The sequence below is a fragment of the Mesorhizobium sp. BAC0120 genome (genome assembly GCF_033542235.1).
Classification (GTDB): domain Bacteria; phylum Pseudomonadota; class Alphaproteobacteria; order Rhizobiales; family Rhizobiaceae; genus JAWRCU01.
Map to the genome: position 1 here is coordinate 222,348 of NZ_JAWRCU010000004.1, position 55,522 is coordinate 277,869.

51 protein-coding genes and 3 pseudogenes (1 of these 54 running past the window's edge) are annotated in these 55,522 nt (G+C 62.6%); 28 read left to right on the forward strand and 26 right to left on the reverse strand.

Going from position 1 to position 55,522, the window contains the following annotated elements; genetic code table 11:
* Positions 1-34: 34 nt before the first annotated feature.
* The 3 genes from SAZ10_RS11445 to SAZ10_RS11455 form a co-directional block, all read right to left on the reverse strand.
* Positions 35-1,345 carry a hemolysin family protein gene (locus SAZ10_RS11445; protein ID WP_318609334.1) on the reverse strand — a complete coding sequence of 437 codons (1,311 nt, stop codon included), beginning with the start codon at positions 1,343-1,345 and terminating at the stop codon, positions 35-37.
* A gap of 91 nt (positions 1,346-1,436) precedes the next feature.
* Positions 1,437-2,495, reverse strand: a complete 1,059-nt coding sequence (locus SAZ10_RS11450) for an extensin family protein (RefSeq protein ID WP_412535200.1) — start codon at positions 2,493-2,495, stop codon at positions 1,437-1,439.
* A 115-nt stretch (positions 2,496-2,610) separates the two neighbouring features.
* On the reverse strand, positions 2,611-3,141 hold the full coding sequence (locus tag SAZ10_RS11455; protein ID WP_318609335.1) for an extensin family protein: 531 nt from the start codon (positions 3,139-3,141) through the stop codon (positions 2,611-2,613).
* A gap of 634 nt (positions 3,142-3,775) precedes the next feature.
* On the opposite strand from SAZ10_RS11455, the gene SAZ10_RS11460 reads away from it, so the two are divergent.
* Both SAZ10_RS11460 and SAZ10_RS11465 read left to right on the forward strand, forming a co-directional pair.
* Positions 3,776-4,303, forward strand: coding sequence for a tetratricopeptide repeat protein (locus tag SAZ10_RS11460; RefSeq protein ID WP_318609336.1), 528 nt, complete (start codon positions 3,776-3,778; stop codon positions 4,301-4,303).
* Between the two features lie 130 nt (positions 4,304-4,433).
* A complete protein-coding gene (locus tag SAZ10_RS11465) occupies positions 4,434-5,078 on the forward strand; it encodes a tetratricopeptide repeat protein (RefSeq protein WP_318609337.1) in 645 nt (214 codons plus the stop codon).
* A 160-nt stretch (positions 5,079-5,238) separates the two neighbouring features.
* On the opposite strand, the gene SAZ10_RS11470 is transcribed toward SAZ10_RS11465, so the two are convergent.
* Positions 5,239-6,384, reverse strand: coding sequence for a PQQ-dependent sugar dehydrogenase (locus SAZ10_RS11470; protein ID WP_318609338.1), 1,146 nt, complete (start codon positions 6,382-6,384; stop codon positions 5,239-5,241).
* A 327-nt stretch (positions 6,385-6,711) separates the two neighbouring features.
* Between SAZ10_RS11470 and greA the strand changes: the two genes are divergently transcribed.
* The 3 genes from greA (at position 6,712) to SAZ10_RS11485 (ending at position 8,994) form a co-directional block, all read left to right on the forward strand.
* The gene (greA, locus tag SAZ10_RS11475; protein WP_318609339.1) at positions 6,712-7,185 is read left to right on the forward strand and encodes a transcription elongation factor GreA; all 474 of its coding nucleotides are present in this window, start codon (positions 6,712-6,714) and stop codon (positions 7,183-7,185) included.
* An 8-nt stretch (positions 7,186-7,193) separates the two neighbouring features.
* Positions 7,194-8,288, forward strand: coding sequence for a glycosyltransferase family 4 protein (locus SAZ10_RS11480; RefSeq protein WP_318609340.1), 1,095 nt, complete (start codon positions 7,194-7,196; stop codon positions 8,286-8,288).
* An 85-nt stretch (positions 8,289-8,373) separates the two neighbouring features.
* The gene (locus SAZ10_RS11485; RefSeq protein ID WP_318609341.1) at positions 8,374-8,994 is read left to right on the forward strand and encodes a glutathione S-transferase family protein; all 621 of its coding nucleotides are present in this window, start codon (positions 8,374-8,376) and stop codon (positions 8,992-8,994) included.
* Between the two features lie 103 nt (positions 8,995-9,097).
* Here the strand turns inward: SAZ10_RS11485 and SAZ10_RS11490 are convergent, their stop codons facing one another.
* Positions 9,098-9,574, reverse strand: a complete 477-nt coding sequence (locus SAZ10_RS11490) for an Lrp/AsnC family transcriptional regulator (RefSeq protein ID WP_318609342.1) — start codon at positions 9,572-9,574, stop codon at positions 9,098-9,100.
* A 203-nt stretch (positions 9,575-9,777) separates the two neighbouring features.
* On the opposite strand from SAZ10_RS11490, the gene trxB reads away from it, so the two are divergent.
* Both trxB and SAZ10_RS11500 read left to right on the forward strand, forming a co-directional pair.
* The gene (trxB, locus tag SAZ10_RS11495; RefSeq protein ID WP_318609343.1) at positions 9,778-10,752 is read left to right on the forward strand and encodes a thioredoxin-disulfide reductase; all 975 of its coding nucleotides are present in this window, start codon (positions 9,778-9,780) and stop codon (positions 10,750-10,752) included.
* A 67-nt stretch (positions 10,753-10,819) separates the two neighbouring features.
* Complete coding sequence (locus SAZ10_RS11500) at positions 10,820-11,716, forward strand: LysR family transcriptional regulator (protein ID WP_318609344.1); 897 nt, start codon at positions 10,820-10,822, stop codon at positions 11,714-11,716.
* 847 nt (positions 11,717-12,563) lie between these two features.
* Here the strand turns inward: SAZ10_RS11500 and SAZ10_RS11505 are convergent.
* Complete coding sequence (locus tag SAZ10_RS11505) at positions 12,564-14,615, reverse strand: elongation factor G (RefSeq protein WP_318609345.1); 2,052 nt, start codon at positions 14,613-14,615, stop codon at positions 12,564-12,566.
* A gap of 210 nt (positions 14,616-14,825) precedes the next feature.
* A complete protein-coding gene (locus SAZ10_RS11510) occupies positions 14,826-16,028 on the reverse strand; it encodes a pyridoxal phosphate-dependent aminotransferase (protein WP_318609346.1) in 1,203 nt (400 codons plus the stop codon).
* Positions 16,029-16,225: 197 nt separating this feature from the next.
* Here SAZ10_RS11510 and SAZ10_RS11515 point away from each other — a divergent pair, with 197 nt between their 5' ends.
* The 3 genes from SAZ10_RS11515 to SAZ10_RS11525 all read left to right on the forward strand — a co-directional run bounded on the left by SAZ10_RS11515 (position 16,226) and on the right by SAZ10_RS11525 (position 18,707).
* The gene (locus SAZ10_RS11515) at positions 16,226-17,125 is read left to right on the forward strand and encodes an EAL domain-containing protein (protein ID WP_318609347.1); all 900 of its coding nucleotides are present in this window, start codon (positions 16,226-16,228) and stop codon (positions 17,123-17,125) included.
* Positions 17,122-17,979 (forward strand): EAL domain-containing protein, encoded by an 858-nt coding sequence (locus SAZ10_RS11520; RefSeq protein WP_318609348.1) that lies wholly within the window; start codon positions 17,122-17,124, stop codon positions 17,977-17,979. Before SAZ10_RS11515 ends, SAZ10_RS11520 begins: the two co-directional genes overlap by 4 nt.
* A gap of 110 nt (positions 17,980-18,089) precedes the next feature.
* Positions 18,090-18,707 carry a glutathione S-transferase family protein gene (locus SAZ10_RS11525; protein ID WP_318609349.1) on the forward strand — a complete coding sequence of 206 codons (618 nt, stop codon included), beginning with the start codon at positions 18,090-18,092 and terminating at the stop codon, positions 18,705-18,707.
* A 498-nt stretch (positions 18,708-19,205) separates the two neighbouring features.
* On the opposite strand, the gene SAZ10_RS11530 is transcribed toward SAZ10_RS11525, so the two are convergent.
* Positions 19,206-19,418 carry a cold-shock protein gene (locus tag SAZ10_RS11530; protein ID WP_318609350.1) on the reverse strand — a complete coding sequence of 71 codons (213 nt, stop codon included), beginning with the start codon at positions 19,416-19,418 and terminating at the stop codon, positions 19,206-19,208.
* 190 nt (positions 19,419-19,608) lie between these two features.
* A pseudogene (locus SAZ10_RS11535) lies at positions 19,609-20,514 on the reverse strand (NAD(P)-dependent oxidoreductase); the annotation flags it as partial.
* Positions 20,515-20,850: 336 nt separating this feature from the next.
* On the opposite strand from SAZ10_RS11535, the gene SAZ10_RS11540 reads away from it, so the two are divergent.
* A complete protein-coding gene (locus tag SAZ10_RS11540) occupies positions 20,851-21,177 on the forward strand; it encodes a hypothetical protein (RefSeq protein ID WP_318609352.1) in 327 nt (108 codons plus the stop codon).
* Positions 21,178-21,244: 67 nt separating this feature from the next.
* Here SAZ10_RS11540 and SAZ10_RS11545 read toward each other — a convergent pair whose 3' ends face one another.
* Complete coding sequence (locus SAZ10_RS11545; protein WP_318609353.1) at positions 21,245-21,799, reverse strand: methylated-DNA--[protein]-cysteine S-methyltransferase; 555 nt, start codon at positions 21,797-21,799, stop codon at positions 21,245-21,247.
* A gap of 176 nt (positions 21,800-21,975) precedes the next feature.
* Between SAZ10_RS11545 and SAZ10_RS11550 the strand changes: the two genes are divergently transcribed.
* Together SAZ10_RS11550 and SAZ10_RS11555 are read left to right on the forward strand one after the other, a co-directional pair.
* Positions 21,976-22,779, forward strand: a complete 804-nt coding sequence (locus SAZ10_RS11550) for a lytic transglycosylase domain-containing protein (RefSeq protein ID WP_318609354.1) — start codon at positions 21,976-21,978, stop codon at positions 22,777-22,779.
* 25 nt (positions 22,780-22,804) lie between these two features.
* Positions 22,805-23,269, forward strand: a complete 465-nt coding sequence (locus SAZ10_RS11555) for a hypothetical protein (protein WP_318609355.1) — start codon at positions 22,805-22,807, stop codon at positions 23,267-23,269.
* 4 nt (positions 23,270-23,273) lie between these two features.
* On the opposite strand, the gene SAZ10_RS11560 is transcribed toward SAZ10_RS11555, so the two are convergent.
* Complete coding sequence (locus SAZ10_RS11560; protein ID WP_318609357.1) at positions 23,274-23,747, reverse strand: GFA family protein; 474 nt, start codon at positions 23,745-23,747, stop codon at positions 23,274-23,276.
* Between the two features lie 97 nt (positions 23,748-23,844).
* Positions 23,845-24,174: a VOC family protein gene (locus SAZ10_RS11565; RefSeq protein WP_318609358.1), complete on the reverse strand. Its 330-nt coding sequence runs from the start codon at positions 24,172-24,174 to the stop codon at positions 23,845-23,847.
* Between the two features lie 363 nt (positions 24,175-24,537).
* Between SAZ10_RS11565 and SAZ10_RS11570 the strand changes: the two genes are divergently transcribed.
* Both SAZ10_RS11570 and SAZ10_RS11575 read left to right on the forward strand, forming a co-directional pair.
* On the forward strand, positions 24,538-24,930 hold the full coding sequence (locus SAZ10_RS11570; protein WP_318609359.1) for a RidA family protein: 393 nt from the start codon (positions 24,538-24,540) through the stop codon (positions 24,928-24,930).
* A gap of 79 nt (positions 24,931-25,009) precedes the next feature.
* Complete coding sequence (locus SAZ10_RS11575) at positions 25,010-25,465, forward strand: GFA family protein (RefSeq protein WP_318609360.1); 456 nt, start codon at positions 25,010-25,012, stop codon at positions 25,463-25,465.
* A gap of 41 nt (positions 25,466-25,506) precedes the next feature.
* Here SAZ10_RS11575 and SAZ10_RS11580 read toward each other — a convergent pair whose 3' ends face one another.
* Both SAZ10_RS11580 and carB read right to left on the reverse strand, forming a co-directional pair.
* The gene (locus SAZ10_RS11580; RefSeq protein WP_318609361.1) at positions 25,507-25,830 is read right to left on the reverse strand and encodes a hypothetical protein; all 324 of its coding nucleotides are present in this window, start codon (positions 25,828-25,830) and stop codon (positions 25,507-25,509) included.
* A gap of 514 nt (positions 25,831-26,344) precedes the next feature.
* Complete coding sequence (carB, locus tag SAZ10_RS11585) at positions 26,345-29,833, reverse strand: carbamoyl-phosphate synthase large subunit (RefSeq protein ID WP_318609362.1); 3,489 nt, start codon at positions 29,831-29,833, stop codon at positions 26,345-26,347.
* A 241-nt stretch (positions 29,834-30,074) separates the two neighbouring features.
* Here carB and SAZ10_RS11590 point away from each other — a divergent pair, with 241 nt between their 5' ends.
* The 4 genes and pseudogenes from SAZ10_RS11590 (at position 30,075) to SAZ10_RS11605 (ending at position 32,851) form a co-directional block, all read left to right on the forward strand.
* Entirely contained in the window at positions 30,075-31,028 is a 954-nt protein-coding gene (locus tag SAZ10_RS11590; RefSeq protein WP_318609363.1) for a DUF1186 domain-containing protein, read from the forward strand.
* Between the two features lie 71 nt (positions 31,029-31,099).
* Positions 31,100-31,335, forward strand: a pseudogene (locus SAZ10_RS11595) (hypothetical protein); the annotation flags it as partial.
* A 223-nt stretch (positions 31,336-31,558) separates the two neighbouring features.
* The gene (locus tag SAZ10_RS11600; protein ID WP_318609364.1) at positions 31,559-32,026 is read left to right on the forward strand and encodes a hypothetical protein; all 468 of its coding nucleotides are present in this window, start codon (positions 31,559-31,561) and stop codon (positions 32,024-32,026) included.
* Between the two features lie 99 nt (positions 32,027-32,125).
* The gene (locus SAZ10_RS11605; protein WP_318609365.1) at positions 32,126-32,851 is read left to right on the forward strand and encodes a hypothetical protein; all 726 of its coding nucleotides are present in this window, start codon (positions 32,126-32,128) and stop codon (positions 32,849-32,851) included.
* A gap of 186 nt (positions 32,852-33,037) precedes the next feature.
* Here SAZ10_RS11605 and SAZ10_RS11610 read toward each other — a convergent pair whose 3' ends face one another.
* Together SAZ10_RS11610 and SAZ10_RS11615 are read right to left on the reverse strand one after the other, a co-directional pair.
* Positions 33,038-34,813 (reverse strand): adenylate/guanylate cyclase domain-containing protein, encoded by a 1,776-nt coding sequence (locus SAZ10_RS11610; protein WP_318609366.1) that lies wholly within the window; start codon positions 34,811-34,813, stop codon positions 33,038-33,040.
* A 207-nt stretch (positions 34,814-35,020) separates the two neighbouring features.
* Entirely contained in the window at positions 35,021-35,254 is a 234-nt protein-coding gene (locus tag SAZ10_RS11615; RefSeq protein ID WP_318609367.1) for a hypothetical protein, read from the reverse strand.
* A gap of 232 nt (positions 35,255-35,486) precedes the next feature.
* Between SAZ10_RS11615 and SAZ10_RS11620 the strand changes: the two genes are divergently transcribed.
* A complete protein-coding gene (locus SAZ10_RS11620) occupies positions 35,487-35,906 on the forward strand; it encodes a DOPA 4,5-dioxygenase family protein (RefSeq protein ID WP_318609368.1) in 420 nt (139 codons plus the stop codon).
* 165 nt (positions 35,907-36,071) lie between these two features.
* On the opposite strand, the gene SAZ10_RS11625 is transcribed toward SAZ10_RS11620, so the two are convergent.
* From SAZ10_RS11625 to SAZ10_RS11635, 3 genes are all read right to left on the reverse strand, one after another.
* Positions 36,072-36,395, reverse strand: coding sequence for an antibiotic biosynthesis monooxygenase family protein (locus SAZ10_RS11625; protein ID WP_318609369.1), 324 nt, complete (start codon positions 36,393-36,395; stop codon positions 36,072-36,074).
* Positions 36,396-36,523: 128 nt separating this feature from the next.
* A complete protein-coding gene (locus tag SAZ10_RS11630) occupies positions 36,524-37,282 on the reverse strand; it encodes a metallophosphoesterase family protein (RefSeq protein ID WP_318609370.1) in 759 nt (252 codons plus the stop codon).
* 28 nt (positions 37,283-37,310) lie between these two features.
* Positions 37,311-38,324, reverse strand: coding sequence for an NADP-dependent oxidoreductase (locus SAZ10_RS11635; protein ID WP_318609371.1), 1,014 nt, complete (start codon positions 38,322-38,324; stop codon positions 37,311-37,313).
* A 120-nt stretch (positions 38,325-38,444) separates the two neighbouring features.
* On the opposite strand from SAZ10_RS11635, the gene SAZ10_RS11640 reads away from it, so the two are divergent.
* Positions 38,445-39,050 carry a TetR/AcrR family transcriptional regulator gene (locus tag SAZ10_RS11640; RefSeq protein WP_318609372.1) on the forward strand — a complete coding sequence of 202 codons (606 nt, stop codon included), beginning with the start codon at positions 38,445-38,447 and terminating at the stop codon, positions 39,048-39,050.
* On the opposite strand, the gene SAZ10_RS11645 is transcribed toward SAZ10_RS11640, so the two are convergent.
* Positions 39,004-39,351, reverse strand: coding sequence for a helix-turn-helix transcriptional regulator (locus SAZ10_RS11645; protein ID WP_318609373.1), 348 nt, complete (start codon positions 39,349-39,351; stop codon positions 39,004-39,006). The two genes, SAZ10_RS11640 and SAZ10_RS11645, sit on opposite strands and share 47 nt — an antisense overlap.
* Positions 39,352-39,604: 253 nt before the next feature.
* On the opposite strand from SAZ10_RS11645, the gene SAZ10_RS11650 reads away from it, so the two are divergent.
* Together SAZ10_RS11650 and SAZ10_RS33590 are read left to right on the forward strand one after the other, a co-directional pair.
* Complete coding sequence (locus SAZ10_RS11650; protein ID WP_318609374.1) at positions 39,605-40,783, forward strand: MFS transporter; 1,179 nt, start codon at positions 39,605-39,607, stop codon at positions 40,781-40,783.
* A gap of 197 nt (positions 40,784-40,980) precedes the next feature.
* A pseudogene (locus SAZ10_RS33590) lies at positions 40,981-41,805 on the forward strand (trimethylamine methyltransferase family protein); the annotation flags it as partial.
* A 189-nt stretch (positions 41,806-41,994) separates the two neighbouring features.
* On the opposite strand, the gene SAZ10_RS11665 reads toward SAZ10_RS33590, so the two are convergent.
* Entirely contained in the window at positions 41,995-42,720 is a 726-nt protein-coding gene (locus SAZ10_RS11665) for a class I SAM-dependent methyltransferase (RefSeq protein ID WP_318609377.1), read from the reverse strand.
* A 396-nt stretch (positions 42,721-43,116) separates the two neighbouring features.
* Between SAZ10_RS11665 and SAZ10_RS11670 the strand changes: the two genes are divergently transcribed.
* Positions 43,117-44,037 (forward strand): neutral zinc metallopeptidase, encoded by a 921-nt coding sequence (locus SAZ10_RS11670; RefSeq protein WP_318609378.1) that lies wholly within the window; start codon positions 43,117-43,119, stop codon positions 44,035-44,037.
* A 610-nt stretch (positions 44,038-44,647) separates the two neighbouring features.
* Positions 44,648-45,454: a WecB/TagA/CpsF family glycosyltransferase gene (locus tag SAZ10_RS11675; protein WP_318609379.1), complete on the forward strand. Its 807-nt coding sequence runs from the start codon at positions 44,648-44,650 to the stop codon at positions 45,452-45,454.
* A gap of 91 nt (positions 45,455-45,545) precedes the next feature.
* Here the strand turns inward: SAZ10_RS11675 and SAZ10_RS11680 are convergent, their stop codons facing one another.
* Together SAZ10_RS11680 and SAZ10_RS11685 are read right to left on the reverse strand one after the other, a co-directional pair.
* Positions 45,546-46,943, reverse strand: coding sequence for a lipopolysaccharide biosynthesis protein (locus SAZ10_RS11680; protein WP_318609380.1), 1,398 nt, complete (start codon positions 46,941-46,943; stop codon positions 45,546-45,548).
* 107 nt (positions 46,944-47,050) lie between these two features.
* Positions 47,051-48,295 carry a glycoside hydrolase family 5 protein gene (locus tag SAZ10_RS11685; protein ID WP_318609381.1) on the reverse strand — a complete coding sequence of 415 codons (1,245 nt, stop codon included), beginning with the start codon at positions 48,293-48,295 and terminating at the stop codon, positions 47,051-47,053.
* Positions 48,296-48,405: 110 nt separating this feature from the next.
* Between SAZ10_RS11685 and SAZ10_RS11690 the strand changes: the two genes are divergently transcribed.
* The 3 genes from SAZ10_RS11690 to SAZ10_RS11700 all read left to right on the forward strand — a co-directional run bounded on the left by SAZ10_RS11690 (position 48,406) and on the right by SAZ10_RS11700 (position 52,558).
* Complete coding sequence (locus SAZ10_RS11690; protein WP_318609382.1) at positions 48,406-50,361, forward strand: heparinase II/III-family protein; 1,956 nt, start codon at positions 48,406-48,408, stop codon at positions 50,359-50,361.
* 68 nt (positions 50,362-50,429) lie between these two features.
* Entirely contained in the window at positions 50,430-51,422 is a 993-nt protein-coding gene (locus tag SAZ10_RS11695; RefSeq protein ID WP_318609383.1) for a sterol desaturase family protein, read from the forward strand.
* Positions 51,419-52,558, forward strand: a complete 1,140-nt coding sequence (locus SAZ10_RS11700; RefSeq protein ID WP_318609384.1) for a GNAT family N-acetyltransferase — start codon at positions 51,419-51,421, stop codon at positions 52,556-52,558. Before SAZ10_RS11695 ends, SAZ10_RS11700 begins: the two co-directional genes overlap by 4 nt.
* 90 nt (positions 52,559-52,648) lie before the next feature.
* Here the strand turns inward: SAZ10_RS11700 and SAZ10_RS11705 are convergent, their stop codons facing one another.
* The 3 genes from SAZ10_RS11705 to SAZ10_RS11715 all read right to left on the reverse strand — a co-directional run.
* Positions 52,649-53,812 (reverse strand): glycosyltransferase family 4 protein, encoded by a 1,164-nt coding sequence (locus SAZ10_RS11705; protein ID WP_318609385.1) that lies wholly within the window; start codon positions 53,810-53,812, stop codon positions 52,649-52,651.
* Between the two features lie 147 nt (positions 53,813-53,959).
* On the reverse strand, positions 53,960-55,093 hold the full coding sequence (locus tag SAZ10_RS11710) for a glycosyltransferase (protein WP_318609386.1): 1,134 nt from the start codon (positions 55,091-55,093) through the stop codon (positions 53,960-53,962).
* Positions 55,068-55,522, reverse strand: the final stretch of a protein-coding gene (locus SAZ10_RS11715) for a GumC family protein (RefSeq protein ID WP_318609388.1). Its footprint extends 1,165 nt past the window's final position; only the last 455 of its 1,620 coding nucleotides appear in the window; its start codon lies beyond the right edge, outside the window — the gene reads right to left on this strand; the stop codon is at positions 55,068-55,070. Before SAZ10_RS11715 ends, SAZ10_RS11710 begins: the two co-directional genes overlap by 26 nt.

The window sequence follows — 55,522 nt, forward strand, 5'->3', positions numbered from 1 at the left end:
AATTACCACCCTCCGCCCAGAACTGCGTCGAGTATCACTCCCGCATGGCCTCGCGGCGCGCGCCCGGCAGGCGTGAGGCCAGGATCTTGTCGATGCGGCGGCCATCGAGGTCGACCACCTCGAAGCGCCAGCCCTGCGCGTCGACGATCTCACCTGTCGCCGGCAGGTGGTGGAGAAGCGAGAGGAGATAGCCAGCCACCGTCTCGTAATCGCGACTTTCCGGCAGATTGATGCCGAGATGGTCGGCCATCTCGTCGGCCGGCATGTATCCGGCAAGCAATAGCGAGCCGTCCTCGCGCTGGACAAGCACCGGCTCGTCATCCTCCAGATCGGAGCGGAAGACGCCCGTGATCGCCTCCAGAATATCGGCCGGCGCGACGATACCTTCGAAATGCCCGTATTCGTCATGGACCAGCGCCATCGGCACGTCCGATTCCCTCAGCGTGGTCAGCACGTCGAGCGCATCGGCCTGGTCGTGAACGATTGGCGCCGTGCGTACATAAGGGCGCACGTCGAGCGGCTTGCCGGAAAGGGCGGCGGCCAGCACCTCGCGCGTTTGCACGACGCCCACCATGGCATCGACCGTGCCTTCGCCGGCGGGCAGGCGCGAATGCGGCGATTCCAGCAGCGTCTTTCGGATCGCCGCGGGGTCGGCCTCGAGATTTACCCAGTCGACATCGGTGCGCGGCGTCATCACGGCGCGAACCGCCCGGTCGCCGAGCCGCATGACGCCAGCGATCATGCGCCGCTCGTCGGATTCGATCGTGCCGTGATGCTCGGCTTCCGCAACCAGCATCTTGATCTCCTCGTCGGTCACACGTTCTTCCTTCTCTTCGCGCTGGCCGAGCAGCCAGAGCATCGCTCGTCCCGAAATGTCGAGGAACCAGACGAGCGGGCCGCCAATCCTGGCAAGCACAGCCATAAAGGGGGCGGCCCTGGCGGCGATGGCCTCGGGGTTGCGCAGAGCGATCTGCTTGGGCACCAGCTCGCCCACGATCAGCGAGAAATAGGTGATCACCGCCACGACGATGCCGACACCGGCAGCATCGGCAAACTGGGCGGGGACGCCGCTTGCGGCAAGCAGGCGGCTCAGGCGATCGCCGAGCGTCGCGCCGGAGAACGCGCCGGACAGCACACCGACCAGCGTGATGCCCATCTGCACCGTGGACAGGAAACGACCGGGGTCGGAGCTCAAATCGAGTGCGCGCCGCGCGCCGCGCACGTTACGGTCGATCATCGCCTTGAGGCGGGCAGGCCTTGAGGAAACGACGGCAAGCTCGGACATGGCGAGCAGGCCGTTGAGGACGATCAGAAGGACGACGATCCCGATTTCGATGTAGATCATGGCGCGGCTTTTAGCATCGCCGCAGAGGACCGGTGAATAGAGAATACCGAAACTTTTTCGCGCCGCAGCGAACCGCCAGCTATTGCCTGATCTAGTGGCAGGCGCGGCGGCCGTTGCGGCGGGTCATCAAGTCGAAATGGAAGTGATTGCGGTGGTCCCAGTTGTAGCCCGGGCCAAGTACGGTCGTGAAATACTGGCAGCCATCCGCCCGCACATTGTTGAGGAAGCCGCGGGTGCGGAAGGCGAAAAGCCCGGGCTTCTCCACGTCGATGTCGCGGCCGCTCGCAAGCTCGATGCGGCCGACGTCGATGGCGTTGCCTTGGGAATGGGCGGACATGGTGCGCGAGCCGTTGATGCGGCGGCAGGAGTAGCTGGAGAGCTGATGGATGGTCTTGACCCTGCTCCAATAGCGCATGCGCGCGGCCGGGTTGAGCTCGTTCTTCGTCCATTTCGCGAAGGTCAAAGCCATTTCGCAGTTCAGCGTCGCCGCTGGCTTCAGCTCGACATTGCCCGGAAGCACGCTCACCTTGATCGGGTCGTCAACAGAGCAGGACGCGCTGTCGTGGATCGGCGGCAGGTCGCGATAGACGACGCCCAGGCTCTTCAGCTCGCGCCGGCAGGCCACCTCGTCGGACGACTTGGGTGCCGGCGCCGACATCTGAGGCTGGTTCATGCGGGGATAGGCGGCAAGTACCGGCGCCGTCGATTGCTCCGGCTCCGATTCCTGGGGTTCGACAGGTTCGGACGTTTCGACCGACCGGCCCGTTTCCATGGGCTGACTTGTCTCGATCGCCCGGCTCATGTCTGGAGGCTGGACCATGGCGACCTGCCGGCTCATCTCCGCCGGCTGGCTCGCCATGACGGCCGGCGCCTCGACCGCCATCTCCCGTGCAGCCTCTTGCCTGATTTCGGCTTGCTGCAGATAGGGATCGTTGGGAACGAGGTTCTGCATGCCGCCGCCACTCGGCACCGCAGCCGTTTGCGAGCCGACATCGACGTCGGGCCGCAGCTCCAAGACATTGCTGGTGGAGCATGCGGCCATGCCGAGGGTTGCGGCGACAACCCCCGCGCCCAGCAGCGCCCCGCGCGAGATCGATGCGCGGCTGCCGGTGATGGCTGCCGCGATGCGGCTCGACAAAGTTGAGAACATGAACCCGTCCGTAGTCCTGCGGGAGGCAGGATAGCGGCCAAGCGTAAATGAAACTTCAGCACGGCCATTCATGCCTATGGCCGAATTGCGGCCGCTCGAGCATCGCGAAAAATGGCTACTGGCAGAAGGTCGAACCGTTGCGGCGCGGCTCGAGATCGAAGTGGAAGTGCAATGCGTGATCGGCGTCGCTGCCCGGGCCGAGCACGGTCTTGAACGGCCCGCATGCAGCTTTCCTGACTGCGTCGAGGAATTTCGCCTCAGGCTCTGCGGCGCCGGCCTTTACATCGACCTGCCTGCCGTCGGCGAGGCCAAAGCCGGCGATGTCGAGGGCATCGCCGTAGGCGTGCTCGGAGATCTTCGCTTCGTTGTGCCGCGGCCGGCACACATAGGCCGAAGCGTGATTGACCGACACCAGATCCGAGCCGAGGTCGGCCTTCGCCTCGGGCGCCGCGGTATCCTGCATGAAGCGGGCGGCGGCGAGCGCCATCGGGCAGTCAAGCTGCGCAGGCGGGGCGAGCTTGATCGCCTTGCCCAGGTTCTTCAGCGTCACCGGGTTCTGGATCGCGCAACCTGCGGGATCGGATATCGGCGTCTCCTTCGAGAACTCGACGCCGAGCTTCTGAAGTTCGTCGAGGCAGGCCTTCATCTCATCAGCCGAGACGGCCGGCCGCGGCGGGGCAGTTTTCGGAAGCGCGGCTTCGGGTTGGGGAACTGGACCGGCAGCGGGCGGCTGGGCGGGTTCGGGACGAGGCGTAGGGATAGGCGGCAGACCGGATTTCGGGGCGCCGACGGTGGGTGGCGTTTCCGGTGCCGGGGACGGGACAGGCGCGGCAGAGGGCAACCTAGGCGATCTGGCTGCGGATTCGCCGGACACTGCGACGACCGAAATGGCCAGTGCGGCGAAGACCCGGATCACGCGGATTGTCGAGGCTTCCGCCATTATCGCGGTGCGGTTGCAAATGTGATCATGTCGGCGATAAGTCGGAAAGCGCGCCTACAGTTGCCTGCGGCGCCCGATGACGCGATCACTTTGCGTTGCCGCAGCTTACGCGCCGATGGTTTCCGGCCTAATGCCTGTCGATCGACAGCCGGCCTGCCATTGGGGACATCTCAACCCTCCCAAATCTCCTGCCCTTCCTCACGCCTCCGGATTTCCTCCAGCCGAGCCCGAACCTCACGGGAATGTGAGTGGTTCGTAAAACTGGGGCGGCGTTCCATGCTGCGGGAAGAATGTTCCCATTCAGGCGTTAGTCTGACGAGGAAGCCATAGGAGAACCAATATGCAAACTCGATTTGCGGTCGCCTTAGCCGCCGCGCTCATCATTTCGCCGGTCCTCGTTTCGTCCGCCTTCCCGGCAGGTGGAGGGGGAGGAAGCACGACCCAGCAATGCCCCAAAGGACAGGTTCGGGACAGGAACGGCAAGTGTGTCGCGCCCAAGCAGGGCATGCTGGATGACGATACCCTCTATGAAAATGGCGCGGCCCTCGCCAAGGCGGGCCGTTACGACGAGGCGATCACGGTGCTGGGCTATATCCAGAACAAGGCCGATCCTCGCGTCCTCAATTATCTCGGTTATGCGCACCGCAAGTCCGGCCGCATCCAGGTCGGCCTCGGCTATTATGAAGAGGCGCTCAGGCTCAATCCGAATTTCGTGCTGACGCGCGAATATCTGGGCGAGGCCTATCTCACTCTCGGGGATCTGGCTTCCGCCAAGAACCAGCTGAACGAAATCGAGAAGCGCTGTGGCAAAGGTTGCGATGAATACACCGCTCTCGCCAGCCAGATCGCCCAGTTCAACAAGACCTGACCTCTCGCTGCAAGGAATTCGAAAACCGGCGGCGCCTTCGGGCGCCGCTTTTTTGATGCACAAAGCGCTCCGGCTCCGGAAGAATATCCGGGGGCCGGCGTTAGGCTGCACGAGGCCGAAGGAGGTACCAATGCATATGCGACTTGCATTCGCCTTGGCAGCGGCGCTGCTCGTGCTACCGATCCATTCCAGCCCAACTTTCTCCGCCGGCGGGGGAGGCGGCGGTGGCGGCGGGGGAGGCATGGGAGGAGGAGGGGGTGGCGGGGGCATGGGGGGAGGTGGCGGCTCCGCAGGTCACTCAAGCGGAGGTACGGGCGGTAGCTCCGGCAGAAGCGGAGGCACCTCTGCCACCATTTGTCGTTCCGGAAAGGTCTGGGACCAGCGGCACCATGCATGCGTCTATCCGCGGCAAGGCATGCTCGACGACGACAGCCTCTACGAGGCCGGCCGGGCGCTGGCGATGGCGGGCCGCTACGGCGAAGCAATCACGGTGCTTGGCTATGTCGCCAACAAGGAAGACCCGCGTGTCCTGAACTATCTCGGCTATTCGCATCGCAAGTCCGGCCGGATCCAGGTCGGCCTCGGCTATTACGAAGAAGCCCTGAGGATCAATCCGGACTACACATTGGCACGCGAATATCTCGGTGAGGCGTATCTGACGCTCGGCGACGTGGTTTCCGCCAAGAACCAGCTCGGCGAGATTGAGAAGCGCTGCGGGAAAGCCTGCCGGGAATACGGCCTGCTCGCCGACCAGATCGCCAACATCAAGATCTGATCGGTCGCCGATTGGTAACGGCTATGGGCGGCGCTTTTGCCGGCGCCGCCTTGATTCACAAGAGCGGCTGACGCCCGGATAAATCCGGGCTGCCGCGCTATCTGTTTGTTTTTGCCGCATTTGCGCAACGCCAAGTGATTCCACTTGCCTGCAAAATTCTCTAGCGGCGCAAGATGCGGATCACCGCTCCGTCTTCCTCATCGGTCAGCAGCCAGATCGAGCCGTCGCTCGCGATTTTCACGTCCCTGATCCGGCCGAATTCGCCTTCGAACATGCGATGTTCGCCGAGGATATTGCCCTTCTCGTCGCGATCCAGCCGTGAGACGAGCTGGTATTTCAAGGCCCCCACGAGAAGATCGCCGCGCCATTCCGGAAACATGTTGCCTTCATAGACTGCCAGCCCGGAAGGCGCGATCGAAGGATCCCAATAGAACAGCGGCTGCTCATAGCCTGGTGCGGCTGTGCCGATGCCGATCTTTGCGCCGGAATAGTCGGCCCCATAAGTGATGACCGGCCAACCATAGTTCTTGCCGGCCTCCGGCCTGTTGACCTCGTCGCCTCCGCGAGCGCCGTGCTCAACGGTGATGAGCCCTTTGGTCACCGGATCGTAGACTGCGCCCTGGGCGTTTCGGTGACCCTTCGACCAGATTTCCGGCAGCCATTTCGAGCCGTCGGGAGAAGGATTGTCGGCGGGGATCGAGCCGTCGGTGTTGACGCGGATCACCGCGCCGGCATCGTCCTTCATGTCCTGCGCGCGGTCGGCATCACCGGTGTCGCCGGTCGTTACCATCAGCTTGCCGTCCGGCATGACCACGACGCGTGATCCGAGATTGATCCTTCCGGAGGTCTTCTTGCCGACGCGGAAGATAACCTTCACGTCGTGAAGGCGCGCTGTGCCCCCTTCGCGCATCAGCCTGGCGCGGGCGAGCGCAATGCCTGCGCCCCCTCTGCCGGGCTCAAGGTAAGTGAAAAAGATCGTTCCGGACTGCGCGAAGTCCGGCGCAATCGTCACGTCGAGAAGGCCGCCTTGGGAGCGCGCCTGAACCTTCGGCACGCCCTCGATCGGATCGGAAAGGGCGCCTTGAGGAGAAATCAGCCTCATGCGACCTGGCCGCTCGGTCACGATCGCTCCCCCGTCGGGGAGGAATTCCAAGCCCCAGGGATGCTCCAGCCCGCCGACTATCGTCTCGGCCTGGACCGCTATGCCGTCGGCTTCGAGCCTTTTCGGGCCACTGGCTGCAAAACTCGCGAGGGACAAGGTTGTCAGAGGTAGGGCCACCGCCATGGCGGCGATCAGGGATTTCATGGCCAGCGCTCCTTCTCAGGCTCCCGAACTAGGCCCGCCCAGGCACTGAGCAAGCCTACAATGAACCCGCCGTGTTCAACAGCTGTCGGGTATCCGTCACGATACAGTGAGCACTGTTTTGCATGGGGCCGGCCGGGACGTCTCCGCCCTGCAGATTTTTTTTGACGTGAAAAATGCCGGGGACTTGCTATATATTGAGCCGGGTAGTGGTGAAGCGGTTCCGGCAGCCCAAGCTTCCGGACCGTTTTCTTTTTGTCTTTCGAGGAAGGAAATCGCCGCCTCCGGGCTCGTGAAAGGCGCTGGCAGGGCGGGAAAGGTCGAGGAAAAATGAATAAGGTCCCAATGACCGGCGAAGGTTTCAACAAGCTCAAGGAAGAGCTGCGTTGGCGCCAGCAGGAAGAGCGGCCGCGAATCATCGAGGCCATCTCGGAAGCGCGCTCGCACGGCGATCTTTCCGAGAATGCCGAGTATCATTCCGCCAAGGAAGCCCAGAGCCACAATGAGGGCCGCATCGCCGAGCTCGAGGACCTGATCGCGCGGGCCGAGGTGATCGACGTTTCCAAGCTGTCGGGCGAGAAGATCAAATTCGGCGCGACCGTTGTGCTGGTCGATGAAGACACCGAGGAAGAGCGCACTTACCAGATCGTCGGCGACCAGGAGGCGGACGTGAAGTCGGGCCGCATCTCGATCTCGTCTCCGATCGCTCGCGCCTTGATCGGCAAGGAGGTTGGCGAGGCGATCGAAGTGAACGCCCCCGGCGGCGCACGGGGTTATGAAATCGTCGAGGTCCGCTTCGGCTGAGAGCCGGGATGGCCGCGATAGTGACTGAAGCCGTTCCGGCAAGATCGATCGATACCGACGTCGAGGTCGTCGCGCCGAATTTCAAGCGACGGCTGTCCGGCGTCACCAGCACTATCGTCCAACTCATTCCGATCCAGGCGCGGTCGCTTGGCATCGCGACGCTGGGTCCCGGTCTGCCTCCCGCCCTGCCGTCGATCGGCTGGTGGCAGCTCGGCGGGCTGCTGAGGCGCCCGCGCGGACGCCCATTTCGCATCTGGCACGCGCGGCGCAATGTGGAGATGATTGCGGGCGTCCTGCTCCGCGATGTGCTGAGGGCGCCCCTGAAGCTCGTCTTCACCTCCGCCGCGCAGCGCAATCACAAGCCTTTCACCAAATGGCTGATCCGGCGCATGGATGCCGTGATTGCAACGAACCCCAGCTCGGGCGCTTTCCTCGAAGTGCCGCATACGGTGATCATGCATGGCGTCGATCTGGAGAAGTTTCATCCGAGACGCGGCCCGGAAGACGATTTTGCCGCTTCCGGCTTGCCCGGAAAGCGCGCCATCGGCTGTTTCGGCCGCATCCGCCACCAGAAGGGCACCGATCTTTTTGTCGAGGCGATGATTGCGCTGTTGCCGCAATTCCCGGAATGGACGGCGATCGTCACGGGTCGGGTGACCGTGGAGCATCAAGCCTTCGCGCGCGAGCTCGAGCGCCGCGTCGCCGAGGCGGGGCTCACCCAACGCATCTTCTTTCTCGGCGAGGTGCCTGACATCAAGCTCTGGTACCGGCGCATCTCGCTCTATGTCGCGCCGTCGCGCAACGAAGGCTTCGGGCTGACGCCGCTCGAAGCCATGGCATCGGGCTCGCCTGTTGTGGCAAGCGATGCCGGCGCCTATGCCGACCTGATCGTGGATGGCGAGACCGGACGCGTCGTCCCGGCCAACGACGGCAAGGCGCTCGAAGGGGCTATCCGAACCTATTTCGCGGATCCCGGGCTGCTCGAAGCGCACCGTGCGAATGCGCTCGCCGATGTGCGCAAGCGCTTTCCGCTGCAAAGAGAGGCAGAGGCGATCGAACGGGTATATGAAGGGCTGTGGGCCAAGGGCGAGCGGACTGGCTGATCGCGCCCGAGATCTTGGCCCGTTGCAGCCTGCCGCGGAACCGGGTGATAGTGGCGCGGTTCACGCTGAAGATCGGTTGCCGGCCATGTTCACCTTCTACTTCGCGCCAAACACCTGCTCGCTCGCTTCCCACATTGCGCTCAAGGATGCCGGGGCGGAGTACAAGCTGAAACTGCTTGATTTCAGCAAGGCGGAACAGCAGTCGCCCGATTACCTCAGGATCAACCCGAAGGGGCGAGTTCCCGCGATGGTTACGCCGCGCGGAATTCTTACGGAAACTCCTGCCATCCTCGGCTTCATCGCGCAGAGCTTTCCGGAGGCGCGGCTTGCGCCGCTCGACGATCCATTCGCCTTCGCCGCGCTGCAGTCGTTCAACAGCTATCTGTGCGCCACCGTCCACGTGGCACACGCGCACAAGCTGCGTGGCTCCCGTTGGGCCGACGAGGAATCCTCATTTGCGGACATGAGGGGCAAGGTGCCGAAGACAATGACGGCATGCTTCGAACTGATCGAAAACAGCATGCTTAGGGGGCCTTGGGTAATGGGCGACGCCTATACGATCGCGGACCCCTACCTGTTCACGATTGCGCAATGGCTGGAGGGGGACGGCGTCGACATTCAACGCCTGCCGCGCGTCATGGAGCATCGCTCGCGCATGGCTGAGCGTCCCAGCGTCGCCGGGGCAATTGCGGAACAGCGGGGTTAGAGCGGTCGCGGGCACGCCGTCTGTCTCTTTGTCGCCGCATCGGATTTGTCTGAAAACCCCTGCGCTGACGCGGTCCTTCGGGTTCGGTCCGACCCTCGATGGGTCAGGCGTGAATGACGACCAAGCCTTCGTCTTTGACCTGACGGATCGTCAGCGCGGTGCGCACCGTGTCTACATTCGGTGCGGAGGTCAGCTCCTCGATGACGAAATTCTGGAAGCTGGCAAGGTCCGGCGCCACGCAATGCAGCATGAAGTCCGATTCCCCGGATACCATCCAGGCGGCGCGTACGATCGGCCAGTTGCGCGTGCGGTCGGCAAAAGCTTTCAGCTCGGCTTCCGCCTGGTGGTTGAGGCCGATCAGGCAGAAAGCTACGACCCCCATGCCAAGCGCCGGGCTGTTCAGCATCGCCCGGTAGCCGCGAATGACCCCAGCCTCTTCCAGCCGCTTGACCCGGCGCAGGCAGGGCGGCGCCGAGATGCCGACGCGCCGCGACAGCTCGACATTGGTAATGCGCCCGTCATCCTGCAACTCGCGCAGGATCTTCCAATCGATCGCGTCGAGGTCGGCCTTGATCGCCATGCTTGAGAGGTCTCCTACGCCTTGCCGAACTCCTATCCGAACGGCGCGACAAGGTGAAGCGCAGGGCTCTCGGGCCTAGCCTGGAAGCACAGCTTTCAGGCGACGACTGAGCAATCACCTTGCAAGCGATATACCCAAACACCTAAATTCGGCCTCGAAAAAGATCGATTGGCCGTGCTATCGGGCCAGTCGGAGGCCCGAACATGACCGTCAAACACGCGCCAGTCCTCATTATTGGCTCCGGCCCAGCCGGCTACACGGCGGCGATCTATGCTGCTCGCGCCATGCTGAAGCCCATGCTGATCGCGGGGCTGCAACAGGGCGGGCAGCTGATGATTACGACCGATGTCGAGAACTATCCAGGCTTCGCCGATCCGATACAGGGGCCGTGGCTGATGGAGCAGATGGGCAAGCAGGCCGAGCATGTCGGCACGGAGATCGTCAGCGACATCATCACCGACGTCGATTTCGATCAGCGCCCGTTCCGGCTGAAAGGCGATTCGGGGACCGAATATTCGTGCGATGCCCTGATCATCGCCACGGGAGCACAGGCGAGGTGGCTGGGCATTCCCGGCGAGCAGCACTTCCAGGGCTTCGGCGTCTCGGCTTGCGCCACCTGCGACGGCTTCTTCTACCGCGGCAAGGACGTGGTGGTGGTCGGTGGCGGCAACACGGCGGTCGAAGAGGGGCTTTACCTGGCCAATATCGCCAGGAGCGTCACCGTGATCCATCGCCGCGACGAGTTCAGGGCCGAGCGGATCCTCCAGGAGCGGCTGTTCCGAAAGGAGAACGTGAAGGTCATCTGGGACACGGTGGTGGAGGAGATCAATGGCATTCCGGCCAAGCTGCCGACCCTGGCTTCGGTGACCGGCGTCACGTTGCGCAACGTTCGTAGCGGCGCGAAATCGCAGCTCGAGACCGACGGGGTGTTCGTGGCGATCGGGCATGCCCCAGCCGTCGAGCTGTTCGCAGGCAAGCTGAAGCAGAAGCCGAACGGCTATCTTTGGACCGCGCCGGATTCAACGAAGACGGATATCCCCGGTGTCTTTGCGGCAGGGGATGTCACCGATGATGTTTACCGTCAGGCAGTGACTGCTGCCGGGCTTGGGTGCATGGCCGCGCTCGAGGCCGAAAAATACCTGGCGGAAATGGAACTGCATCGGGAAGCGGCGGAATAGTCAACTCAGGCGAGGCGGCCACTGCCTGGCCGCCTACAACAACAAGCCGGAAGATCGAGGGGGCTTCATGGCACTCGACTGGGATAAGTTACGCGTGTTTCATGCCGCAGCCGAGGCAGGCTCCTTCACGCATGCGGCAGAGAAGCTGCGCCTGTCGCAATCGGCGATCTCGAGGCAGGTGAGCGCGCTCGAACAGGATGTCGGCGTGCCGCTGTTCAACCGCCATGCGCGCGGGTTGGTGCTGACAGAACAGGGCGAGCTTCTGTTTCGCACGGCCCATGACGTGCTGGTCAAGCTCGAAACGATCAGGACAAAGCTCACCGAAGCGAAGGACAGGCCGTCCGGGCAACTGCGTGTTACGACCACGGTCGGGCTCGGCGGCGGCTGGCTCACCGAACGCGTGGGTGAATTCCTCGAACTCTATCCTGAAATCCAGCTGCAGCTGATCCTCGCCAACGAGGAACTCGATCTTACAATGCGCAAGGCCGATTGCGCGATCAGACTGAGGCAGCCGCAACAGCCGGATCTCATTCAGCGGCGCCTCTTCACGATGCATTTCCACCTCTATGCCGCACCCAGCTACATCACCAAATACGGCAAGCCGGCGGCGATTGCCGAACTCAAGGACCATCGCATCGTGACCTTCGGCGAGCCGGTGCCGCCGCATTTGAGCGAGCTCAACTGGCTCGAAACGATCGGCGAGGTCGAAAGCGCACGCCGGATCGCGACGCTACAGATCAACGACATTCTTGCGATCAAGCGTGCGGTACAGCGCGGCGCCGGTATCGCCATGCTGCCCGACTATCTCGTGGAAAAGGATTCGGGCCTCGTGCAACTTCTGCCGGAATTGGAAGTGCCCTCCTACGACACGTATTTCGTGTATCCAGACGCGATGAAGAACCAGGCCAAGCTCAACGTCTTCCGCGATTGGGTAATTTCCAAAGCGCGTACCTGGTCGTTCTGAGCTGGTTCGGCAAAACGTCCCGCGGTTTTGCGTTAGAACCTGCGACAGCCAAGGGACCGGGATCGTGGGGGCACCGCGAAAGCGGGAGTAATCTCAGGTTTTGGTCGACGCCCGGTGTCAATTTCTGCGCTTCCCTGAGATGCGACCCGACAGAATTTTCTGCGATCTCCCTAAGCACAGCGTCATCCAATAGTTAGTCCAGGCCTTTTTGCATGGGAGCTTTGAAAAAAACTTGCTTGTTTTTTGGGCATGGTGAGCACATATAACAATCATCTCCTGAGCGCGTTCTCCTCCCATTAGCGCTCACGAGTGTTCCCCTCTGGAGGTTTAGCCTTAACCGGCACTTCCAATCAAACTTGGCCGGATCTTCTTGATCCGGCTTTTTTGTTTCCCGGAGCCAGGTTCGATCAATTGGGATCGCTGTGCCGCTCCACCGGTCCATCAGCGCATTGGATCTGTTCGAAAACCGTTTGCACGGTTTTCGGTGACGCGGTCCGTCGGTTCGGCCCGATGGGCCAAGCACCACACGATGTTGAGACAGTTGCCAAGCGAAGTCTTGCAACTGCCGCAGGCGAAACACGTAACGCGTCCCCGTGTAACGTCCGGTAACTTGAACTTCACGCGCAGGTTGTTTAGTGACCTGTGAAAGGACGTGGCGGGTACTGGCTGCGTCGGCAGATGGGGGCATCTGCTGGCGAGGAAGGTACAAGGCCGCGTCCGTTGCGTTTGGGGTGTCCGCGGATATCAGCTTCCGCGCTATACGGCGGGTCTACCGTTCGGTATCGTGGGCGCGGTCCGCAAAGAACGGCGTCCGTCCCCTCACGGGCGCCGTTTTTGCAACTGACTGTCAGGCTGCCTTTACCTTCGAATTCATCGCGTCGTCAGCCAGGCGCCCGGTGAGCTCGGCCATATGGTCGAACTGCGCGCGATAGCTCGCGACCCCGGCGGTCGCCGACCTGAGCTCGATGATCAGGTCCCCGATTTCGGATTGGGGCATCATCGCCTCGAGGACGTCCCAGCCGAGCCAGCCCGGTCGGGCGTCGAAGCCCAGTATCTGACCACGCCGTTGCGAAACGATCGCCGTCGCCTTCGCTGTGGCATCGGAAGGGGTGAAGATATCGACCTTCATGATCGGCTCGAGCAGGACCGGCGAGCAGGCGGCCAGTCCTTCCTTCATGGCGAGCTTCGCCGCCATCTGGAAAGCCATGTCGGACGAATCGACCGAGTGGTAGGAGCCGTCGGAAAGGTTCACCGCAACATCGACCACCGGGAAACCGAGCGGCCCGGACTTCATGAAGTCGCGCACGCCGGCCTCCACGGACGAGAAATATTGCCGGGGCACGACGCCGCCGCTGATCGTGTCGGTGAACTGGAAGCCGGTGCCACGAGGAAGCGGCTTGATGTCGAGGACGACATCGCCGAACTGGCCGTGGCCGCCCGATTGCTTCTTGTGCCGGCCGCGTTGCGATACCGGCTTGCGGATCGTCTCGCGATAGGGGACGGCGGGCGGGCGATGGTCGATCGGGATCTGGTAGCGACCTTCCAGCCGCTCGACGAGCACCCGCAGATGCATCTCGCCATGGCCGGAGAGCACCGTTTCGCTGGAATCCTGCTGGTGCTGGAGGAGCACCGAAGGATCCTCTTCCACCAGCCGCTGCAGGGCAGCCGACAGCTTCACCTCGTCCTTGCGCTCCTTCGGCCTCAACGCAATTGCGAAAACGGGATCAGGCGGTCTGAGCTCGACCAGCGCGGGGATGCCGCCCTTCGTGGAGCTCAAGGTGTCGCCGGTTTTGATGTCGTCGAGCTTGCCGAGTGCGACAGTGTCTCCTGCGCTGGCCGACGCCTGCTTCGTCGTATCCTTCCCGAGCATCCTGTAAATGCCGGAAACCTTACCGCTCTGCCCGCTGGAAGCCCACATCTCGATACCGTCGGCGACCGTGTCGGAAAGGACGCGGACGACCGAAAGCTTGCCGCCATGGGCCGTGTGTATGGTCTTCATGACCTGCGCCACGGCGCCGTTGCCGTCCTTGACGCCGAGCCGCGCCTTGGTCGCTTCCACGTCGGGAGCATCGTGGCGGATAGTCTTCAAAAGCCTGAGTACACCGTTCCCCTTCTCTGCCGTTCCGATCAGCACAGGCGTCACCGTGCCGGCGCGCAGGTCGGCCGCAAGGTCGTCGAAAATGGCGTCGCGCGGCGGCTCGATCTCGTCGAGAAGCTGTTCCATGAGCTGGTCGTCGTGGTCGGCCAGGGTCTCCAGCATCGAGAAACGTGCCTCGATCTCGCGCGCCTTCTCGTCATCCGGGATCTCGGCCACTTCGCTCTCGGCATATTCGCGGTAGATGTAAGCGCGCTCCAGCGCCAGATCGATCGAGCCGACGACGACGCCGTCCTTGCGCAAGGCGATCTGGCGCAAAAGCAACGGCGCGATGCTTGTCGGCTGCAGAAGCTTCAGCGTCTCGCGCACGCCGAAGCTCGTCTTGTCGAGCTTGTTGAGAAAAAGGACGCGCGGGATGCCATGGTCGTCCAGCTTGCGCAAGATGAGCTGCAGTGCCGGCAGCTTCTTCTCGTCGGCCTCGGCGACCACGACGGCCATGTCGCATGCGGCAAGCACCGGGTCGGACTCGAAGGAGAATTCGACAGAGCCGGGGCAATCGACGAAGGTCATCGTTTCGCCCATGAACTCGGTTGTCGCGAAAGTGGCTTCCACGCTCATCGCATGGGCGCGGGCCTCAGGCGAATTGTCGCCTACCGTATTGCCTGATGTGACGGGACTCTGGCGCGGAATCGCGCCCGTTCGTGCGAGAATTGCCTCGAGAAGTGTCGTCTTTCCGCTTGCGTAGGGACCGACAATGGCAATGCATTTCGGTCCCGTGCGTCTGCCTCCGGCGCGGTTTCCCATGATGCTGGCCTCCTCCAAAGCTGTTGCTCTTGGCGGCGGCCGGCCTCATGCGGCCGTCGCGCGCCGGGGGATGGCTTCCCGGCTAATGAGCATCGTCACACGGGACGGCGCGGAGGGCAAGGGTTGATTGGCGAATAGGGAATAGCGAGTAGCGAGTAGCGAATAGCGGTGCGTCCCTATTCGCTATTCCCTACTCGCTACTCGCTGATTTCAGCTCAGCGAGGCAGTGAACCGCTGGATGCGCGTGCAGGCCTCTTCGAGCAGTGCCTCCGAGGTGGCATAGGAGATGCGGAAGTTCGGCCCAAGCCCGAATGCCGAGCCGTGCACGACCGCCACGCCTTCCTGCTCCAGGAGCTCGCTGACGAAGGTTTCGTCACTGTCGATCACCTTGCCCGACTGTGCCTTTTTGCCGATGAGGGCGGCGCAGGACGGGAAGACATAGAACGCGCCTTCCGGCGAGGGACAGGAAATGCCGCGCGCCTGGTTGAGCATCGATACGACGAGATCGCGCCGGCCCTGGAAGACCACTCTACTTTTCGCCACGAAGTCCTGAGGGCCGTTCAGCGCTTCGACGGCCGCCCACTGCGCGACGGTCGTCGCGCCGGAGGTCTGCTGGCCCTGGATCATGTCCATCGCCTTGATGAGCTCGATCGGACCGGCCGCATAGCCGATGCGCCAGCCAGTCATGGCGTAGGCCTTCGACACGCCGTTCATGGTGAGCGTGCGATTGTAGAGCGCGGGCTCCACCTCTGCGATCGTGCGGAACACGAAGTCGCCATAGGTCAGGTGCTCATACATGTCGTCCGTGAGCACCCAGACATGGTGATGCTTCATCAACACGTCCGCGAGCGCCCTCAGCTCGGCTCCGGTATAGGCCGCGCCCGAGGGGTTGGAAGGCGAGTTCATCACGAGCCATTTCGTCTTTGGCGTGATCGCCTTCGCCAGCGCTTCAGGCGTGAGCTTGAAGCCATTGTCGATCGAAGTGTCGGCGTAGACCGCGGTGCCGCCGCACAGTGCCACCATTTCGGGATAGCTCACCCAGTAGGGCCGGGGGATGACGACCTCGTCGCCGGGGTTCAGCGTCGCCATGAAGGCGTTGAACAGGATCTGCTTGCCGCCGGTGCCGACGATGGTCTGCTCGGGCCTGTAATCGAGGTTGTTCTCGCGCTTGAACTTGCTCGCGACCGCTTCGCGCAGCGGCGCGATGCCGGAGACCGGCGGATATTTGGTCTCGCCACGGCGGATTGCGGCAATCGCCGCCTCTTTGATGTTGTCGGGCGTGTCGAAATCCGGCTCGCCGGCGCCGAGCCCGATCACGTCGCGGCCTTTCGCTTTGAGCTCGCGCGCTTTCTGAGTGACTGCAATGGTTGCAGAAGGCTTCACGCGGGCGAGGGCGTCGGCAAGAAAGGCCATGATCATCGTTCTCCGAAAAAAGCCCGACGCGTCGGGCTGTGCTGAGCACGACTTCGCGCGGGCGCGCCTTTTTGTCGAAAGATGACAGGAATCGCAAGCTTGGAAATGTCACAGCGACAGGCTGATCCCTCTATTAACGAGCGATAAAATCTTGCGTGCAATGGTACGCGATCCGAGAACCGACCAGTGAGCAAGGCGTGTCGCGCAGCATCGGGCTTGCCCATATAGTCCGCCAGGACGACGGCACATCCATGGGGTCCTGGGGCGCCTTCACGTTGAAGAGTGCCTTCCAGCCGATCTTCGTCTTCGTCCGCGGCAAGGTTCGCATCATCGCATTCGAAGGGCTGATCAGGCCGTTTCGCGGCAGTGAAACCCTGTCACCGGGCGCATTCTTCGCCTTGCTCCCTCCTGTCGACCGGCTGCACGTCGAGACGCTTTCGCGCACGCTGCACTTGCTCAACGCCGGGGCCTTCCTCGATCCCGATACCTCCATCTTCGTCAATTTCGACCCGTCGCTCTTCGTGGAGCGCTCGGTGGTCGAGGCTGCACTGCGCGACATGCGGCTTGTCCTGCATGAAGCCGGCATCGACCCGCGCCGCGTCGTCTGCGAAGTGACGGAGCAGAAATCCGGCTCGGCCGCGGCACTCGACGCTTTCGTCCATGCGCTCAGGATGCATGGCTTCCGCATCGCCGTCGACGACTACGGCGCGCATGATTCCGATGCTGAACGGGTGCGTGCGCTGAAGCCCGATATCGTCAAGTTCGATGCGCAGTGGATCACGCGGCTGATGGAATCGGGGCCGGGTTTTGCATTGTTGCAGGCTATGGTCTCGACTTTCGCCGAACAGGGTATCGAGACGGTATTCGAGGGTATCGAGGAGAGCTGGCAGCTGGAGCTCGCCGAACGCTCGGGGGCGGCGATGGTTCAGGGTTATGCTCTGGCGCGGCCGGAACTCGCGCCAACCAGCTTCGCGCAGTTCCGGGAGCGGCAGGGTGGCGATATGGCCGCAATCGGGTCCGCTCAAGAACCAAGAGCAGGGGAGGGGACGCGCAAGCCGCGCGTCCGGATCTTCGGGCGACGGGCGGCAAGATCGTGAGCGAATCTTCCGAAACTAGGAGCGAGGTCGGCACCTTTGTCGACGAGATCGGCATCGAGATCGGTATTTACGGCGATTGGCGTCTGAAGGCGACGTTCCGACCGATCTTCGCGCGAAATGGCAGCGGCTTCCGACCGGTTGCGGTAGAGGGCGGGGTGCGGCCATTCGTCTTCGGCCAGGAAGTGGACGAGAGGATGTTCCGCAGCGTCGTGCCGTCGCAGGACCGCCCGATCGTCACAGCGCTGGTCGCTGCGCTCTGCCTGCGCAACCTTGAGCAGACGGGCGTAGCGGGACTGAAACTCCTGCTCGATGCCGAATTCGCCGGAGCCGTATCTCCTGCAAAGGCGCGCGCGGCAGTGCGCGTGCTGGCAGCCGAAACTGGCCGCAACCAGCTCGAACCGGACGATGTGATCGTCCGGCTCTCTCAGCTCGCCGCAGACGGCGAAGCAGCCAATGCGGCATTCGCCAGCCTGCGTGCCAGGGGGATCGGGCTAGCGCTCGTGGAGAAGGGCAGCGGCCTTGCCTTGAATCCTGCCAGAGATGGCGCGGCAGCCGATCCACTTCCCGACCTTGTCACGATCGATGGCGACTGGTTCCGCATGGTGGCAGGGCAGGCCTCGACCGCCCAGCTGTTCGGTGCGCTTGTTCAAGGCTACCGGTCGTGCGGCGCACTCGTCCTCGTGGAGGGAGTGGCGACGGCGGGAGAACTCCGCGTCGCGCTCGATTCCGGCGCGGATTGGCTGTCGGGGCCACTGCTCGCACCTGCCGCGCTCGCCGGGGCCATTTTCCCCGAGGACGCACTGCAGATCGAAACGCTTCTCGACCAGGGGCGCGTGATACCGCTGTTTCGCTGATCGGCAGTGGTTCAGTGAGCATCACGGCTGTTGATCGACCTACCAAAACTTCTCACTGGATCGGGCCGCGGCGCTTGGCCTAATGACGGATGAGCGCAAGGGAGCGACAGATGATCTCGCTTTACGGAATGCATGACAGCGGCAACTGCTACAAACCGCGGCTTCTGCTCGCCAAGCTGGACAGACCGTTCCGGCATGTCGAGACATCGACGGGGCCCGGTGGCGACACGCGGTCCGCGGCCTTCCTCGCCAAGAACCCCAACGGTCGGGTACCTCTTCTCGAAATCGAGGATGGAAGGCTGATTGCTGAATCCAACGCCATCCTGCTTCATCTCGCCGAGGGAACACGCTTCCTGCCGGCCGACCCCTATGAGCGGGCGCTCGCCTATCAATGGCTGTTTTTCGAGCAGTACAGCCATGAGCCCTATATCGCGGTCCGCCGCGCGCTCTTCGTCTACCCGCATCGTGCAGCCGAAGCGACGCCTGAGAAGCTTGCCGCAACGCTTGCCGGCGGCGAGAAGGCGCTCGGCGTCATGGAGGACCAGCTCAAGAAGACGCCGTTCTTCGCGGGGGATGCGATGAGCGTCGCCGACATCGCGCTCTATGCCTACACGCATGACGCGGGTAGGGGCGGTTTCGAGCTCGGGGCGTACCCCAGCGTGAAGGCGTGGCTTGCGCGGGTCGAGGCAGATCCCGGCCACGTGCCGATTACCTGGCTGCCGGATTGAATGCCGACCCGGTGTCGCGCATTCGCCTTGCAGTTCCGAAGCGGTCTGCAAGTCATTTGACGCAGCCCTTTGTCGCCCATGGCCATTTGCATCGGGCAAAGATCCTGACCGTTGGCGCTGCCCCTCACCTGCCTGCCGGCATCCTCTCCCCGTGAACGGGGAGAGGGACGACTGCCGCTTTGATTTCGCCAATATCCGGCGTTGCAGAATTAGAGCCTTCGATGCGGCCGGCGTCCTTCTCCCCGTTTACGGGGAGAAGTGCCCGGCAGGGCGATGAGGGGCAGCGCCGCGCTGAAAATCAATCCATTTCGGTATCAGCCGCAGTAAGGGGGTGCCAGCCTCGCTGGGCGCACCCCCCGGAAAATCAAAAGGCGGGGAATGACCCCGCCTTCCGCTTGCATGGCAGGCGAAGCGCGCTCTTTGCGCGGCCGCCAGTACATCCGTGACTTGCCGCGCGCTCCCGAGCGTTGATTGCCCGGAGGCGCGCCTCTCTGCAGATCAGCCTGCCTTGCTGAGGCTGCCGGCCGCCGACTTACCGGTGCGGCGGTCCTGCTCGACCTCGAAATTGATCTTCTGGCCTTCGACCAGGGTGTTCATGCCGGCGCGCTCGACTGCCGAGATGTGGACGAAAACGTCCGCTCCGCCATTGTCCGGCTGAATGAAGCCGAAGCCCTTGGTGGCGTTGAACCACTTGACGGTTCCAGTTGCCATTTGTGTATTCCTTCACGTTTGCTTGGTTCTTAAGCTATCCCCGAAAGGATTGCCGGTGGTATCGAGATTTTGGGGATAGACGTCAGCAAACGCGAATAATCGCGGGCGTTCATATCGATCGGCCGAAAATATCAACGCCGCACATATAGACGGACCGCTGAGCACATACAACCCGGCACGGATAAATTTCCTATCTCGGTGTCAGCGAAACCCCGTTCAGCTCGGCGACGAAATCCGCCAGCATCGGCACGTAACGCTCGCCTTGCCCGGCGCCGACCGCGAGCGCAAAGGAGTTGCGGACAGCCGCGCTGACCGGATTTGCCGTCCCGCTCGCATTGGCAAAGGCTGCGAGATAGCTGAGATCCTTCAAGGCGTTGCGGATCGCGAAGCGATGGGCGTTCTCGTCGCGTCCCACGACCCATTGGGAAAACGTCTGGTAGAACGGGCAATCCATGCGGCCGCCGCGGATCACGGCATCGAAGACCTGAGGCGTGAGCCCAGCCTTGGCGCCGAGCGCCAACGCTTCCGAATAGATCGCCGCATAGCCGAGCGAGACGAAGTTGTTGAGAAGCTTCATGGTGTGGCCGCTGCCGGTCGGGCCGGTATGGATCACGCGCCCGGCGAAACAGTCGATCACCGGCCGGGCGCGTGCGACATCTGCATCGCCGCCGCCGACCATCACGTCGAGCGTGCCTGCTTCCGCGTCTTTCGGCGTGCGAGAGAGCGGCGCATCGATGAGCGTGATGCCTTTCTCGCGCAACTGTCCGGCGAACTGGATCGTCGAGGACGGATCGGAGGTCGAGCAGTCGATGATGAAAAGCGGCTTTCCGGCCGAGGCGAGCCCGTCCGGCCCGGCCACGACCGCCTCGACCTCCGGACTGCCGGTGACGCAGAGCACGACGATGTCGCATGCTTCGGCAAGCGCCCGCGCACTCGCGGCCTCGACCGCGCCGCGCGAAACGAGGCTTTCGACCGGAGCGCGGTTGCGGTGCCCGAGCACCGACAAGGGAAAGCCCTTCTCGACAATGTTCTTTGCCATGCCGTGGCCCATCAGGCCGAGACCGACAAAGCCGATCCGTTCCTTGCTCATGCTGCTCTCCCTTTCGCTCGCGGCCGACGATAGGGCGTTTGCGCCGCGTCGTCACCCGCCTGTGTCGCGATCGAGGAAGATCCAAAGCGCAATTCGCGCCGACAGTGCAGTTGCCCTGGAACATCCCTCATCTGAAGATCCGACAAGGATGATGTTCGGACGCTTTGTGGCCAATAACCGGTATTGTTCTGCTGCGCTGAAGGTGTGGCGACCAGGCGAGCCACATCATTCCCCACGTTCGCCTCACCGTATTCTTGGGTGCCTTGCCGCCACGGGCAAGTGTATTCGTTTCGGATCTCTCCGAGATGCGTCGTGCATCCGGTTCAACAACAGGGCATTACGATGCGAATATTGCTTGCCTGCCTGGCACTGCTCACCGCGGCTGCGCCGGCGGGAGCGATCTCGCGATACAACGCCTGGACGATCAGCTGCGCCGACGCGAAGGATCTGATCCGCGCCGAAGGTGCAATCATCCTGCGGTTCCGCTCGATTTTGAACCCGTCCCTCCCGCGCTTTGGCCGCTTCGTCTACCATGACGGCTTCTGCACGCCGAGCGAATATGCGGACTATAGCTATATTCCGACGGCCGATGCCAAGTCGTGCCCTGTGCGGGAATGCAGGGATATCGATCACGAGGACGAGTTCAGGTTGCTGAAGCGGTTCCGCTGAGGATCGGATTTCCCGAACACCGCAGCGCGCTTTTGATGGCACGGCCCTTCGGTTTCGGTCCGATGCGCTAAAATGCGAAGGCCTGTTGGGCGGGTGGCGGCGGGCCGAGGCTGACGCCCTCCAATTCCAGCAGCTTCTCCTTGGTCGAGGAGCCGCCCGGCGCGGAGAATCCGCCGATCTTGCCGCCGGCGGCATGGATCCTATGGCAGGGCACGATGAGCGGCACGGGATTGCGGCCGAGCGCCTCGCCGGTTTCGCGTGCCTTGCCGGGATGACCGGCGGCATCCGCCAGGCCGCCATAGGTGGTGGTCTCGCCGAAACCGAGGTTGCGCGCGGCCTTATAGATGGCACGGCGGAACAGGTCGATGCCGTCGAGGTCGACAACGACGGAGGTGAAGTCGACTGGCTCCCCCTCTGCATAGCGCTTGATCAGCTCTATCGCCGTCGCAACTTGCGGCGGCGGCTCACCCCGACCGACGCCAAGGCGGGACGCGAAGCGGCTCTCCATGCGGGTCTGGTCACGCTCGGGAAGAGCGACGCGGCAGATGCCATGATCGCTCCAGGCGACGCCGATCAAGCCGATCGTGGTATCGGCGATCGTGTAGGCGATAGGAGTTGTCATCAGGTTTCGGTCCATTGGATTTCTGCATGATATCCGGTCTGCCACATAGGTACAGATCGGGAACGGGCAAACCCACCCGATTCCTGACAATTCCTGCATGATCTACTCGAGGTTGCCGCGAGGCTTCGGCTCATGTAAGGCTGGAGCCGAGAGGGAAATCCCGCCGGAAACGTGCATTGCATTCGAGACCGATACATCTCGTGACGGGTATGCTGGCTGTTGCCATGCTTTCCGGCTGCATGGCGACCGATCCCTCGATTGCGCCGACTGTTTCGCTTTCCACCGATCTCTCAGGCTCCGCGTCCGATCTCTCGAGCTCCGGCGAGCTCGCCATAGTCTTGCCCGACGCGGTTACAGTGGTGCCTGAGCCGTCCGGCCGCACGGAGACCGAAGTCGCCTATGCCATGCCGGTCGATCTCGCGACCGCTTCTTTCGCGGGTTCCGAGCCGAGCGCCCCCGGCGCAGGGCTGTTTCCGCCCGCGCCGCAGGCGTTCGCTGCCGTGCAGCCGCCAGCCGCGCCGAACGAGAATGTCTTGCTCGAGCCGCAGCCGGCCGCGCTTCAGCCGGCGACCCGGCCTTTGCAGCCGGTCGCGGGCGGCGGTGAGGCGCTGAACGGGCTCATCGAGAAATATGCCCAGCTCTATGAGGTGCCGGTCGAGTTCGTGCGCCGCGTCGTCAAGCGCGAGAGCAATTTCAATCCCAGTGCTTACAGCCGCGGCCATTGGGGCCTGATGCAGATCAAGCATGCGACCGCGCGCGCCATGGGCTATGACGGGCCGGCACAGGGGCTGCTCGATGCCGAGACCAACCTGAAATATGCGGTGAGATATCTCGCCGGGGCGTGGATGGTGGCTTCGGGCAATCCCGATCTCGCCGACCGCCTGTACCAGCGCGGCTACTACTATGACGCCAAGCGCATGGGATTGCTCGAAGAGACCGGCCTCGGGCGGGACCGCGTGCGCCGTCGCGGCGCTGTCTGACCGGATGGGAAGACTTACGCCTGCCTTGCTGAGTCTTTTCGTGTTCGCCGGCACGGCCTTTTCGGCTGACGGCTGGGCGCGCTACCTCAACCCGCGTTACGGCTACGGCGTCGACATCCCGCCGGGCTTCTCGCCGGTCAGCGAGTCCGACAACAGCGACGGCGGCACGAGCCGATCAGCCGACGGGCAGGCGGAACTCGCCGTCTGGGGCGCGAACCTGCTCAACGACACGTTGCCTTCCGACGTCGAGAGCCGCATCCACAGCAGCGAGGACGGCGGGTGGAAGATCACCTACAGCAAGCTCACGGGCAAATGGGCGAGCTGGTCCGGCGAGCGGGACGGGCGCATCTTCTATGCCCGGGCGATCCAGCTCTGTCAGGACGACCAGGCCGGTTATTTCCAGCTGGAATATCCTGCTTCTCAGCGCCAGGCGTTCGACCCGCTGGTCGACCGGTTGGTGAAAGGCTTCAAGCATACGATCTGCGAATAGCTGCTCAGTGCGGCCCGAACAGCGCGCGGCGGCGCTCCAGGCTTTCCGGCGGCCATTCTTTCTTCGGATCGTAATAGGCCTCGAAGGCCTTGGCGCCTTCGGGGAGCCGCACCCAAGGCAGCTTTGAGCGCGTGTAGATGTGGACGTCGGGCGTAAAGGCCGTCGGGTCGTCCAGCGTGCCGACGCGCACGAAACGCACCATGTCGCGGCCGCCATAGGTGCTCCAGAGCGCGACGCGGCAGTGCGGGCAGCGGTGGATGACGTGCGGCAGGCCGGAATCGGTCGGAACCGGCACCGCGTCGGCCTCGCCCTCGAGGAGCTCGACGCGGTCCGCCTCGATCAGCGCGTTGATGACGAAGGCGCTGCCGGTCTGCCGCTGACAGTCGCGGCAATGGCAGCAATGCACATACATCGGCCGGCTCGTCATGCGGTATCGGACTGCTCCGCAGGCGCAGCCGCCCTCGAAGGTTTCGGCCATGACGCGTTCCTCCCGCTGAAATCGTCAGGCAATGCCGTGAGAAACGCAATATTGCCGACAACGCTCCTGACAAACCGCAGAGCAGCAGAAGGATCGATCAGGCGAGCACTTCGACAGTAAATCCGCCGGGCGCCTTCACGTAGAACGTCCAGCCATGCAGCTGCCGCGGCTCGGCGACATCGAAGCCTTCGTCTTTCAGTCGCCGGTTCACTTCGTTCACTTTCTCTTCGCTGTCCTGGATGTGGAAGGTGGCGGGGTAGCTCACCTCCTTGGCCTTGAAGAGCGAGAGCACAAGCCCGTGGTCGTCCTTCATGAAGGCGCGGTTCTGGTTGCCGCCGCCGAGCTCCTTCAGGCCAAAATAGGTTTCGAGGAAGGACTTGGCGGCCTGGACGTCGGTGACGGAGCGATTGACGTGATTGAGGATCATGGGCGGCCTCCGGGGTGCGGCCTTGGAACTATGTGCCGGTGGGGGAGCGGCAAGGGTGGGTTGCTGTCGAGGCATTGACATCTTCGCGCTAACCTTCGTGCGAGCTTGGGGCTGTCATTCGTCAGGAAGCGCGACGCTGGCGACCCCCTCCCCCTTGTGGGGAGGGATATTGGGTGGGGGTGCCTCGACGTTTCCCGCCCGATTTGCGCTGTGAGGGGGGGCTACTCGGACGCGAGTGCGCTCGTCTCACCCCACCCTCAATCCTCCTCACAAGGGGGAGGGGGACATCAGCGCCGCGTACTGAACTGGCGCTTCCGACCCAGACGACTAAGCTGCGTCAATAAACCCAGGGGAGAGATCGCCATGAAGAAGGAAATCATCGAGGTGCCGGTGCTGTCGGCCATGATGCGGGAGATCGGCGTGCCGTGCTCGTCGGTTACGAGAGCGAACGGCTTCGTATTCGTGTCGGGCACGCCGCCGATCGACATGCAGACGGGGAAAATCGTGCGCGGCGATATCGAGACACAGACCGAAGCCGCGCTGAACACGGTGCGCCACTGCCTCGCCGCCGCTGGATGCACCTTCGACGACGTGGTGATGGTGCGCGTCTATGCCTCGAATGCCGGCTTCTACAACGCGATCAACCGCGTCTATGCGAAGCACTTCCCCGACAACCCGCCGTCAAGGACCTTCGTGCCGGTGGCTGGCTGGCCGATGGAGTTCGACATTGAGATCGAGGTGACGGCGGTGGGGTGAGGGGGGCCCGAAGGGCCGTTGCCACCCATTGCGAACCGCTCCTGCTTCGATACAAACGCAGTATTCAACGGAGAAGACGATGAGCGACTGGAAATTGCCATGGGAAGGCGGGTGCCGCTGCGGCCAGGTGCGGCTCAGGATCAGCAAGCCGCCGCTGGTCACGATGGCCTGCCATTGCACGGGCTGCCAGCGCATGACGGCGAGTGCCTTTTCGTTGAGCGTGGCGATCCCGAGCGACGGTTTCGAGATCACGCAAGGCGAGCCGGTGATCGGCGGGTTGCATGGTGCGTCGCGCCACTATTTCTGCCCGCATTGCATGAGCTGGATGTTCACGAGGCCGGAAGGCATGGATTGGTTCGTCAACGTCCGTGCGACGATGCTCGACGATCCGAGCTGGTACACGCCGTTCATCGAGACATGGACGAGCGAGAAGCTGCCATGGGCGACCACGCCGGCGGTGCATAGCTATGAGGCGCTGCCGCCGATCGAAGCGTATGAAGGGCTGCTCAAGGAGTTTGCGGAGCGGGCGGGGTAGGGGGCCGTCGGCGGTCCCTTAGTTCAAGCTTGCCCCCGGGCTCAGAGAGCGCGCGCCATGACGATTGCTGCTGCGTTGTTGCCGACGGCCGCGCTCTTCAGGTCCTGGATCATGCTGCCGGCAGCATCCGGCATCAGGCGTCGGTAAGTGCTCTCCAGTACGCGTCGCGGGTTTTCGCACGAGGACTCGGCTTCGACCGCAAGCAGGACTGGATCGCCGTCCAGGGTGGCCAGCCGCTTCGAGGCGGCAGTGTTGCAGTCGAGATAGGCTTGCAGCTGTTGGCCGCTGTTTACTGCCGCAAGGCCGGCGCAGCCGGCGAGGCTGGAGATGGATGTGCAGATCAGGATCAGACTGATGCGGCGCATGGCAAGGCCGTAGGGGCCAAGCGTGTCGGATATACGGCGGTTACGCGATTGGGGCTGCCGCCAGTGATTACGCGCGACCTGGATGCAGGCCGATCTCCCCCCTTGAGGGGGAGATGTCCGGCAGGACAGAGGGGGGTACTGTCCCGCCGACATCGCCGCTCCGAATGCGGAGACGCCGCGTACCTCTTTCGCTGGCGCCACTGCGGCGATGACAGGGGCAACCGAAAGCGCCGGAATCTTCGGACCGCGACGGAGATCGTCCAAGTATAGTGGGGAACTTGGCTTGTCCTGCCAGTCCTCTGCGGCTGATCGTCGGATAGGTCGGCGGGACAGTACCCCCCTCTGTCCTGCCGGACATCTCCCCCTCAAGGGGGAGATCGGCCGGCATCGAGGCCTCGCAAGAATATTCTGGCAGTAGTCCCGATCGCGAGCGCTCGGCCTTCCCCCTCTCCGTCGCGCTTCGCGCGACACCTCTCCCCCACTTTGTGGGGGCGAGGAAGTGCGGTGGCCTGGATTAGAAATACGCCTGCAGCGGAGTGACCTCGAGCGAGCCTGCCTTCAGGGCGGCGATGGCTTCCGCGACGGCGGCCATGCCGGAGAGGGTGGTGTAGTAGGGCACCTTCTGCATCAAAGTAGCGCGGCGCAGCGATTTGGAGTCGGAGACCGCCTTCTGACTGTCGGTCGTGTTGAAGACGATCTGGACCTGGCGGTTGCGGATTGCGTCCTCGATATGCGGGTGGCCTTCGAGCACCTTATTGATGTTCTGGGTTTCGACGCCGTTCTCCCTGAGGAAGCGCGCCGTGCCGCTCGTGGCGAGCACCTTGAAGCCGAGGCCGGCGAGCTTCTTTACCGAAGGCAGCACACCCTGCTTGTCGTCGTCGCGCACCGAGACGAACAGCGCGCCCGAGCGCGGCAGGTCGACGCCGGCACCGAGCTGGCTCTTGGCGAAGGCGAGTGCGAAGTCGCGGTCGAGGCCCATCACCTCGCCCGTCGATTTCATCTCGGGGCCGAGCAGGATGTCGACGCCCGGGAAGCGGGCGAAGGGGAACACGGCTTCCTTCACCGCGATGTGGCCCGGCGCGCGCGGGTCGGGCATCGCGCCGTAATGGGCAAAAGCATCCTCGAGGCTCTCGCCGGCCATGATGCGCGCCGCGATCTTGGCGATCGGCTTGCCAATGGTCTTGGCCACGAAAGGCACGGTGCGGCTGGCGCGCGGGTTCACCTCCAGCACATAGATCGTGCCGTCCTTGATCGCGTACTGCACGTTCATCAGCCCGCCCACCTTGAGAGCCCGGGCCAGCGCGGTGGTCTGGCGCTCGAGCTCGTCGACCGTCTCCTTGGGCAGCGAGTGGACCGGCAGCGAGCAGGCGCTGTCGCCCGAATGGATGCCGGCTTCCTCGATATGCTCCATGATGCCGGAGACCCAGACCGAGCGGCCGTCCGAGAGACAGTCGACGTCGACCTCGATCGCGCCTTCGAGATAGGTGTCGAAGAGCAGCGGGTTCTTGCCGAGCAGCGTGTTGATCTGGCCAGTCTTGTCGTTCGGGTATTTCTGCTTGATGTCCTCCGGCACGAGGCCGGGCACGGTGTCGAGCAGATAGGACTGCAGCATGCCCTCGTCGTGAATGATCTGCATGGCACGGCCGCCGAGCACGTAGGAGGGGCGCACCACCAGAGGGAAGCCGAGCTCTCCCGCCACCAGCCGGGCCTGCTCGACGGAATAGGCGATGCCGTTCTTGGGCTGCGCGAGGTCGAGCTTCTGCAGGAGTTTCTGGAAGCGGTCGCGGTCCTCGGCGAGGTCGATCGCGTCGGGCGAGGTGCCGAGGATCGGGATGCCCGCCTTCTCCAGCGCGTTCGCGAGCTTCAGCGGGGTCTGGCCACCGAACTGGACGATGACGCCGAGGAGCTCGCCCTTGGCCTGCTCGGCACGCAGGATCTCCAGAACGTCCTCGGCCGTCAACGGCTCGAAATAGAGGCGGTCGGAAGTGTCGTAGTCGGTCGATACCGTCTCCGGGTTGCAGTTGACCATGATCGACTCGTAGCCGGCCTCGGCGAGCGCGAAGCAGGCATGGCAGCAGCAATAGTCGAACTCGATGCCCTGGCCGATGCGATTCGGGCCGCCGCCGAGGATGACGACCTTCTTGCGGGCCGACACCTGAGCCTCGTCGGCAAGCTCACCGGCGAAGGGCACCTCATAGGTCGAGTACATATAAGCGGTGGGCGACGCGAACTCGGCGGCGCAGGTGTCGATGCGTTTATAAACAGGATGAACGCCGAGCTTTTCGCGAATCTTTTGAACGGCTTCGGCGTCCCTGTTCGTCAAGGACGCGAGGCGGGCATCTGAAAAGCCCATGGCCTTCAGCATGCGCAGGTTCTTCGGGTCCTCCGGCAGGCCATGCGCGCGGATGCGTGCCTCCATCTTGAGGATGCCGTCGATCTGCTCGAGGAACCACGGGTCGATCTTGCAGATGGCGTGCACGTCTTCGATCGACGTACCCGTGCGAAGCGCCTGCGCGACCATGCGCAGCCGGTCAGGCGTCGGCACGCCAAGCGCGGCGCGAATGGCGTTGCGGTTGTCGACCTCATCCTGCCCGTAGCCAGGAATGTCGATCTCGTCCAAACCGGTGAGGCCGGTCTCCAGCCCGCGCAAAGCCTTCTGCAGAGATTCCTGAAAAGTCCGGCCGATCGCCATGACTTCGCCGACCGATTTCATCGCCGTGGTGAGCACCGGCTCGGCGCCGGGGAATTTCTCGAAGGCGAAGCGCGGGATCTTGGTCACCACATAGTCGATCGACGGTTCGAAGGAGGCGGGTGTGGCGCCGCCGGTGATGTCGTTCTCGAGCTCGTCCAGCGTGTAGCCAACGGCGAGCTTGGCCGCGACCTTGGCGATCGGGAAGCCGGTTGCCTTTGAGGCGAGCGCGGAGGAGCGCGACACGCGCGGGTTCATCTCGATCACGACCATGCGGCCATTGTCGGGATTGATGGCGAACTGCACATTGGAGCCGCCCGTCTCGACGCCGATCTCGCGCAGCACCGCGATCGAGGCGTTGCGCATCCTTTGGTATTCCTTGTCGGTGAGCGTGAGGGCTGGCGCGACGGTGATGCTATCGCCCGTATGCACGCCCATCGGGTCGATGTTCTCGATCGAGCAGATGATGATGCAGTTGTCCGCCCTGTCGCGGATCACCTCCATCTCGAATTCCTTCCAGCCGAGCACGCTCTCCTCGATCAGCACCTCGGTGGTCGGCGAGGCATCGAGGCCGGCCTGTACGATCTCGAAGAATTCCGAGCGGTTGAAGGCGATGCCGCCGCCGGTGCCGCCGAGCGTGAAGGATGGGCGGATGATCGCCGGCAGGCCGACATGGTCCAGCGCCTGGGCGGCGACCCCCATCGCGTGGCTCATGTAGCGCTGCTTGCGGTCGCCCTCGCCGAGGTTCCACTGGTTCTCGAGCTCGTCGAGCGCCTGGTCGAGCGCCTCGCCGGAGAGCTGGCTCTTCAGCATCACGCGTTCGGCCTCGTGGGTGCGGCGGTCGGCCTCCTTCACGGCGGTGGCGTTGGCGAGCATGGAGCGCGGCGTTTCCAGGCCGATGCGGTGCATGGCTTCGCGGAAGAGCGCGCGGTCCTCGGCCTTGTCGATCGCATGTGCATCGGCGCCGATCATCTCGACATTATAGCGGTCGAGCACGCCCATGCGGCGCAGCGATAGCGCCGTGTTCAGCGCCGTCTGGCCGCCCATGGTCGGCAGCAGCGCGTCGGGCCGCTCCTTGGCGATGATCTTGGCCACCACCTCCGGCGTGATCGGCTCGATATAGGTGGCGTCGGCAAGCTCCGGGTCGGTCATGATGGTTGCCGGGTTGGAGTTGACCAGGATGACGCGGTAGCCCTCCTCCTTCAGCGCCTTCACGGCCTGGGTGCCGGAATAATCGAACTCGCAGGCCTGCCCGATGACGATGGGTCCGGCTCCGATGATCAGGATCGACTTGATGTCGGTGCGTTTAGGCATGCGGTCCGTCCAGGTGTTGCTCACGCGAAAAGCCGGTACGGGAGGCCCGGCCGGCTCGCGAAGGGAAAGATTCTTTCGTCAGGCTAGGCGGGCCTTATAGGGGAAGGTGGGGAGCGGGGGAACCCCCCGAATCTTGGCGGTGGACGAAAGCGTGAGAGTAGTGGACGGCTGACCTTCGTCACGATTTGGCTGTTGGCGCATGCTAGCGGGACGTGCAAGCTGCAGCTGAAGAGGTGCGCCCATGACTTTCGAAGAAATCATCCATAGTTTTGCAACCTCCGATACCGTTCCCGTCGAAGCGATCCGGGCGGCATTGGAGGCACGCACAGCCTTTGTCGAGAAGGCTGTTCTCCTGCTGGACAGGGTAGCGCTGTCCGAATCCAGTGAGGAGGAGGATGAATCCGTGGCCATTCTCGTGCATGTCTTGGGCGAGATCGGGGACGAGCGCGCGTTTCTGCCTCTCATGCGCGTGCTGGCGCTGCCGACTGACCATGTCGAAATGCTGCTTGGCGCTGATACCATCACGGAAACCTTAGGCAACGTGCTCATCTCCACAATGGGGGATCACGTTTCAGTTCTCGAGGAAGCGCTGGCCAACACTGAGATCGACGACTTTGTGCGGAATGCCATCTTCGAGGCGTGGACCTGGCTGGCTCTGACCGGAAAAATGTCGAATGACAGGGCAAAGGCGTTCCTCTCCGACTATCCGGTCCGCGTCGGCCTCAACGTCGACGATTTCGGCTGGGCATCCTGGGTGGATTCCGTCACGGTGCTCGGCTTCGCGGAAATGACAGACTTCGCCCGGGAGCACCTCTGGAGCGAAGGATCGGAGAGATCCATGTTCGATTTTCCGGATATCAGCTTCGAGGGTTTCGAGCATCAGCTTGCGCAAGCGTTGGCCGACCCAGACGGCTGGAAAACGGAGGCGAAGTACCAGCCGTTCACAGACACCATCGGGGACTTGTCCGGCTGGTACTGCTTTTCCGAAAAATATCGCAACGAGCGTGCCGGGATCGACGAGCGCGCTGAGCTCGGTAGCTTCCTGTACGGGGACGATTCAAGCGAGGAAGAAGACCCGATCTTCAATACACCCTACATTGCTTCGAATCCGTACAGGGACGTCGGGCGCAACGATCCCTGTCCGTGCGGCAGTGGCAAGAAGTTCAAGAAGTGCTGCTTGTCGGAGGTGCAGTGACGAGGGAGGCGCTCGACTGAGCGTGAGCGCGTGCTGCTACTCGTTTGGCGCAGGCGCTGCCCCCCTCGGCGCTCGGCGTCATCCTCATCTCGCATAACGTCCATCACGCCTACCTCGTCGGCGACCGCTTCACGATCCTCGAGCGAGGAGCAATGCCGGCGCCTACTTGAAGAATGAGATCAACCGCGACCAGCTTCTGAACCTCATGGCCGGAGGGAAAGAACTGGTCGATCTCAAGGCGGAACTAGCCAAGGTGAAGGTTGCGGCGTCGGGAATGCGGTCCGGTGGCGACGATGGTGGCCGATGAGGTGTCGCCGCCTGCCTGATCGGTTCGCCGCGGCGGCATGGCGTAGCGCCAGTTGAACTGACGGCGCTTTGACGTGATCTTGTTCAAGATGAGGGGCTGAGGGCGGCCATGATTTGGGTGAGGTTCCACGGAATAGAAGCGCAACTCATCCGTTGATCAAGCCAGGGGCCCCGCCAAGTCAAGTGATGAGGAGATTATGCGCTTACTTCGCAAGCAAATCGGCATGCAGCTTATCGGATCCCTTTTTGCTCTATCCGTGACGGCAACGCCTTTGACGCTGTTTGGCAGTGGCGTGTGGGTTGTTCCTGCATTCGCAAAGGATGGCTCTAGCGGTCATGGTTCCGGTTCCGGTGGCGGCGGCCATTCGGGAAGTGATCATTCCGGCAAAGGCGGAGACGACGATGGTGGCGGCGGAGGTGGTTCCGGCCCGGGTCGGGGAGACGATGGTGCAAATCACGACCGCGGCGATGATCGCGGCGTCGACGCAGGTCGCGGTGACGAGCACATCAATCCAGCCAACGGGGCAAAGGTCGAAATTGCAGGAAGCAATATCGAGGTCGTTCATGCAAACGGCTTCAAGGAAGAGCTCGAGAACGGCCGCTACGAGAAGAAGGATGCTGCCGGAAAGACGATAGTGGAGCGAGCTGCAACAGCCGCTGATATAAAGAGGCTGACCGCGATGGCGAATTGATAGTCGATCACCTCAGCGAACTTTGTTCGTGAGAACTCCACACGGGCCGCAACCCAGTGTATATGTTGGTGCAAATCCGGCGGGAAGAAGTGACCGGAAATGAAAGCGGCTCTGTTCACCATGGCCATCATGGCCATCGCGCTTGTCGCCAGCAAGGCGATGGCCAACGATGCACTAACCAGGGACGAGATCGAAAAGCTGCCGTTCATGGCAGCCTTGGCCTATGCCGAAGCCATCGACGCCTACTGTCTCCCGGAATGGCACTATGCCAGCACCGCCCTGGCCGCAGCAGCGACCGCGCAAGCTGCTCTCCAGAACAAGCCCTATATCGGCGCCGAGCAGACGCTTGAGGCCACTCTTATCAAGGGCGACAAGTCGGCCTGCGAGCCCGCCAAGGCGTTCGTCGACAAGGTCACCGCCACTATCCCGGAAATCCAGCCAAGGATGGACGCCACGCTCGCAGCGCTCAAGAAAGAGGAGGCCGAGCGTGATGCGGTCCAGGCACGGGCGAAGCGGATCTCCGAATGCGGTCATGTCGTCGCTACGGTGAAGGTGTTCCTGGCCGCGGGCTGGTCGCTGGCAAACGGCCGCTACGAGGAAGAATTGCCCGGCTGCATTGCCGAACTTGCCACAATGCCCGAGGCGGAGGACCTGCTGGCCGAAGCGAAGACCGTGCTTCCGCAGATGACTGAGCGCCTCAAGGTGCAGTCCGCAAGCGCTCGCAATACGCCGGAGCAGGGTCAATCCGATCCGCAGAAGATCATCTCCGACTGGTGTGCCAAACAGACCCAGAAGACGGCGATGTGCGATGAGACTGCGAAGTGAAGCCGACTTCCTCGCAGGGACGCACATGGCTTCAGTCTTGGTGTGACGACAGAGAAGCCAAGGCGGGCAGAGGCCCAGGTCTTTGGGATATGCAACCGACTTAATAGTGGCGCCGGCCTTTATCGCGCCGCCGACCTAGCGGCCCCTCGAAACCTGTGGTGCGACAGTCGTAGGGCTTTCGTCCGCCTATTCGGGTAGCGCCGCCTTGGCGTAGCCCTGCCGGATGCGTTCGGCGTCGGCCGGATTGCTGAAGGGCAGGCGCCCCACGTGCTCTGAAAAGCGATAGGTCGGGTTTATCTCTTTTAGCTCGGCGCTCACGCGCCGTGCTTCATCGACTTCGCCGAGGTGGCCAAGCGCGGCAATCAGGAGCCCTCGCGACAGGTCGGTCTTGGGCGACAGTCGGATACGCTCTCGAAATGCCTCGACCGCTTTCTCGTACTGCCCGGCCAGGAGGTAAGCCGAGCCGATGAAGTGCCAGAACAAATGCCCCTGTAGCGGATCGAGACGCAGCGCGTGCTCCAGATCCGGAATCGCCTCCAGCGGCGCGTCGTTGTAGATGTTGCCCGCTCCGCGCATGCCGTAGGCCAGTGCGAAGTTTGGGTTGAGAGCAAGCGCCTTCTCCACCTCTTCGCGATGTCCGGCCGGATCCTTCTCCCAAAACTTCACCAGCGCGGCCAAGTAGTGCGCATAGGGCAGGTTGGGGTCCTTTTCGAGCGCCAGCCGACTGTAATGGGCGGAGAGTTCCTTGCTGTCAGTGCGCCCGCTCCAGTGGTTCTGGAAGTCGTGGTTGTAAGCGTGAGCCAGGCCGGCATACGGTTCGGCATAGTCGGGGTCGAGCTCAATTGCCTGGGTGAACAGGGCGACCGCGCGCTCGAATGTCTCCTTTGTCTTTTCAGGACCGAGCAAGACCTCGCGCCCGCGCAGGAAAAGATCATGCGCCTGGATGCTTCTCGTTGGTGTATGGGCGATGCGCGCCGACTCGGCCGGGGTCAGCGCAACCCTCAGGGCTTCGACGATACGGTGCGTCACCTCATCCTGCAGCGCAAAGATATCGGTCATGTCGCGGTCGTAGCGGTCCGCCCAGGCATGAGTCCCGGTCCGTGCATCGATCAGCTGGGCATTGATCCTGACGCGATTGCCGGCGCGGCGGATCGAGCCCTCGAGAACCGCAGTCACGCCGAGCTCGCGCCCGACCGTCCGGACATCGATGTTCTTGCCTTTGTAGGTGAAGCTGGAGTTGCGGGCGATGACCGAGAGGCCGGCGACCTTCGACAGGTCGGTTATGATGTCTTCGCTGATGCCGTCGGCGAAATAGTCCTGCTCGGTGTCGCCGCTCATATTGGCGAACGGCAGGACGGCGATCGACTGCTTTGCCGGCGTTGAGCCTGCCGGCCGCGTCGTCGAGGGTTCCGACGTCGCGATCGCCTTCGCGCCGGCGGCACCGACCGCCAGCGAGTAAACTCGGATCGGCTCGGCTATGTTCTTGAGCTGCGTGCTGCCGAGATCGGCGACCGAGAGGTCGAGCCTCGCTTTGACCTGGCGATAGGCATCTTCGGACAGGCAGATGGCCCCGGGCGCCGCAACGCCCTCTAGACGCGAAGCGATGTTGACACCATCGCCCATCAGGTCGCCGTCGCTTTCCTCGACAACGTCTCCCAGATGAACGCCGATCCGGAACTCGATGCGACGGTCCTGCGGTACACCGGCATTGCGCTCCACCATTCCGTTCTGCACCTCGATAGCGCAGCGCACGGCATCCACCACACTGCGGAACTCGACCAGCGCCCCGTCCCCCGTGCGCTTGATCACGCGCCCGTTGTGCACGGCCACGGTCGGATCGATCAGGTCGCTGCGCAGTGCCCGCAATCTCGCCAAGGTGCGATCTTCGTCTTCGCTGGCGAGCCGACTATATCCGACCACGTCTGCGGCTAGGATTGCGGCCAGCTTGCGGTTCTCGCTCATAGCGCCTCCGCGGCTATCGAGATTAGCACAACGAGCCGTTCAGTGCCTCCCCATTCGACGGGTACGATCCAGGCGAGGAGAGTAACTTGCAATCGCCGGCCGAAGCGGATTGGCGGGAGCCAAATGTGGCGCTCGACCTGTGCCTGTGTCAATGCCCGAACGGCCGAGCGCCCCCGACAGCGCGTGAGTTCGCCTCAGCTTGCGGCTCTATTCGGCCGAAAAGGTGACGCTCACGCCCCGCTGCCGAAAATAGGCCTGCATCAGCTTGCGGCCCGAGCGGTTGTTCTGGGCCAACCTGGCCGGATCGAACACCGCCTCTTTGAGCCCCTCTCGAGCAAGCGCTGCCTTGAGCCTCGCGATATGTGCGTCAAGGTCGGAGTTGTTCGCCTTGAGCGATGCATAGATGTTGTCGGTCGCCTCGGCCACGGTCGGCTCGCTCACTTGTATGCTCCTTTGGCTGTTTTGGCGGACGGGTTAGCACAGAATAGCGGCTTCACAATACCGTCGAGGCGGCCAGCGACCGGCCCGCCGGGTTGGTGCCCTGATGGGCAGCAACACTGTCGCTTCGGACTTGCTCCTCAGGTTTGTAGATGCCGCACCGGCTACAGACAAACGGTACGTGCTTCGGGTACTATTCTACAGGGCGCGACGATCGTCGAAGGAGACCACTGAGGTGAACGAAGATGCCACCAGTCCAAGGCCGGTCGCGGAGATTGCGAGCTATCATGCCCATATCTACTATGATGGGCGAACCGAGCGGGAACATGCCGAATGGCTGCGTCTTCGCATCGGAGAACGTTTCCGTGTACGCCTGGGGAATTGGCACGACCAGAAGGTCGGCCCGCATGACAACGCAATGTACCAGGTCTCATTTGCAAACGATATTTTTGCCTCGCTGGTTCCGTGGCTGATGCTGAACCATGGGGGGCTGAGCATACTCATCCACCCGAATACGACTAACCCTCGGCGCGACCATCTGGTCGATCCCATCTGGATAGGCCGGCCTCTGGCGGTGCATGGCGAGCTCCTTCCGGACAATCATGAGGCGGAAGAGGCGCTGCCGCCCAACACCAACCCGTCCCTGCCGGCATAGCCGTTCTGCCGGAAATGCCTGCTTTCGGGCAAGCGGAACATTGAATTCCGCAACTGTGATGCGGCGCAAACCCCTCAGTTACGCGGCAACCGGCCTACATCGTCTTCGACAGTGGACCGCGCCCTCAGCAAGACTCGATACTTGCCAGATGGATGGGCGCTGCGCCTACTGGCTGACCACCACCTGGGTTACCTCGTACAGGTTGGGATCGATCTCGTCCGTGACCTGATCGAAGTGACTCCACTCCTTGCGGAATTCGGGCGACTGATGAGCCTGTCGCAGGAGCTCGCGATTCTGCCACTGGACGTAGTTGACGATGCGCCGTCCGTCGAGACTGCGATGCAGGGCAATTGAGATGAACCCAGGCTGACCTGCCATGAAGCGCGCTCGCTCGGTCATGACGGACAAGGCTTCGGCCTGCTGGCCCGGTTCAGAATCGACAATGGTGATTTGGGTTACGAGCTGACTGTCGGCTTGGATCTGAGTCATGGAGACCTCGCTGGATTGATGGCGAAATTGCACGCAGCAACTTCGGCCTTATCGATCACAGCGGTCCAACGCTGCCTGTTTTTACTTGTTCCGGGACGGAGCCAGTTCCTGTGCGATGTGGCTGCGTATCAGTGCGGCATGAAGCCGGTGCTGAGTGCATACGCCCATTCCGGCCGGCCGGACTCGCCGGCGCGACGGGCAGCCGCCTGATGGTCATAGCTTACGGCGATCGCCTCGAACCGATCCGCGGAGGCGCCGGAGCCGACCTCGATCATGCCGTAGCGGGCGTGCGGTGAGCCCTGTTCTGATACATGCGCCGGCTCATCCGGATCATGATAGGCGGGGCATCCGACGCTGCCGGGATTGAAGATGACGCGGCCGTCCGGCAGGCGCAGGAGCTCGACACGGTGGCTGTGCCCGCAGAGCAGAATGCTGTGTGCGGGATCGAGTTCTCCAAGCCGTTTTACGATCGTGGCAAGCGGCGCACGCGCAAGCCGGCCCTCGGTGATCACCTCGGTCAGATAACGCTCGTCATGGTCGGGGCGGGCATGAAAGGCGAGAATGCCCGGTGCCGGCTTCGCCTGGACGGGAATGGAGGCCAGCCATTCGCGCTGGCTTGGCTCCAGCCGGTCGTGAGCAAATCTGTCCGAAGGCGCCATTTCCTCGAGAGGATCAAAGGCAACGCGGCGGTCATGATTGCCGCGCACTGTCGGCCAGTCCAGCGCCTGGAGCCTTTCCATTGTCTCGCGCGGCCACAGCGGGCCGGAGACGCAGTCGCCGAGATTGACCACAAGATCCGCACCGCCGCGCCGGACCAGGTCGTCGAGCACGGCGTCAAGCGCGAGAATGTTGCCGTGGATGTCGGCGAGGACAGCAATGCGCGGCATTCGAGGCTCCGTTCAGAAGAAGTGCTATCTACCGTTCGCCGATCTTGACCAGCATCTTGCCGATATTCTCGCCGGAGAACAGGCCGAGGAACGCCTTCGGCGCGTTTTCGAGGCCCTCGACGACCGTGTCGCGCGTTTTGATCTGGCCTTGCGCGATCCAGCCGCTCATCTCGCGAATGAAGTTCGGCCGGAGGTCGGCGTGATCGAGGATGATGAAGCCCTGCATGGTAAGCCTTTTTCCGATGAACATCGCGAGATTGCGCGGGCCCGGAGACGGAGTCTCGTCATTGTACCGCGCGATCATCCCGCAGATGATCAGCCGGGCGTAGAGCCTGGTTGCATCGATGGCGGCTTCGAGATGGCTGCCGCCGACATTGTCGAAATAGACGTCGATACCTTCAGGAGCGGCCGAAGCGAGCGCCTCGGTCAAATTGCCAGCGGTCTTGTAATTGATGACGGCATCGGCGCCGAGATCCTCCTTGACCCACCGCGCCTTTTCCTCCGAGCCGACCGAGCCGATGACGCGGGCGCCCTTGAGCTTGGCGATCTGGACGGCCATCGAGCCGACGGCACCGGCTGCGGCCGAAACGAATACCGTCTCGCCTTTCCGGAGCTTGGCGAAATGAAGGAGCCCGGCATGGGCCGTCTCTCCGGGCACGCCCAGCGCGCCGAGCCAGGCTTCGAGCGGGATGGAAGACGGCTCGATCCCTCGGGCAGTTTTGGCATCGATCACCGCGTAATCGCGCCAGCCCGCGAAATGGGTGACCACATCGCCGGGCTTGAACCTTGCATCGCGTGACTGCTCGACGACGCCGACGGCTGCTCCTTCGAGCGGCTGCCCAAGCTGAAATGGGGCGATGTAACTTGGGCGGTCGGTCATGCGGCCGCGCATGTAGGGGTCGACGGACATCCAGAGCGTCCTGACCAGCAGCTGGCCGTCGGCCGGATCGGCGAGGCGGCGCTCGACGAATTCGAAATTTTCCGGACCGGGCATGCCGGAAGGACGGCTTTTCAGGTGGATTTCGTGCGCTGTAACGGGCATGAAGAAGCTCCTATATGAGCACTTACGGCAAGTAACCTACCATAAGTAAGTTACTGATGGTAATATGCTCCACGAGAGAGTGGCGTCAAGCGACAGGTAGGTGACGCCACGGAATATTGAATGAGCGGATCGGTCATTAAAAAACTGCCCAAGGCCGCGCGGCGCGAGCAGCTGTTGGAAACCGCGCAGGCGATCATGAGCGAGGAAGGCACGGATGCGCTGACGCTAGGTTACGTCGCCGAGCGCGCCGGGGTGAGCAAGCCGATCGCCTATGAGCATTTCGGCACGCGTGCCGGCCTCCTGATCGCGCTCTGCAGCGACTATGATCAGCGGCAGATGCAGGCGCAGCGCAAGGCCATCGAGGCCGGCGGCGAGACGCTGCAAGACGTCGCTGCGATCTTCGCGTCGTCCTATGTGAGCTGCGTTCTCGACATGGGTCCCGCAATGGGCGCCGCCTTCGCGGCGCTCTCCGCGACGGAGGAGACGGCCGATTTCCGGCAGTCGCTCAGACGCGGCTATGTCGTCCGGTACCGCGAAGGGTTCGGCCGCGTGGTGAAGCTGCCCAGGAATGACGAGGCGATCTTCCTCGGCTTCCTCGGCGCGGCGGAGGCGCTGGCGCAGGACGCAGCGGCCCGCCGCATCTCGCGCGAGGAGGCGGTGGACGCGCTGTCGCGCATCTTCAGGGCGACGCTGGAGCGCTATCCCTCAAGAGGAAAGGCATCTTGATCGCACTGGCGATGACGGAATCGAGCAGCCCCGGGAATCGGGCGTCGAGGTCGGTCCGGCGCAGCGAGATGAAGCGGCTGGTGCCGCGCGTCTCGGCGCTGGTGATGCCAGCCTCCCTGAGCTTGGCCAGGTGATAGCTGAGGTTCGTCTTCGAGCCGAAGTCGAGAAACTGGCTGCAGTTCAGAGGCACGCCTTCATTGCGGGCGATGTAGCCGACGATCGCCAGGCGCGTGGGATCGCCGAGCGCGGTGAGCACGGTCGCGAGATCGATCTGATCGGCTGCGGGTTGAGGAAGCAACATCGCGCAAAACTAACCGAAACGAACCGAGTTGCAATGCGCGGAGGCTATTCTAGCCCCATATTGCCGGGCTGGAACGGCCTGTCTCTTTTGGTCGGTCATTTCTTTCATGAAACCCGCATTCGCTTTCTTTCCAGGTCATGTCCCATCTCCTGACAAGAGGTTGACAGGAGACCAGGTACATAGTGGTCGCATCATATTGACAGATGAGCCCGCTTGTCCAATTGTTCAATAACTTTTGAATAAAGGATTTGCCATGGACGGACGACTTATCTGGCTCGCGACCGGGGCCTTCTCGACGAGCATGGTGGCCTTCGTGTTCGCCGGGCTTCTGCCGCTGATTTCCGTTTCGGCCAAGGTTTCCATTTCGGAGGCCGGCCACCTGGTGACCGCCTATTCGCTTGCCTATGCGATCGGCACACCGATCCTCGCCACACTCACCGGTGCCGCCGACCGCAAGCGCGTCATTGCCGGGGCGCTCCTGCTCTTCCTGATCGGCAACGCGACGGCGGCGGCAAGCAATTCCTTTGTCATGCTCACGGCCGCGCAGATCATAATGGGTGCTGCAGCAGGCCTTTATGCGTCGACCGCGCAGGCGACGGCCGTCATGCTTGCCGGGGTCGAGCATCGCGCCAAGGCGGTGGCGACCGTGGTCGGTGGCACGACGATCGCGGTGGCGCTCGGCGCGCCGCTCGGCTCCCTGATCGGCAACATAGCCGGCTGGCGTGCGAGCTTCCTGTTCGTTGGCCTCGTGGCACTGCTCTGTGCCGGCGCGCTGTCGCTGCGCTTGCCCCGCGGCCTGCCCGGCGTGAAGCTGACGCTTGCAGAGCGCGTGCTGACGATCGCCAAGCCGGGCGTCCTGCCGGCGCTGATTGTCACCTACCTCTATCTCACCGGCGCTTTCGTCGTGATCTGCTACATGGCACCGCTGGCGACGGACGGTGCCGGCATGCCGGTCACGATGGTGCCGGCGATGATGCTCGCCTTCGGCATCGGGGCGGTGGTCGGCAACTATCTCAGCGGCCGGCTCTCCGATCGGCTGGGCGCCACCCGCGTCGTGGTGTTCTCGCTCACTGCGGCATCGACGATCTGCATCATTGTTTCGCTGATCCTGAAGCTGCTGCCGTCGACGATTGCCGGGCCTCTGCTGATCGCCGTCATGGTGCCGTGGGGCATTGTCGGCTGGACCTTTCCGCCGGCGCAGGCAAGCCGCCTGGTCGCGCTGGCGCCCGAGCTCACCAACCTGACGCTGCCGCTCAACATGTCTGCCATGTATTTCGGTATTGCTTCGGGGAGCTTTCTCGGCGGACAGGTGCTGAAACATGCACCGGCTTCCGAACTCGGCATGGTCGCCGCGGTCTTCCCGCTGATCGCGCTTGTTGCGCTCTACGCCCATGCGCGGCTGCGCAAACCTGCCCTCGCTGCGGGCGAGTAAGGCTGGACCGCAGCACCTTTCCACGATCGGCGGCCTCCCTTTCCGGGGCCGCCGCATCTTATGGGTTGGAATTCTTGGTAAAGCGACCTTGAGCGTCGATCCCCCATCGGCGCGCAGGAATCCGCAGGCGGAGGATCGTGCGGCACTCGTACGTCTATTCGCGCGGCACGCCGCAGGTGAGGGACGCGCTGGAAACGATGCGCCTTGCGCGTGGTCTCACGCAGGCCGAATTCGAAGCCGCGCCCTTCTGCTACACGGCGATCAACACCAATTCGCCGCGCCAGCTCGACGTGCCAGGGCATCATCGATTTCGCGCACGCCGGCCAAGTCTCGGTTATCACCCCGTTCACGCTTTCGGGCGCGATGGCGCCGGTGACGATCGCCGGGGCGCTGGCGCTGCAGCATGCGGAAGCGCTGGCCGGCATCGTGCTTGCGCAGCTCGCGCGGCCGGGCGCGCCGGTGGTCTACGGCTCGTTCACCTCGAACGTGGACATGAAGTCAGGCGCGCCGGCCTTCGGCACGCCGGAATTCGTCAAGGGCGCCTTCGGCGCAGGCCAGCTCGCTCGTCATATCGGGCTGCCATGGCGCGGCTCGGCAGCAACCGCTTCCAACATGCCGGACGGGCAGTCAGTCTACGAGTTCCTGTTCTCGGCCTGGGATCGATCCCGGGCGGCGTCAACATGATGCTCCACGCCGCCGGCTGGCTCGAGGGCGGGCTCACCGCCTCGCTGGAGAAGTTCATCCTCGACATCGAGATGCTGCAGAATTTCGCCGAGATCTTCCAGCCTCTCGATGCGAGTGACGCCGAAATCGGCTTCGACGCGCTGACCGAGGTCGATCCCGGTGGTCACTTCTTTGCGGCGCAGCACACGATGTCGCGATACCAGAACGCCTTCTACTCACCGCTCGTCTCCGACTGGCGCAACTACGGCCAGTGGAGCGAAAGCGGCGCGAGGGGCGCGGTCCAGCGTGCCAACACGATCTGGAAGGAGCGGCTTGCCCGCTTCAAGCCACCGCCCCTCGAGGAAAGCCGGCGCGAGGCGCTTGCCGACTTCGTTGCGCGGCGGACAAGCGAAGGTGGGGCGTTCGGAATCGTGAGATTTGCCCTGCTGTGCACGCGCTCTGCCGCACACCAGCGGGTCCGACGCCCCTCGGCAAGCTCGCCCCTCGGCAAGCTCGCCCCTCGGCACGCTTGGGGTCGGCCGCCTTCCTCAACAAGGAGTGGGGGCGAGCGTTCGAACCGGCCGAGCGCGGAAGGTCATGCGCGCTGGATTGTGCTCAATGTTGCTAGGGAGCCGCTCGGCCGAGTAGCCAGCGGCGCGGAGCTTCTCGATGAAGGCAGCCTCGGTATATTGGGAGAGACCGAGCTGCTTGCGCAGCGCGCCGTAGCCCGAGGTCGCGCTGTGCGCAAGGCCGAGTAACGCTGCAAAGAGGAAGCCGTGCCTGGCAGCATAGCGGAGCAGCGCCCCAACGTCGCTCAGCGCGCCGACGGTCGGCGGGATGACATCGGCGACGACGAGTACGCCACGAGGCGAAAGCAGGCGGCGCCATAGGACCAGAAGCCGGTCCAGCTCTCCGGACGTCAGATACTGTACCAGCGAGTTGGCGACGATGAGATCGAAGTCAGCGTCCGGCAGCTTTGCCACCTCTTCCGGCGATAGCACTTCGATGCGCGGCTCGCCTGCGAAGCGGGTGGAGAGCGCTTCCCGGACCGTGGGCGCGGAATCGCTCAGGACAAACCGTGCGGCCTTCCGGGCAACGCGGTCTGCATGGATTGCCTCGCCGCAGCCGTAGTCAAGGACGCGCGCGGCCGGGCAGCGGACCATCGCCGCGATCTGGTCGGCAACGTCGCCGTAATGCACGTCCTTGTGACGCGCGTTGACGTAGATCGAATGGTCCGAATCCCAGAATGAGCGCCAGTCGTCGAGCCTACCCATCACGTCTCCAACGCCTTCGAGCAGATGAATGGGACGGAGCCATTCATCCTGCCCTAACTCTTTGTTTTGTCGCATAGCCACATCAGAAATGTCTTTAACTTGTTGCTACACCGAGCGTCGGTTCGTGAGCATGCCCCAGGGCGCAAGAGTCGGGCCAATACCAAAGGCATGTGGGTAGGCGTCATCGCGCGCGCCAGTCAGGAGGTGCTGTGCCACCACCTTGTTTGCACGAGTCACGAACAATGTGGCGTGGTCCGACTTGACAAACGCGCCGAGCCCGCCACCTGCCCATCCAACCGAAAAACCTTCGACAGTGACGGCTGCTTGCAGTAGTTTTCGGCAGGTTGGCCGCCCGGCCGCGGGATGTGGCGGCAAGGCATAACAAGAGGTTCCGTCATGCTTTGGAAAGGCCGCCGGCAAAGCGACAATATCGAAGACGTGCGCGACCAGAGCGGCGGCGGGTTTCCAGGCGGCTTTGGCCGCAACAGCGGCGGACCGGTTCGAATCCCGATCGGCAGCGGGTCCCGCGGGGGCCTCAGCATCGGCACCATCATCATCCTGATCGTTCTCTATTTCGGCGCGAAAGCTCTGTTCGGCGTCGATCTGCTGCAAATACTCTCCGGCGAGGGGCCCGGCAGCCAGCCCGGCTATGGCAACTCGGTGAGCAATTCGGCGAATGACGACGAGATGAAGCAGTTCGTGGCCACGGTGCTCGCCGAAACCGAAGACACCTGGAGCGGCATTTTCCAGTCGATGGGCAAGACCTACGAAAAGCCGAAGCTGGTGCTCTTCGGCGGCAGCTGGAACTCGGCTTGCGGCTCCGCGTCTGCGGCTTCGGGTCCGTTCTATTGCCCAAACGACCGCAAGGTCTATCTGGACATGGCCTTCTTCCAGCAGCTTTCGAAACAGTTCGGTGCGTCCGGCGAATTCGCGGATGCCTATGTGATTGCCCATGAGGTGGGACATCACGTTCAAAACCTCACTGGCATCCTGCCGAAATTCAATCAGATGCGGCAGCATATGAGCGAGGCACAGGCCAACCAGATGTCGGTCCGTGTCGAGCTGCAGGCCGACTGCCTGGCCGGCATCTGGGGGCACTACACCGAGCAGAAAGGCCTTCTCGAGAAGGGCGATCTGGAAGATGCGCTGAATGCCGCCCAGCAGATCGGCGACGACACGCTGCAGAAGCGGGCGCAGGGCTATGTCGTTCCGGAGAGCTTCAACCACGGCACCTCGAAGCAGCGGGTGACCTGGTTCAAGCGCGGCTTCGACAGCGGCAAACTTGCCGACTGCGACACGTTCAACAATCCGGTGTGATGCCGCGTTAGCGGTCGTTCAATCTGCGAGAAAAACGGCGGGCGATTCCGACGAGGATTCGCGACCCATGGTGGCGGCGGGGTGCCTGTCGGCAGCAACGCTCGATTAAGCTTATGAAAAAAAACCGAATGTCTCCCGCTGAAGGGGACATTTTGCGCAGAAGTAATTCAAGCTTTTGAAAGGTAACTGCGTCTAAGCCGCCGAAATGAATTTTGTTCAAAATGCAAGATTACCGTCCAGGCAAAAGCTCTTGATCTTGTTCGGTACCAGGCTGGAGGGCTTAGCGCCAACCGAACAGGAGGGCGAAAATCCCGCCGCGGTATGCATCGCACCTGACAAAACTTCATGACGGGCGTGATGGACAGCGGTCGCACTTCTCCGCCGAACCGACGCGGCCCAACCGCACCCGGCTCATCGCATCTGATTGGCGCATCAATTCCGAGCTTCCGCGCTCGATAGTGCAGGATATCTAGGCCTTGCTGGACCTTACCCGCAAACAAATGCTGAAGCGCAGGAAGCTTGTCGACACTGGCGGGGCACGGACTTGTCGCAAGCCGGAGCCCCAGACTGATGGCTTCAAGCCGGGCAACGAATACGTGGATGCGATCGCATGAACGAACCCGAATTCGTGTGGGCCAGCCATGGTTTGCTGGCCTCGCGACGGCGCGAATTCCTGTCTGCGCCGATTCACGCGCTGACGATGGTCGAGACTATGGAGCTCGCCGATGAGGCGATGCGGCTGAAACGGCCGCTGCATCATGTCGTCGTCAATGTCGCCAAGATCGTCAACATGCGCAAGAACAACGAACTCTATGAAGATGTGGCGACGGCCGACGTGGTCAACGTCGACGGCAAAGGTGTGCTTTGGGGGGCGCGCCTTTGCGGCGTCGCCGTGCCGGAGCGCGTCAGCGGCGTCGATATCATGTTCAATCTGTTCAGCTTGTGCGAGGAGCGTGGCTACAAGCCATTCCTGCTCGGTGCTGAACAAGATGTCCTTGAAGGCGTCATTGACCGGCTTGGCAGGGATCATCCCAAGCTTGTCGTCGCCGGGGCACGAAACGGCTATTTCAAGGCAGAAGAAGAAGCGGCAATTGTGGCGCAGATCAACGCTTCGGAGGCGGACTGCCTCCTGGTCGCAATGCCCACACCGCGCAAGGAGCGTTTCACAAAACACTACCGCGCCGAATTACGTCCAAGCTTCGTGATGGGAGTGGGCGGTAGCTTCGACGTCTATAGCGGCAAGGTTGCGCGGGCGCCCAAGTTTATCCAGGCGATCGGGATGGAATGGCTGTTTCGAGTTGCACAGGAACCAAAACGTTTGTGGCGCCGGTATTACGAAACCAACGCAGCCTATGCCCTGCTGCTGTCGCGCGAGTTGTGGGACCTGCGGCGCCGGCGTCGCGGCATAGCCCCGTAGGCCGGCGCGAGCCGGCCTGGCTCGACGGAACTGTCGAGGATGATCGCAGCTATGGCTGGTCCGGGTTTCTTGCGGCTCCAATAGTGCGACACTACGATCTGGCATAGCGGCGCAACGCAGTGGCGAGAAACTGTCGCACCGCGTCGGGATGGAATAGCCAGGTCATCAGCAGGAACATCGCAGCGCCGGCGGCGCCGCCGGCGATCAGAGGGATCAGGACCGGCACGTCGCGAAGCAGAAAAGCGGTCACGCCCGCAGCCGCGCCCGTGGCGAACGAGGCGACCAGCGAAACGGCGATATCGCGCCATAGAACGGGAATCGGCGTCAACCTCTCGCTGATGACGGCGCAAGCCGCGAGCGCAGTTATCGAACCGCCCGCCAGCGCGAGCGCTGCGCCGAGTTCCGCCATTGGCGGGATCATCAACAGTGACAGCGTGATCGTCGCAATCGATCCCAGCAGGTCAGCGATGATCAGCAGCCACGGTCGCTTGTGCGCATGGATGACGGCGCCATAGACAAAGCTGGTCAGATTCGAGCACAGAACGCTGAACGCGATGACGGAAAAGAGCAGGCCGACGCGCCCGTGATAGCTTTCCGGCAGCAGGAACTCGGTGATCGGTCCGTTCAGAGCGACCAGCATTGCCGCGATCGGAAGGCAGAACCGCATCATCAATGCCATCATCTGCGCCAGCAATTCGGCCGACGCTGCAGGTCCCCGCTCGTCGAAACGGCTCATCACCTCCGGGAAGGCGCCTACATTGATCGCATTGCCGACCATATCGATCGGCTGGCGGGCCAGCACATACGCGGCCGCGAAAATGGCGACGGCACCCGCATCATGAAAGGCGTTGAGAAACAGGCGCTCTGCGTTGCTCAGGCCAAATCCTACCAGCGCCATGACGACGAGCGGTATGCCAAGCACGAAGAGTTCGTGGGCCGTGAACCGTGACGGGCCGGCGACGACGCCACGCGATGCCACGGCCAAGGCAGCGAGGCCGGCGACCAGCATACCCGCGCTCGAACCCAGCGACACCACCAGAAAGGAATCCGGGAACACCAGGATAGCGCCAATCGGCAAAACCAGTTGCAGCAGTGCACGCAGGCATTCGAGCAACGAATAGGCGGAATGGCACTGCTGCATCTGAAGCACGGTCAACGCAAAGCGCGCGATGGAGCCGACGACCAGATAGACGCAAACCGCGGTGGCGAATTCCTGCCAACGCACCGGAACGACGATAACCGAGGCCGCCGCCGCAATCGCCAAGGCCAGCACCGTGCTGCCAAGCAAAACCTTCGCGGCCAATAACAGGCTGCCGCGACTGACGTCCCCTTTGCCGCCAAGCCTGAGCAGGGCGATCCGCAGCCAGTTGGTGACGGCAATATCGGTCATTTCGCCGACCGTCACCACCAGCGTAAGCAGGCCGTACTCCTCCTGATTGATCAGGCGAGTGACGACCACGAGCAAGAGCAGCGCGGAAACCCGCGTCAACAGGATGGCCGGGCCGTAAATGAGTGTGGCGCGGAGGAGCAAAGGATGATGGTCCCTGAAAATGGAAGGCCGGTGGCGCTAAGATCTGCGGCGGTGCGGATGTTTGGTCACGGACGCCTGAGCGCCAAGGCTTTGAGCAATTCGCCGTCGGGTAATGCCGGCCCAGCAGGCAGGATCACCGACATGCCGTATGGGTTCGAAAATTCCCACACGGACCAGGGGATATGGAATTGTTCGGCCAACCGTCTGACCGCGCTTATGTAGCGCAACCGGTCGGCATCAAAGGCGCCCATGCGACCGTCGGCAGACATGAGGATGACGCCGAACTCGCCCATGAACAGCCTTTCGCTCGGAATGCCGTGTTCCCTGGCCCAGCCGACCACTTTCTGAAAGCTCACGTCGAGCTGGCTCTGACCCCAATTCTCTTGGAAGTACTTATCGATGACCCCGCGGGCTTCGGCCAGATTCGATCGTTTTTCGGCCGGACTCAACCCGGCCACGTCCATGCGCGCTTCCAATCTGGCTGCCACCGAGCCGGGTGTGCCGCTGGAAGCCGGCCATGGAAGACCGGACGAAAAGCCGTTTGGTTTGTCCGAGCGCTGGTGCGTGAAGCTGTGCGGCTCGTACATGTGAAAGCTGTAGTAGATATTCTGGTCGTCAAAATCGGGATCGAGGTTGACCAGCCCCGCAATGCTCCCGCCACAAGCACCTGTTGCCACGATAGTCAAGCTGTTGCTGACGGAGCGGATGTCACGGACCGTAGCAGCCATGATGCGCTGCCAGTCATCGCTGCCGCCGGAGTTGCAGGGATAATAAGCGGGTTCGTTGTATGGCTCGAGCGCTACCTTGTCAGTGCTCACCTCAACGAGCATTTGGGCAACATCTTTCACCATTTCTCGATAGCGGGCGACGCCCTCGGTGTCCGCGCCGTCCTGGATAAGCGCCATGCTATAGGCCGGAACCTGCGAAACGCCATGCAGGTCGAACACGACATTAAGGCCGCTCGAGGTGACGCGCTTGACTGCGTTCGAAAGAACCTCCAGCGCCTCCTGCCGCTGCTTGCCATGGCTTGCGACCAGAGGGCCCGGATCGACGCTCAGCCGAACAAAGTCGAAGCCCATGGACTCGATCCGTGCAAATTCCTCTCCGCCCGGCCAGTCGGAAAGCGGCCTCGAGCCGGCGAGCCACTCCTTCTCGCTACGGTACGGAGGCCAGACATAGGATCCGTCCGCATTGATCGGAGACCAATTCAGCCATTCGTGTACGCCGACCCCACGGTGAAGGGTGAGAGGGGCAGCCTGGGCTGTCGTAATGGCCAAGCCGAGCGCCCAGGCAATGGTGGCAGCTCTCATCTGCTATCTCCGCCTCCAGATAACGGATGTTAACCGCGCAACGGTAAAGAAGATTTCCTCTACAGCGCCCCTTTTGTCGTTGCGGGTGGCTTGGTCATGGCGGCGTGCAAGTGAAACTCAGCTGGTATCTCAACCGACTGCGAAACATGGAACCGGCCGAGGTGCTTCACCGGCTGGTGGAGCAGCAGCGAAAAATCGTCTCGCGATATCGTGACGGTGGTTGGGAAAATTATCCTGCCCCCGAGTTGCATACGGTCTTCCCGCAATGGCGTCACGCTCTGCTTGCGGCGACGCCGCCCCAAAGGCGTGCAATCGAAGCCGCGGCACAAATGGCGCTTCAGGGCAGGTTTTCCGCATTGGGGCAGGAATGGCCCGCCCGCGCCCCCCAATTGCTGTATCCTGCTGAGTTCTGGCGCTTCGACCCGGTGACGGGCGGCTATTGGCCCGGCGCCGAGGCATACACATTTGCTATTGACTTCCGGCACTCCCATCGACGCGGCGATATAAAATACGTTTGGGAAGCCAATCGGCTCCAGCAATTGCCGGTGTTGGCCGCGTACCTTGTTCTAAGCGGCGACCAGGGGGCGCGCGCGGCAATAGAGGCCGCGATCGGCAGTTGGCATTCGGCAAATCCGCCCTTTCGCGGTGTCTGCTGGGCCTCAGGCATCGAAGTGGCGTTGAGAGCCATCAGCCTAATCGTTACCCTCGACCTTGCTGGCAAGAGCCTTAGTCCGGACACGCGACGGCAAGCGGGCGAAACACTGGCCGCGAGCGCCTATTGGCTGGCTCGGTTTCCCTCTGCTTTCTCCTCGGCCAACAATCATCTGGTGGCAGAACTCGCCGGCGAATATCTGATCGGTCTCGCCTTTGGTGCGAAGGCCGATGGCCCTCGTAAAGCGCTGCTTGACGAGACGATGAAGCAAATACTCGCGGATGGAACCGCCGCCGAGCAAAGCCCGACCTATGGGGCTTTCACGGCCGAACTGGTACTGCTGTGCGCTGCAGCGTCAAACGCACGGGGCGTTCCGTTTCCGCAGCATGTGATGACGGCGCGCCTGAGCGCCTTTGCAGACGCTGTGGATTGGCTACCCAGAAAGGCTTCTTACGGGGACAACGACGAGGGCCGGATTCTCACTCTGGGGAACGAGCGGGATTATGTTTTCTCGGTTGCCGCCGCAATACGGGGCTTCCTTCGCCAAACCGGTGGCATGCCGGCATCAGACGATTTTCGAGCGATCCTCTTCGGTGCCCCCGTCGCACCAATGCCTCAGCCTGTCGGACTAAAGACGTTCGTCGATGGGGGGCTTTCGGTTTGGCGCGGCGAAGTAAATGGCCGCCTGGTTGAGTTGATGTTCGATCACGGCCCCCTCGGCTACCTCTCGATTGCCGCTCACGGCCATGCCGATGCATTATCGCTGACTTTGTTTGTCGATGGCAAACCGGTGCTGGTGGACCCCGGTACCTGGCTCTACGGTTCGGGCGGCGTGTGGCGTGACTGGTTTCGCTCTACGCCCGCGCACAACACCCTGAATATCGAAGGCGAGAGCCAGAGCATCATCTCGAGCAAGTTCAACTGGTCGCACAAGGCGAGGGCGATCCTGGTGCACACCGAACCGGAGCCAAGCTGGAGTCTTCGCGCCCGGCACGACGGTTATGAAGGACGTTTCGGGGTAGTGCATCAACGGACCATCAAACATCGTTCGGACGACATTCTGGTAACCGATCAATTGCTCGGTGGCGAACGTGCGGCTGAAGTCGTGTTCCAACTGGCGGCTGGCCTTGTAACCCGGCGAGACGACGAACTCGTGACGGTCATGCGGGACGACGAACCGCTATTGGCTATCCGATTTCCAGATGCGGCTGTTGAGATTAGCGCTGGAGGTGAGAACCCCGGTCAAGGCGGCTGGGTGTCACCGCGCTTCGGCCATCGGATGCCGGCTGAACGGGTCGTCTGGCGCGGCATGCTCGCCGAGGAAGGGGTCCGCTTCGGCATCAGACTGATCGAGCCTGCTCGGGGGGGCGACTCCGGCAGGCTCCGGACCAAGCAGATTCAGCATCAATTATAGCCTGACTTTTATCGGTTCAGTCACCACTGCTCTGCTAAGTCGGGCATCAGTCATTTTCTCAGGACGCCATGCTCACTGAATTCTGCACAAAGATCATACAGAAGCTTTACAATATCGACTATGTAACGCTCGGCCTTATCCTTGGGACGGCCCTCGTATGCGCGCTGATTATTTATTGGCGAAAGGCAGAACACAAGTCGGTCCGGGATTTTTTCGACTTCGCGTTTCCGGCGGAAATCATCATGCATCCATCGGCGCGCGCCGATGCCATGTTCTGGATCACCAAACGACTGATGATGCCGTTCCTGCTCATTCCGGCAGGCGCCACATTCGTGACCGCCGTGGGATATGCGACAAACCAAGCCATCAGTTGGATTTTCGGCATCGATGGAACGCTGATCAATGGTCCGGCCGGGCCGGTCACGATCGTGATCTTCACGGCGACCATGCTGCTCGCCTACGACATTTCCTACTATCTCTATCACGTCGCGCAGCACCGCTACCCATTCTTGTGGGAGCTGCACAAGGTACATCATTCGGCCGAAGTGATGGTCGGCATCACCAAGGACCGCGTGCATCCGCTCGATGACCTCATGAACCGCCTCTGGGACGGTGTTATTCCCGGAATATGTTTCGGCATCTGGAGCGTAATCGCGCTCAACCCGGTCGAGATCGCCGTCTTCGGCCTGAACGTCTATGTCCTGCGCAATATCCTGATGATGGACTTCGTGCGGCATACGCATCTGAAGATCTCCTTCGGCCCCCTGAACAACATCATCCTTTGCCCGCATTGGCATCAGATTCACCACAGCGTCGACCCGCGCCATTACGACAAGAATTTCGGCTTGCTGTTCTCGTTCTGGGACCGGCTGTTTGGCACGCATTTCATTCCGGATCCGAACGAGGACCTGAAATTCGGGATCATGGACCGCGACGCCAAAGACTATCAGTCGCTGGTCGGGCTCTACATTCTGCCGCTCAAGAAGATGTGGCGCCACATTGCACGTCGGCTCCGGCGCCGCTTCCAGGTCAGTGCGCAAACACGGAATGCGTCGCCATGAATGTGCATGCATCGATCGACGCCGCCGGCGACGAGCGCTTGGAGATCGTGGAGTCCCCCGACCGCCTTGCAGCGATCGAAGAGCAATGGACGCGGCTGTGGCATGCCACCGATGCCCTCATCTTCCAGAGCCATGGCTGGATTTCGGCCTGGTGGAAGACACTGAAGCGCCAGGAGCAGACGGCGCTGCGTATTGGCCTGGTCTGGAGCGGCGACACGCTGGTCGGGCTTATTCCCTTGGCGATAAGCCGGCGCAAGGGCCTGCGCCTTTTGGAGTGGGCGGCCGTTGCTTATGCCGACTATGGCGACATTCTTTGCGCCCCGGAATGCTCAGACGCGGCGCTGCACCGATTGTGGACCAAGATATGTGAGGCGGGCGGCTTCGACCTGGCCTTTATCAACCGTCTTTTGCCGGACGCTGCGGCGTGGCGGCTTTTCGAACCCGGCAAAGCCAGCGGGGTCAGGCTTCGCGCAAACCACAGGCAGGAATTCAGCTCTCGCATCGCCGGCGACTGGGAAAGCGGGGCGGCATGGTTGGCCAGCCGTCCCAAAAAGACCCGGCAGAACTACCGCCGCAGCATGAAAATGCTTGAAGAGGCCGGGTCTGTGGAGATCCGCCTGCTTGGTGCGGACGAGCCCCTCGGGCCCGTGCTCGACCGGTTGGCCTCCCTCAAGCGGAAATGGCTTGAAAAGACCGGCCTCACATCCGAACTCTTCGACGAAGGAACTCCGGTCCTTTCGGCCTTGGTCGACGTGCTGGCGCGTGCCGGGATACTGCGCCTGTTCGTCGTCGAACTTAACGGTGTCATGGTGGCCGCCGAGATTAATTTTGTCCAGCGCAACACCATGATGGCGTGGGTGGCAAGTTACGACCCGGAATTTTCGCGAGCCTCCCCAGGCACCGCCCTGATGTTCAGCTATGTGCAATGGTCGTTCGATCATGGTCTGAATATGGTCGACCTGCTTTGCGGCAGCGAGGCGTATAAGGACCGATTCTCGACCCACGTAGTCACTTTGAAGTCCGTCATCGGGCCTCGCACTGCGAAGGGTTCGCTTGCGCTTTTGGCGGACGGGATGCGCCAGAAGCTCCGGCAAAGGCGCGACGCCAAGAGCGAGCCGCTCGATGAGCCTGACTGATCGGGCGCTCGTTCTACGAACCAGCGATCAAGTCATTTCAGGTATGCGGTCATTCGATCGTGGGCTTCTCGCCCGCGACAAGGCAACACTTCAGGCCTTCAGGTCGGTCGGAGTGACCAAGGCAGGCAAGGACGCTTCACCGCGATGGGCGGCAGCGGCATCTTGCCAGACAGCGCAAATCCTGTCCGCGTAGGGCCCGATACTCAAGTGCCGACGTTGAAAGGCTTGTGCCGCGGCGCCAAGTCTCTGCCGCAATTCTCCATCCTGAACCAAGCGGCTCAAAGCATCGGCAAGTGCTGAATCGTCGCCGGGCGGAACAAGCAGGCCGGTTTTGCCGTCCTTCACAATGTCTTCGACCGCCCCCACAGGGGTGGCGACAACGCCAAGGCCCGAAGCCATGGCTTCGATGATGGACATCGGAAGGTTTTCGGCGTGCGACGGCAAAGTCAAAATATCGCCCGTGGCCAATAGGCGCGCCGTCTCCTCCGGCCCCAGCCATCCTGGGACAGTTACCCTATCGGCGAGGCCCAGCGCCGTGATCTCCGACTTGAGGTCGTCGACCGCACCGTCTCCCGCCAGCGTTGCACGCCAACCTGGCACGTCTTTCATCCGTGCCAGGGCCTTGACCAGATGCGGTACCCCTTTGCGGTCGGATATTCGTCCCAGGAAGAGAATGTGAACGCTCGCGCCACCTCCGACATGTGCCACCCGAGGCTCTTCTACCGCATTGGGCACAATGACGATCCGTCCGTGCGCGTTCGGAACCCGCTCGGCTATGAAGGCCTGCCATGGCGTGCCCAGCACAATGATGCGGCTCGCCTTCTCGAACAGAGCGTGGATCGAGCGGTCTACAATCGGGCTGCTGTTGGACCAGAAGCTGCGGAATTCCGAGCCATGCAGATGTATCACATAAGGAACGCGCATCATGCGGGCGCAGGCCGCGATGACGATCTTGCGGTACGTGCTCCCGCGGCTCGAGAGATTGATATGCACCAGATCGAGCCGTCGTTGCAGTCGCCATGCCGCAATGCGGGCGCAGAAGTGCGTGAGATGGAACAAGGAGAGCGCAAGAGCGCCCTTGCCGCGCGTCGGCGCGAAACGCGCAATGACGCCGTTCGGGCGCCGTTCCAGTTCGGCCTTGAGGGCCGCCATTATGCGATCAATTCCACCTTGCCCAGTACCGCCGGCAGGCGTCGCCACCAGAACATTCAATGGTTGATCGATAGAAGCGTTGCGCAGATAGTGTCTCGTCATCGCATCTCAGCCAGCCAAGCCGGCAATACAGTCGAGCGCTGAAGGATCCGTTAAGCCACGGTTACGACCGACGAGTCTGGAAGCCCTGCCAGGGCCAACGGCCGCAACTACAGCCGACAATCATGTCACGGCAGGGTGCGCCGTCGATCAAAGCAGGGCTTCGTAGAGGTCTCCGATCCTTGCCGTATCAAAGTCGGCGGCCCGGCCTTTCAAGGTCGCCGCGGGCGTTGGACGGTCAAGCATTTCGGCCATCGCCCTGGCCATGGCCGGTGCGTCGCCCACAGGAACGAGTGAGCCGTAACGGCCATTGTCGAGAATTTCGCGCGGCCCATGAGGCGCGTCGGTGGAAACCACGGGAACCCCTGCCGCCATGGCTTCCATCAGCACATTGCCGAAGCCTTCGCTGATCGAAGAGAGGACGAACAGATCAGCCACGGCATAACAGGCATGCGGGTCGTTGACGTAGCCTGCGAACAGCACCTGATCGCCGATCCCACACTCTTGCGCAAAAGCGCGCAATTCGTCCTCGATGGGGCCTTCTCCGAAGATAACCAGCCGTGCGGGACGACTCTCACGTAACAGGGCGAAGGCCCGCAGCAAGGTCCGATGGTCCTTGACCGGGACCAGGCGTCCGGCAGTAACGATGACCGGGCCGTCGCCCATCGCGTCCAGTTCCTGCCGCCAGGCATGGCCTTCCTGTTGGGTGGCTACACTCTGTGGCAACGGGTTGTGGATGACTGCAACCTTGGAGGGCGGAAAGCCCCGCGCCTCGAGTTCGCGGCCAATCCCGGCAGAGACCGCTATGGCCTCCGTCGCGCGTGCGGCTACCAGGGACGACAGCCAGACCGCGACTCTCGTGCCCAGGCGTCCGGCCGCCAGCGACATCGCCGCGTGGAAGGTTGGAAAAAAGCGTGCCCGGCTTCGTGAGAATAGGAGTGCCAGAGCGGTGACAAGATTGGCGAATTCCGGCGCACTGAAGACGGCATCGGGATTGAGGCGTCGCAATATATGCGCCGTTCGCAACAGGCCGCTCAGTGTCGTTGGTTTGCTGTATCCTTCGCCCTGCAGAGGCAAACCGAGATCGACCAGGTTGACTTCGCCGGCAAGCAGGGCGGCATTGGGGCCGCCGGCATTCCAGGCCAGGAGCGTGACGTCATGGCCGCGCGACGCCATCTCATTGGCGATGAGCACGAAAACACGCTCGGCCCCGCCCCCCCTGAGGCTGGGAACATGGAAGACCAGCCGTTTCGGCATGTCAGGCAGGGCTGCGGCGAGGGTCATTGGGTTGCAGGCGCAAGTCTTGCCGGATGCCCCATGCGATCGACAGCATCATGCCAAAAGCGAAACCGCCGAAGGCGCCCAGCGCCACAAGGAGCATGGTTCTGGGTGGCCAGGAGCGTCCTTTCGGTGGCACCGCGGCGGAAATCACCTGCACGTTCGTCGTGTCGATCTGCTCCCGTTCGCTCATTTGGCGGGTACGCGACAGGAAGCGTTCGTAGATTGCAGTCTTCGAAGCGGCGTCGCGTTCGAGTTCGCGCAGCCCGACCTCCGAGTCATTGTCGGTGAAGACGTCGCCCTGCAGGTTGTTCATCTTGGCGACAAGCGAGTCCAGTGAGATCTTTGCCGCGTCGCGGCTGGCCTTGGCGGCTTCGACCGTATGCTGGTATTCGGCCTTTACCTGCGTGTTTACCGTGTCCAGTTCGGCTCGCA

What these genes read in the sequence shown, in the direction of transcription:
- SAZ10_RS11445 (WP_318609334.1), bottom strand. Translation starts at nt 1,345, where the DNA reads ATGATCTACATCGAAATCGGGATCGTCGTCCTTCTGATCGTCCTCAAC.
- SAZ10_RS11450 (WP_412535200.1), bottom strand. Translation starts at nt 2,495, where the DNA reads ATGTTCTCAACTTTGTCGAGCCGCATCGCGGCAGCCATCACCGGCAGC.
- SAZ10_RS11455 (WP_318609335.1), bottom strand. Translation starts at nt 3,141, where the DNA reads ATGAAGGCCTGCCTCGACGAACTTCAGAAGCTCGGCGTCGAGTTCTCG.
- SAZ10_RS11460 (WP_318609336.1), top strand. Translation starts at nt 3,776, where the DNA reads ATGCAAACTCGATTTGCGGTCGCCTTAGCCGCCGCGCTCATCATTTCG.
- SAZ10_RS11465 (WP_318609337.1), top strand. Translation starts at nt 4,434, where the DNA reads ATGCATATGCGACTTGCATTCGCCTTGGCAGCGGCGCTGCTCGTGCTA.
- SAZ10_RS11470 (WP_318609338.1), bottom strand. Translation starts at nt 6,384, where the DNA reads ATGAAATCCCTGATCGCCGCCATGGCGGTGGCCCTACCTCTGACAACC.
- greA (WP_318609339.1), top strand. Translation starts at nt 6,712, where the DNA reads ATGAATAAGGTCCCAATGACCGGCGAAGGTTTCAACAAGCTCAAGGAA.
- SAZ10_RS11480 (WP_318609340.1), top strand. Translation starts at nt 7,194, where the DNA reads ATGGCCGCGATAGTGACTGAAGCCGTTCCGGCAAGATCGATCGATACC.
- SAZ10_RS11485 (WP_318609341.1), top strand. Translation starts at nt 8,374, where the DNA reads ATGTTCACCTTCTACTTCGCGCCAAACACCTGCTCGCTCGCTTCCCAC.
- SAZ10_RS11490 (WP_318609342.1), bottom strand. Translation starts at nt 9,574, where the DNA reads ATGGCGATCAAGGCCGACCTCGACGCGATCGATTGGAAGATCCTGCGC.
- trxB (WP_318609343.1), top strand. Translation starts at nt 9,778, where the DNA reads ATGACCGTCAAACACGCGCCAGTCCTCATTATTGGCTCCGGCCCAGCC.
- SAZ10_RS11500 (WP_318609344.1), top strand. Translation starts at nt 10,820, where the DNA reads ATGGCACTCGACTGGGATAAGTTACGCGTGTTTCATGCCGCAGCCGAG.
- SAZ10_RS11505 (WP_318609345.1), bottom strand. Translation starts at nt 14,615, where the DNA reads ATGGGAAACCGCGCCGGAGGCAGACGCACGGGACCGAAATGCATTGCC.
- SAZ10_RS11510 (WP_318609346.1), bottom strand. Translation starts at nt 16,028, where the DNA reads ATGGCCTTTCTTGCCGACGCCCTCGCCCGCGTGAAGCCTTCTGCAACC.
- SAZ10_RS11525 (WP_318609349.1), top strand. Translation starts at nt 18,090, where the DNA reads ATGATCTCGCTTTACGGAATGCATGACAGCGGCAACTGCTACAAACCG.
- SAZ10_RS11530 (WP_318609350.1), bottom strand. Translation starts at nt 19,418, where the DNA reads ATGGCAACTGGAACCGTCAAGTGGTTCAACGCCACCAAGGGCTTCGGC.
- SAZ10_RS11540 (WP_318609352.1), top strand. Translation starts at nt 20,851, where the DNA reads ATGCGAATATTGCTTGCCTGCCTGGCACTGCTCACCGCGGCTGCGCCG.
- SAZ10_RS11545 (WP_318609353.1), bottom strand. Translation starts at nt 21,799, where the DNA reads ATGACAACTCCTATCGCCTACACGATCGCCGATACCACGATCGGCTTG.
- SAZ10_RS11560 (WP_318609357.1), bottom strand. Translation starts at nt 23,747, where the DNA reads ATGGCCGAAACCTTCGAGGGCGGCTGCGCCTGCGGAGCAGTCCGATAC.
- SAZ10_RS11565 (WP_318609358.1), bottom strand. Translation starts at nt 24,174, where the DNA reads ATGATCCTCAATCACGTCAATCGCTCCGTCACCGACGTCCAGGCCGCC.
- SAZ10_RS11570 (WP_318609359.1), top strand. Translation starts at nt 24,538, where the DNA reads ATGAAGAAGGAAATCATCGAGGTGCCGGTGCTGTCGGCCATGATGCGG.
- SAZ10_RS11575 (WP_318609360.1), top strand. Translation starts at nt 25,010, where the DNA reads ATGAGCGACTGGAAATTGCCATGGGAAGGCGGGTGCCGCTGCGGCCAG.
- SAZ10_RS11580 (WP_318609361.1), bottom strand. Translation starts at nt 25,830, where the DNA reads ATGCGCCGCATCAGTCTGATCCTGATCTGCACATCCATCTCCAGCCTC.
- carB (WP_318609362.1), bottom strand. Translation starts at nt 29,833, where the DNA reads ATGCCTAAACGCACCGACATCAAGTCGATCCTGATCATCGGAGCCGGA.
- SAZ10_RS11590 (WP_318609363.1), top strand. Translation starts at nt 30,075, where the DNA reads ATGACTTTCGAAGAAATCATCCATAGTTTTGCAACCTCCGATACCGTT.
- SAZ10_RS11600 (WP_318609364.1), top strand. Translation starts at nt 31,559, where the DNA reads ATGCAGCTTATCGGATCCCTTTTTGCTCTATCCGTGACGGCAACGCCT.
- SAZ10_RS11605 (WP_318609365.1), top strand. Translation starts at nt 32,126, where the DNA reads ATGAAAGCGGCTCTGTTCACCATGGCCATCATGGCCATCGCGCTTGTC.
- SAZ10_RS11610 (WP_318609366.1), bottom strand. Translation starts at nt 34,813, where the DNA reads ATGAGCGAGAACCGCAAGCTGGCCGCAATCCTAGCCGCAGACGTGGTC.
- SAZ10_RS11625 (WP_318609369.1), bottom strand. Translation starts at nt 36,395, where the DNA reads ATGACTCAGATCCAAGCCGACAGTCAGCTCGTAACCCAAATCACCATT.
- SAZ10_RS11630 (WP_318609370.1), bottom strand. Translation starts at nt 37,282, where the DNA reads ATGCCGCGCATTGCTGTCCTCGCCGACATCCACGGCAACATTCTCGCG.
- SAZ10_RS11635 (WP_318609371.1), bottom strand. Translation starts at nt 38,324, where the DNA reads ATGCCCGTTACAGCGCACGAAATCCACCTGAAAAGCCGTCCTTCCGGC.
- SAZ10_RS11640 (WP_318609372.1), top strand. Translation starts at nt 38,445, where the DNA reads ATGAGCGGATCGGTCATTAAAAAACTGCCCAAGGCCGCGCGGCGCGAG.
- SAZ10_RS11645 (WP_318609373.1), bottom strand. Translation starts at nt 39,351, where the DNA reads ATGTTGCTTCCTCAACCCGCAGCCGATCAGATCGATCTCGCGACCGTG.
- SAZ10_RS11650 (WP_318609374.1), top strand. Translation starts at nt 39,605, where the DNA reads ATGGACGGACGACTTATCTGGCTCGCGACCGGGGCCTTCTCGACGAGC.
- SAZ10_RS11665 (WP_318609377.1), bottom strand. Translation starts at nt 42,720, where the DNA reads ATGGGTAGGCTCGACGACTGGCGCTCATTCTGGGATTCGGACCATTCG.
- SAZ10_RS11670 (WP_318609378.1), top strand. Translation starts at nt 43,117, where the DNA reads ATGCTTTGGAAAGGCCGCCGGCAAAGCGACAATATCGAAGACGTGCGC.
- SAZ10_RS11675 (WP_318609379.1), top strand. Translation starts at nt 44,648, where the DNA reads ATGAACGAACCCGAATTCGTGTGGGCCAGCCATGGTTTGCTGGCCTCG.
- SAZ10_RS11685 (WP_318609381.1), bottom strand. Translation starts at nt 48,295, where the DNA reads ATGAGAGCTGCCACCATTGCCTGGGCGCTCGGCTTGGCCATTACGACA.
- SAZ10_RS11695 (WP_318609383.1), top strand. Translation starts at nt 50,430, where the DNA reads ATGCTCACTGAATTCTGCACAAAGATCATACAGAAGCTTTACAATATC.
- SAZ10_RS11700 (WP_318609384.1), top strand. Translation starts at nt 51,419, where the DNA reads ATGAATGTGCATGCATCGATCGACGCCGCCGGCGACGAGCGCTTGGAG.
- SAZ10_RS11705 (WP_318609385.1), bottom strand. Translation starts at nt 53,812, where the DNA reads ATGACGAGACACTATCTGCGCAACGCTTCTATCGATCAACCATTGAAT.
- SAZ10_RS11710 (WP_318609386.1), bottom strand. Translation starts at nt 55,093, where the DNA reads ATGACCCTCGCCGCAGCCCTGCCTGACATGCCGAAACGGCTGGTCTTC.